Below are 57,140 nucleotides of genomic sequence, written 5' to 3'. Positions count from 1 at the left end.
ATGAAACGGTCGATCTTGCCGTCGCTGTCGCAGGTGATGTCTGACAGCACGGCGCGCCGGTCAGGCGTTGTGTTCAGACCTTGCAGCGGGACGATCGGGTGTAGCTGATCGATGGCCCAAACATCGGGCAGGGATTGGAACAGTGAAAAGTTGCAGTGATAGATATCGGCCACTTTCTCAAGCTGATCATCGACATCCGTTTCCAGGCCGTCGCGGGCGGCCAGCGCCTTGAGGCGGGCCATCAACGAAAGGTAGATGCGCTCTGCCCGGGCCATTTGGCGCAGGTCGACATAGCCGCGCCGGAAGAGGGCGCGAAGTTCGTTGCGATAGAATGTGGCGTCATTCCAGCATTCCTGCAGGCGATCCTTGCTGAGATAACCGTGCACGGCGGCGAGGTCCGAGACCATATGATGGTCCTCCGGTTCAACCTCAGGGCCGTTGGGGGCATCATAGAGCGTGCTTTCCAACACGTTGAACACCAGCATCGAAGATGTTGCCACGACGGCTCGACCGCTTTCAGTCACCAGCGTGGGGTGGGTGATCTCGGCCTCATCCATCGCGTAGGCGACGGTTTCGACCACATTGGCGCAGTATTCTTCGACCGTGTAGTTGATCGAGTTTTCGGCTGCTTTCTTTTCGCCCGTATAGTCCACGCCCATGCCGCCACCGAGGTCGAGATGGGTCAGCGGCACGCCCTCGCGGGTCAGTTCGGTATAATAGCGGCAAGCTTCCCCGACAGCGCGACGCACGTCATTGACGTCCTGTACCTGAGAGCCCAGATGCGAGTGTTGCAGCTTCAGGCAATGCAGCAGGCCCGCGTCGCGCAGTTTATCCACGGTGGTTACCAACTGGTCGGTGTTCATGCCAAAGGCAGATCGGTCGCCCGAGCTTTCCTCCCATTTGCCGCTGATCTGGTTGGTCAGTTTGACCCTCACACCGATCAGGGGTTCGATGCCCAGTTCTTTAAAGACTTCGATGACCGTGTCGGCCTCTTTCGGGCTTTCCAGAACAATGACAGTATTGAAACCGATCTTACGGGACAGGATTGCCAGTTGGATGAACTCGGCATCCTTGACGCCGTTGCAGACGATCAGCGCCTCAGGCGCCAGCCGGTGCGCAAGAGCCACGACCAGTTCCGGTTTGGACCCCGCCTCAAGCCCGTAGTTGTATTTCTTGCCAAACTCAACGATCCGATCGACCACCTGCGCCTGCTGGTTTACCTTGATCGGGAACACCCCGCGATAGGTGCCTCTGTAGCCCACGCGCGCGATTGCAGAGGCAAAGCTTTCGTTCAGATGCGCGATCTCGTGTTCCAGATAGGACGCGACGCGCAAAACCATCGGCGCTTTGATCCCCCGGTCATCCAGATCGCTGAGGATACCGGGCAGGCTGATCGCCGCCGTGTCCGGAGACAGCGGATTGCGCAGACCGATCTCGCCCTGCTCCGTCACCTCGATGAGGCCTTTGCCCCATTTCTCAACCCCGTAGATGAAATGCGGTGCGTCGGGCGTCTGTTTCAATCAGGTCGATCCTTAACATAAGCGTGCCAGCTTCGCGCCCGCCAATACGGCAGCAGTTTGATTCTTCCAAGTGTAAACTATGTGACGGGGATTGCCGAGTTTCACGCGAAGCTACGGATCGGGATCAGATGGTTGTCCCATTGGCAATCCGAACGCGACAGAACCTTCGGATCTTCGGGGTTTAATGTGCCAAATAGCCCGGTTCCAGTTGTGAAGGTCAACCCATCGGGGCCTGCGCCAAGCCCGCAAACGTCTTGCAGTGCCGAGGCGTCTGTGAATGTAGCGGTCTGCACGTTGAACCGATGCAGCGCATTGCCGCGCGGGCAGGTGATGGCAATGGTTGCGCCGTCGGACGAGAAGGCAACGCTGCCCGCATATCCCTGTAGATGGCGTTGTTTTGCAACCGGGGCGGACAGCAAGACCGGGTCTTGTCCCATTCGGTGCAGACCCAGCAGCGGCGGGTGCTCGGTTATGCTGCCCTGCCATTGCATGGCAAATCCGACCAGCCCATCGCCGCGCACAGCCAGATGCCGGATCGAGTTCTTGTGCAGTGCGCTGGGCAACTCCATCTTGTCCAGCAATCCGCCTGTCAGGCTCAGATAGCTGAGGTTCGGGCGCATTACCGGCAGGTTCAGCTTGGTGCGGCCGGTTTCAGGGTGGGTTTCAATACCGCCATTGGCAATCACAAGGGTCTGCCCATCTGGCATCAGGCGGATGTCGTGAGGGCCAATGCCACCAGATGAGAACTCGTCGAGCCGTTGGAAGGTTTTCGCATCCCAGACACTGATGCGCCCTTCTCCGCTGTCATAGCTATTCTCGGTGGCAAAAAACCGGGTTCCGTCTGCCGAGAACGTGCCATGCCCATAGAAATGAAAACCTTCAGGGGCCTCAAGTCGGGTCAGTTCTGTACCGCTGGCGCAATCAATCACAACCGCAAATGTGCCGGGGCGCCGTGCGAAGGCTACGGCTTGGGGCTCTGACGGATGCGCGGCGGCGGCGTGACCGCGAGCGGGTAGGGGCAGGGCGAACAGGATATCACCTTCAGCGCTCAGACCCGCCAGTCGAAAAGACCCATCCGGGAAAAGCCCAGCTGCCAGGTAATCTGGTGCACCTGCCGCGGCCCATCCTCGGATCGGGGCGATGCTGGCAGCAGCGAGACCGGCGAGGAAATGCCTGCGACTGGTCAAGGGTTTAATCTCCGTCCAATGAGTTGAAGCCGGCGCTGATGCCAAGTGTCGGGCCAAGCTCGGTCGCAGCGATCTGGCGGATATCATTTATCGACTGTTGCAGCGCTTCTACCCGAAAGCGAACCTGGGGATCTGCAACACCGGCCAAAGCGGGGTCGTCTATAGACCGGGCACTCTTGATCGCGCGGTTGAAAGCTGTTTCCAGATCGGCGGCGATTTCCGGGTGATTGGCAGACAGGCGCGCCGCAAGGTCACGCGCTGAGACTAGCGAAAGCTCAACATGGCGTAAGGACCGTTCGGAACGACGCGCCTCGGCCCGTTTGGGGCGCGGTCGGTCAAACGTGCCCAGCGGCCGGCCCAGACGTGTCTCGGATGTGAACTGCAGTCCGGTCGACAGTGCCTTGAACAATTCCTGCAGGGCCTCATCCTGTGTGCGATAGGGGCCATCAGCCCCAGGTCGGGTCAGGTCGAGCGCATAGGTTTCCCAGTCGGCAGCCATAGCATCGGCATTTGCATCAATATCAGCGCTGATGGCCTGAATCAGGGCACAGCGATAGTCGGTGCTGCCTTGCTGGGCAAACTCAGGGTCATAGAGCATCCGTTCCAGAGCAAAGAACCCACGCCCGGCAATCGACGTTTCGGCATAGGCTTCAGCTGAGGCGACGGCGGTATCTTCGATTGCGATGTGTTTTGAGAGGGCTTTGGGGGTAAAGCCTTTGGTGTCCGGCCAGAAAGCCATCGCAAAGGCGCGATCGTCGGTTTCGGCCGGCCCAAATCGCAGGTGGCTGGCCGAAATCCATGCGTCGAATGCTGTGCTATAAGCGGCCCGAAGGGCTTGCGATTCCGGGGCACAATCCGTCTGCGCCGTCATGGCCAGAACGTCTGTTGCTTCGGAAAGGGCCGTGAAGCGTGGCAGGATGTGGTTTTCGGTCACATCGACCAGCGCGGGCGTGTGATCCTGTGCGGCGGCGGACAGCGGAAAAACCAAGGCTGCGATCAGGGCGAGTTTATACATGTGTCACAGGCTCTCCAAAAAACGGATAAGGGCATCCCGGTCGGATTTGGACATAGAAACGACCTTGTCCCGGGCGGCTTGCGCCTCGCCGCCATGCCACAGAATGGCTTCTAGCAGATTACGCGCGCGGCCATCATGGAGGAATTCTGTATGGCCCGAAACACGTTCGGTCAGGCCAATCCCCCACAACGGGGGCGTGCGCCACTCGCGGCCTGTTGCACGTGCTTCAGGGCGGTTGTCGGCCAGACCTTCGCCCATATCGTGCAGCAGAAGGTCAGTATAGGGCCAGATCAACTGGAAACTATGTTCTTCGCGGTCTTCCAGGCGGTGGGTCACATAAGACGGAGTGTGGCACGAGGCGCAGCCGGAGCTATGAAACACCTCTTTCCCTTTTAGCACCTCAGGGTCATCTAAGTCGCGCCGGCCGGGTACACCCAGATTGCGGCTGTAAAACGCCACTAGGTCCATCCCGACCTGATCAATCTCGAAACCTCTGTCGTCATTATCGCCATGCGGTGCTTGCACACAATTGGTCTGCGTATCGGTGCAATCCCCATAGGGTGCAGGAAACAAGGGGCTGGACATGCCGATATCCCCCGCAAAGGCCGCCGCGGATTGTTCCATGACGGTCGGCATTCCGGCTTTATGGCCAAACCGTCCCATCATTGGCGCATCATATTCCACCGACCAAACGATGTTCGGGCGGCCTGATATCCCATCCCCATCCGCGTCCTCTGGATCGGCCTTGGCCAGCAGGTCCTCGACCGGGATCGCCTCCAGCAATCCCAGGCCGATCATCTGCGGTGCGACCCGGGGACTGAGCATGGCATCCGGATGCAACGGGCCATAGCCCAGATCGGCGGCATGGTAGGTCGGGCGGCGCAAAGAGGCGGTTTCTCCCTCCGAAAGCGTAACGGGAACCTCGCTGTATGTGATGTCCAAGCGGTATTCTGCCGGATGCCCCGCCAGTGCAAAATCCTGCATCTGACCGCCATAGGTGGGATCGGGCAGGGTGGCGATGTAATCCGCGATCTCGGCATAACCGTCTTCCGCCGTGCCGGGGATAGAGACCCGCAGAAACATCGAAATCGCGGTGTCATCCGGCCCATTTGGCGTATGCCCGCGCCCGTCCTTGATATGGCAGCGCTGGCAAGAGCGTGCGTTGTACAGCGGTCCCAACCCATCTGAGGCAAGTGTCGAGGATGGTGATGAAACCCAGATTTTCCTGAACAACCCGTTTCCGACTCTGAAATCCAGCTCCTGCTCAAAGCTCAGGTTGCGCGAAGGCAGGGAAAACGCGTCGGCATCGTTGCGCGCACGGACTGTCGCGGCCCCTGCGGGCAGGTCTTCAAAGCGTTGCGGGGTGGTGAAATCCCGTGGTGGCGCGGTGGCTTTGGATATGCGGTCCAGCTCTTCGTCGGTGCGGGGAATGACGGACAGGTGCAGGTCCTGGAGTTCGGACGGCAGAGCGGGGGTGGCGGCCAAAGTGCTTAGCGTCAGCGCGATAATGCCACACGCCTTTGTCCAATTCTGGAGTATTGAGTTACGCATAGGTGGCTGTGCTGCGCCGTTCAGGCAGATCAGCTGGCGTTTCCAGAGCATTGATGTGACTTTCTTCATCAGTGATCAATCGTTTGATCAGTACCGTACAGGTAGGGTCAACTGAGTTTGGCAGCCAATCGCATTTCCACGTACAAGGCTCTAGTCTAGCTCTCTTTGAGCTGCGGCTTGGCGCCCAGGATCAGAAACAACGGTACGAGGCATAAGGCAATGCCAGTATGACCAGAGGCGCGGCTTTACGCCTCTGGTCACAGGGTTTTGACTATTGGAACACTGCGTCCGGGTTATCCAGACTGTCCGATCCTTCGAATTCGATATTCTCTAGCTCAAGCGCAGCAACGATACGTTCGATCGTTTTGGTCTGGTCGATCAGACCGTTCACGCCACTCATGATCAAAGCTTCGCCTCCGGCATTGCCGCGTTCCAACATCTGGTCATAGGCGAACCCCGCTTCGGCGGTGGATTTCATCGCGCCCAGGGCCAGCATGGTGTTCGCCAGTTTGGCTTTCATCTCGGTATCCAGCGCGGGGTCGCTTGCGATGACCAGATCAGACAATGACGCACCGCTGACTGGGGTCCCGTCGATCCGAGTGTAGCGACCCAGATAGACGTTCTGGATGCCAACGCCGTTGTAGTAGTGGTCGTTATGGGTGTTGTCGGCAAAGCAGGAATGCTCCTCTTCCGGATCGTTCAACATCACGCCAAGACGCATCCGCTCACCTGCGGTTTCACCGTATGAAAGCGAGCCCATGCCAGTCAGAATCGCGCTGATGCCGGTGTCTTCGTTTTCAGTCAGCGCGTCGCGCGCGTCGCCACCTTCTGCCCATTGTGCCGTCATCCATTCCAGATCGCTGACCAGCAGATCGGTTGCGGCACTCAGGTACTGGGCGCGGCGGTCGCAGCTTCCGTTGGTGCAATTGTCATTTTGTGCAAAGTCAGTCCACGGGCGGTTGCCAGCACCAGTGCCATGACCATTCAGGTCCTGACCCCAGAGCAGAAATTCGACTGCGTGGTAACCGGTTGCCACATTGGCTTCGATCCCATCCGCCTCATGCAATGTCTCTGCCAGCAGTTCAGGAGTGATTTCAGATGCATCAACAGCGTTGCCAGACAGTTCGAAACTGGGGTTGGCGATGACGTTCAGTGCAGCAAACTCGTTCTCGTCACTCGGGCCGCCATAGGACGCGTCGACATAGTCGATCAGACCTTCGTCAAGAGGCCAGGCGTTTACCTTACCTTCCCAGTCATCGACGATCGCGTTGCCGAAACGATAGACTTCGCTCTGTTGATAAGGCACGCGCGCGGCAAGCCAGGCGGCGCGCGCCGCGTTCAGGGTAGCATCTGACGGATCGGCGATCAGAGCGCTAACGGCAGATTGCAGCGACATCGCAGCGATCAGGCTGTCAGCGTAATTGGCTTCGGCGATATTCGCGTAAGTATTCAGGATATCTGATTTTGCGGGGGCATCGGCGGCCGATGCGGCGGTTGCGGCGCAAAGGGTCAGGGCGCTGGCAGCGACAATAAACTTCGTCATGGGGTTTGATCTTTCCTGTCAGTGAAAGGCAGTGCGGTCAGAGGCGACACATTGTTCTAACGCCTAAAAGCTGAGTGAATAAGTCAGAATTGTCAACCTGAGTTTTATTGTCAGATATACGCCTGCGCATGGGCAAACTGCCGCATATCCCCATATCTAGCGATGCGTGCCGTAGCGACCCGCGTTGCGCCCCCCGCGATTCGGGCTAAACTCTGACCTGTGATTCTATTTTTGGTGGTACGTGGTTAATGAAGCGCCTGGTTCTTCTTTTGTCTTTGTTGTCGGCGGGGGTGGCAGCCCATGCGACGCAGCAGGACGGCCAACGTAAACACGGAACCGGACAGCTTGGCATGGTGTTCGCCGGGGCAGAGTTCGCGCTGTCACTGGCCGTTCCAAGCTCAGATATCGTTGGGTTCGAAAGCCAGGCCGAGACAGATGAAGATCGCGCTATGGTTGCGGTTGCCATTTCGGATTTGTCTAAGCCTTTGGAGTTGTTTGTCCTTCCCGAGGACGCAGGCTGTTTTACTGCATCTGCCAATGTTGCATTGACGTCAGAGGAAATAGCCGACCAAACACAGGCCGCGGAAGCCAGCGATGGGGCAGCGCAGGGGCCGGAACATTCTGAGTTTCGTGCGGACTATGTTATCCAATGCCAGGACATGGCAGCGCTGACGACAATTGAGTTCGCCTATTTCAGTCGTTTTGAAAGAACGCAGAGCCTTGAGATCAGCATCACCTTGCCTGACAGCTCTCATGAGTTTGCAGTAACGCGCGCGACTCCGTTGATTGATTTGACCGGTCTTTAGAAACAGTATCGATTCCTGAGGGCTATTGTTCCATTTTTGGCCCGATAGATCATGGTTTGCAGCCTCAGAAGAACGGAGTATCCGCTTTATCTGGGAACGAGGTGGTTCAAGCTGGAGAAGGCTGACGGCTAGGGGGCTGGGATGAAAGTTGTCATTCACCAGGGCTTTCACAAAACAGGGACCAGAACCCTCCAATCAATGCTCCACAAAAACCGAGGGGTTCTGAATAATCGTTTAAACATGCTTTTGCCACGGGACCTGAAAGAGGCTGGATTTTCGGCACGCCGATACGCCGTCCTGCCGCAAGATCGCATGCTAAAGGGTTTTCGCAAAAAGCTGCACACGGTGCTCGAAGCCTTTGTCGGCCAGGAAGACAAACCCCTGTTGATCAGTAGCGAAGAATTCGCAGGCATGATCCCGGGCCGCAAGAACGTCTGGTCGTATACTCAGACCCATGTACTTGCACGGGTTCAGTTGGAAGAGGTGCAGCGGCTTTTTGGCAGACAGGCGCAAGTGACTTTCTTCTTCACAACCAGAAATCCATCCGATTGGATCAGAAGTGTATATTGGCAAAACATTCAGGCAAGCAGGCTGGTGGAGGAGCTTTCGGATTATAGTCAACAGCTCAAAGCTGCTTCCGATCTGGATGCGGTGGTAAGCAGGGTCGAACAAACGGTCTCGACCCACGCGCGTGTCGCGCGGATCAATGTCTCAGACGGTGACGACCGATTCTTGGCGCTTACCAAGGTGCTGTCGATACTTAATGTGCGCTCAGATGATCTGACCCCCGTCAAAAATGCGAATGTCCAACCCCCTGGGGCCGCCGCATATTTCCGTGAGCTTAACTGTTCAGATTTAAGCGATGAAGAGGTTCAGATCGAAAAACGGGCTTATCTGGATGGTTTAAAGGCGCGCAAAGCGAACCGATAGCGGTTTCAAATCAAGGCTTTGCGGATGGTTTGATTAGGATATTTGGGGATGTGGTAGCGGAGGAGGGACTTGAACCCCCGACACGCGGATTATGATTCCGCTGCTCTAACCAACTGAGCTACTCCGCCATGAGTGAGAGGCGATGTAAGCGAGCCGTCGGAGAGGGTCAAGGGGGAAATGGTCGGTTCGACAGGGAATTTTTCTGATCTAACCTCAACCGACATCAGTTGATGTATTGTCTGCCTTCGCAGCGTTCTGGATCACCTTGCGTATGAAATCGGCGCATGTTTCTGGCACGGTGATGGGTGTCATATGACCCAGGCCGTCAACCTCTTGATATGTCAGTCCGAACTGCTGCATCTGCGGCCCGTGCATTGCGGGGGACAGGATCGTATCCTGTGCCCCGTATAAAACACCTCCGGGCGTTCTCAGTTCAGGATAGCGTGCGCTTTGGGCTGCGATGCTGTCATCTACCCCGACAAGATCCTGGGATGCGGTGATAAAGGCTGATGGGCGTAAGCCAAGCGCGCCACCAGCGCGTTCCAGGAAATCATCCGGTGCTGTTTCGGGGTCAAAGGCCACCTGCAAGACATGGGGTGCGGTTTTGGACGCGATGGGAACAGCCAAGGTGTTTCCGATCAGGCGGCGTATCCAGGCCGTGCGGATTTCGAGGGACTTAAACACCTCTGGTGGCTTTGGCATTTGATGGGTCAAGGGCGCAAGCAAGGCCAGGCTAGACACGCGGTCCGGGTAGTCCAGAGCGATGGCAAGTGAGACCGCTCCGCCCAGTGAATGCCCGACTAATACGGCATCAGTGACGCCCTTTGCATCGAGGAATTCGGTGATCATGCGGGCCTGTTCGGGCAAACGGCCCATCTCAGCCGTGTCGCGGGTAGAATACCCACAGCCTGATCGATCCAAGGCGATCACGTGATACTCATCCGCAAGCTCATCCATCAGCCCATAGGTGAAATGCTGTAATTGCCCGGCCAGCCCGTGGATCATCACAATCGTTTGTGCGTTGGGGTCACCTTTTTCGACGTAATGAATGCTGCCGCCTGAGACCGGGATTATCTGGCCCAATTGAGGAACGGTCTGAAGGCCAACCTTGGTCAGATGCCTTGTCCAGAGGTGCATGCCCAAAAGAAAGATCACGAGAAGTGCCAGCGTGCTCAGAACAATTGTCATCTCATCAGTCTCCTTTTGCGTCGGACAAGGGTACGTAGTGTTCGATGCCCGCGGCGGCCATGCGTCGCTGGAACTCAGCAGCGGTTCCGGGCCACAGGGCCGTATTGTGGCCTTTGGCATCCTGATACCATGATGTGCAACCGCCGTCTTGCCAAACAGCGTCCGCGTGCCGGTCTTGCATTTCCTGTGTAAATGCGGCCTGCTTTTTTGCATGCGGGTTGATCGTGCGAATGCCTTGATCCGACATTGACGTAAGCACTTCGCCGATATGACGCACCTGCGCCTCGATCATCAAAATGACCGAGTTGTGGGCCAGCGTTGTATGCGGTCCCAAAAGGATGAAAAAGTTCGGGAACCCTGCAACTGCGGTGCCCAGATGGGCTTGCATCCCGTCTGACCAAGCGTCGCGCAGTGTCAGACCGTCTGCGCCCGTAATGTCCAGACGTTCAGCAATATCGGTCACGTGAAAACCGGTTCCCCAGATCAGGACATCGGCCTGTACCTTTGTCCCGTCGCTGGCTGTGATCGTATCACCTTCAATCGACGCGACGCCGGATGGGATGACATCGACATTGTCGCGCATTAGGGCTGGGTACCACTCATTCGAGCTGAGGATCCGTTTGCATCCGATTTGGTAGTTCGGTGTCAGCTTCTCCCGCTCTGCCGGGTCCGATACTGCGGAATGTAACGCTTTGTGCCAAAGGTGCATGGCGTATTTCACCATCAGCTTCTCGCGCCGAAACACGCGGTGGCGGAATTCGAAATAGGCAAAGATCAGGTTTCGCCTTATCCGCGCCAATAGCGGAACCTGCCGGTATAGCCGTCTGACCCATGGCGCGACCGGTCCATCCATGCGCGGCAGCACGTAGGGGGCGCTGCGTTGGAAGACAGTTACCCGCTTCGCGATCTGGGCCATTTCCGGGACAAACTGGATAGCTGAAGCGCCGGTGCCAACAACAGCTATATTCGCACCGGTCAGATCAACATCGTGATCCCACTCGGCGGAATGAAAGCTGGGTCCTTCAAAACTGTCCGCGCCCGGAATTTTGGGGATTTTGGGTATATGCAGCGCCCCGATGGCCGAAACCAGAAACTGAGTGGTCCAGCGCTGTCCGTCGTCGGTTTCAACGTACCAATGATCGCTGCGCCATTCGGCGGATTTCAGGCGCTGGTTGAATTGGCAGAGGCCATACAGGTTTTCTTTTTGCGCAATGCCTCGCAGATATGCCTGTATTTCGGCCCCGCCTGCATAAACCTGGCTCCAGTCCGGGTTGGGATGAGATGCCATGCTGTAAAGGTGCGAGGGTACATCGCAGGCAACACCGGGATATGTGTTTTCGCGCCATGTTCCGCCGATATCATCGGCCTTTTCCAGAATGGTGATGTCGCGGATGCCCAGTTTGCGCGCCTCAAGTGCCATGGTCATCCCGGCGATGCCAGCGCCTATGATCAACATATCCGTTTTTTGATCCAAGCTCTCGCCCCTTAGCACAACCATATGGTGATCACCCCAGCATAGATAAGGATGCTGGGGTAAGAAGCAAGCTGTCGTTTGTTCGGTTCAGAACGCTGGTGTGGAACGTCGTGCATCTTTGACCCGGACCAAGCGTTCAAAGTGCCGTGATCGCTCAATACAGCGCGGATTTTGCGGACATTCAGCGAATGCCCGCAAAGCAGGTCGACCAGCTTATGCCGCCATTTCTATCTGAACTTCACCGTCATGTAAGAAGCACCTTAAATCGAAAATCGACAGATCGACTGGATTTGGCAATCGAATGTCATCAATGCTTGGCAAATTACCTGACGACAGCTCAAATGAGCGGTCAATCTGTGAGATTATGACAATAATCACCCCGCGTTTGGCAGCAAATTTTTTGAGTGCCCGGACTTGTTCATCAAGTGGTGGATTGCTTCGCCGTTGATCCAATAGCTGTAGGTAATCAACAACGACCAGCGCGTCATCAGCCGTTGTGCTGACGCATTCGATAATATGAGCTGCGCAGATGCTGTCCGAGGTATCAACGACAAGAGGACGGTCAAAACCCTGAGCGTCAAATCCGAGCTTTTCAAGTCGATCCCAAACGTCCATTTCATTGTAGTCCAAGGTGAAAACATATCCTGTGCGATTGTTTTTTTCAGCCAATGCAGCCAGCTCCAGCCCTAGAAGTGTTTTGCCGTGTCCTGGGCGCGCGCCGATAAGCACCAAATCACCTGATTGCATCTGCCTTATGATTTCTTTTGCAGGTGATGCTTTAGAGTAGTTGGACGCTAAATGACTCCAGTCGTTGAAGCCCTCTTTCGCGGCAATCTGATTAAGTGCCTCGTGGAGTCTAATGTCGCTATCACGAGCCAGCAATTTGGCATGACGCTTTAATTTGTAGATTGGAGATGAAAGTTTCATCTTGAACCTCCTTATTCGAGTGGTCTCCGCAATCCCTCCTTATGCGCGCGCTCGAACAGGTTGGGTTCGACTCAGTATCGCTCTGCATGTTGAATGCTGCCCCAGTGGAGGGGGGAGGCCCGAGCAAGGCCATGCGCAGATATTACCTTGAATGGTTGCAACACTCAATTGGGTTTTGGTTATTCTCCGCACGCTGACGAAAGCTCTATTTGGGCTGAGAGCAGCCGTATTGTGTGCTGTCCTTCTAAGCCTTGGTGCCGGAAATTGCAGAATTTCGCAGGGGCCGAGCGGGGTCAGTAATGTGGCTGAATAGTCGAACATCTCTGTCGTTCAACAACCGGGCGCACCTCAAAGGACACGGGTTGGCGGCTGCTCGGAGATCACAGTTCTAGGCGATCGGCCCGACCATGGCGCACCAGACGCAGATTGAGGATATCAGCCTCAGGTGCGCCGTGCTCCAGCGCAAAGACAAAGGCGTGGGTCAGGAAAAAACAGGCCGCATCGATGTCGCCTGCGCCTTCGCGCTCATCGGCGGCCATCGTATAATATGCGACAAGGGCAGCCGGATCATTGCGCGCATGCGCGGCCAGCAACAATTCATCCAGCGCTGCCCTGTCCATTTCTTTCAGCTCCATGTGCGATTTCGAGACTATTCGGAGCGTCCATTCTCTATCTGTGTCGCGACCCAATGGTGGAAGTTATGCGTTGGGCCATCCATCGCGGGCGAGAACCGGCCGCCGTCAAACAGCATACCATGTCGGCCTTTTTGCATGCCTTCGACGACAAAAACATCTTCTTCGAAAACGGTTTTCCACAATTGTGCGTTCGAGGCACGCAGCCCGTCATGTTCGGGCGTCTCGCTTTCGCTTTTGGCATAGTAGAGCTCGATATGCTCGACAGTATTGCCCTGATCGACTGGTTCCAGGATGATTGCAAAGCTATGATCGCGCTGAACGCCCAGCAAGACGTTCGGATAAAGCGCGATGTATTCCGCGCCTTCATTCCATTTGTCGCTGAGATCCGGAAAATCGGGCATTGTTGCGCCGTCCTGATCGGTCAATTGCCGATAGACCAATGTGCCCTGACCCGAATAATGCCCGCGCTTTTCGATATTGTAGTGATCTTCCAGCCGGGAATAGCTGTTGAGCCCCGGATGGACCCACGGCAGGTGGTAGCTTTCGCAATAGTTTTCGACCGCCAGCTTCCAGTTGGTTTTGACCTCAAGCTTGAAAGAGGACTCATCGCCGCCATGGAACAGTGGAGTTTCGAACTCCTTCCAGCGCTCCAGCAACTCCCGATGCGCATCCTCAAAGGCCGGGGCATTGCCGTCGACATTCACAAAGATCACATCGCGCCAGACATGCGAACGAATACGCACCAGCCCAAGGTCTTCGTTTTTGACGTCTTGATGTTTGTTCTGACCGGGGCCGCCAACATGGGGTGTCGCGCGCAACTCGCCCTTCAGGCTGTAGCACCAGCTGTGATAGGGACAGCGAATGGCGCCGCCAATTTTTTTGGGCGCATCCACAAGGATCATCCCGCGGTGGCGGCAGGTGTTTTGAAATACTCCAATCTCGCCATCACGGTCGCGGACGATCAGCAAGGGCATACCCAGGAAATCCACTGGTTTTGCATCTCCGGCTTCAGGGACATCCTTGCCAAATCCGATGCCGGACCAGTTTGCGTAAAGAACGGATTGCCGCTCCTCGGCGAAAACGCCGGGGTCGACGTAATGTTCGTTTGGCAGACCGTTGGCAGTGTTCACATCGGCCAGAACCGATGAAAGCGGGCCATGTTTATTCATCAGGCTCTCCTGCGACTGAATTGCATTGCAAACCCTATTGGCGGAGAGAATGGGGTTTCCTCAATATCAGAAAACCTCATCACAGGTTGAGTTGAATTAAACCGTTCCTTCGCGCACCTCTTGAATGATCCAATCTTTGAGCGCGCGGGCGTTGTCGGACAGCTCATCATCTGGCCGCCCGACAAGATAAAACTGATTTGGGGCAGTCAAGTAATGCGAACCGATGGGAACCAGTTTGCCTGACTGCAACATGGGTTGAATCAACCGCTGCCACCCCAAAACCAGACCTGCCCCCTTGCGGGCCAGTTGCAAAGCCACCGAATAGCTATTGACCCTCGCCTCGGATGTCAGCCGTTCCTCGTAGCCCAGTTCGCGGAACCAATCTGGCCATGTGGTCCAGCTGTTGTCTTCGGAATCGAGATGTATCAGGCGTTGGGCTGCAATATCCTTTAACCCTGTTCGGTTCAGGCGCTCGGCCAATTCCGGGCTGCCGACCGGGATCAGGTTGTCACGATACAGTGAGGTGTGGTCCAGGCTGGGGTCTCCGTCGCGCCCGTAGCGGATAAAGAAATCCAGGTCAGGGCGATCCCGAAAGGGCCTGTCTTGCGAGATCTGGTCGACGCTGATCTCGGGCGCGTCCCGCCAGAATCGGATCACCGATGGGGACAGCCAAAGGGCTGCAACGGCAGTGGTCGAGCCCACGGTCACTTTTCCGCCAAGTGAGCGATCCCGTATGGTAGACAGGGTCTTTGAGATACGGGCGAATGAGGTCGACAGCGCCTGGTACAGGGCTTTGCCATCGTCGGTCAGATCGACGCTGCGGTGTTTGCGCTGAAACAGCGGTGCCTCCAGATACCCTTCGAGCGCTTTGATCTGGTGGCTGACGGCTCCGGGCGTTACCGAAAGCTCCTCGGCGGCGTTTTTGAAGCTGAGGTGGCGCGCCGCGGCCTCGAACGCCGCAAGGGTGGTCAGGGGCGGCAGTTTATAGTGGCGTCGGGACATTGCGGGACCTGGCTGATTACGGATTAGTCTTGTTCGCGTGACTATGAAAATTTTTGCCATTGAAAGAAAGCAATTGATGCATGGACAATGCTGCAAATTACCAGAGCCGCGATCCATGGGTCGTCTACACCTTCTAAAAGGTCGGTTTTGGTGCGACAATTTGGCAAGGGGCGCTTTAGGCAGACAGATGAACTTGGATCACGATCGGCAGGAAATGCAAAAATTCACCTGCCGAAACTGTGGGCCGCTCCACCAAGGACCTGCAACATGCGGGTCTGAATTGTCGCAATTGCGAATCAATGGGCAGTCGGGCCTGGTGGGCAAATTCAAGGAAAACAAGAATTGTATGCGCGTCTGAACACACGGCTTTGGAAGCAGTAAGCAAACGATAACATCAAGAATAATGAGAGGGCATCGCATCTGCGGCAGCTCTCCGCCCCCCTCGCATCGACAACACGGAGGAGAGATATGTCGGTACCTGAACCATTCACGGATCTTGAGATAGAAACGGCAGATGCCGGTTTCTATGAAAATTACAGCGTACCGATTGCGCTGATCAGTAAGGGCATCATGGTGGCCCTTGTGCTGTGGGCGCTGGTTTGGCCTGCGAATGCCAACAGCACTTTGGGCAGCTGGAACGGTCGCTTGCTGGAAAGCTTCAATAGTTTTTATGTGATTATTGTTGGTCTGTTCTTCTTCTTTCTGGCGATCGTCGCCATTATCCCTTCAACCGGTAAGCGGGTCATGGGTACGCCGGGTGAGAAGCCCGAGTTCTCAAATTTCTCCTGGTTCTCGATGATGTTTGGGGCCGGTTTGGGTGTCGGGCTGATGGTTTTTGCCACGGCTGAACCGCTGGGCCTGTGGGGATCGAACCCAGTTGTTGTCTCGGGCGCGGTCGAGGGTAACAGCCCCGAAGCGCTGCAGTCGGCTTATCGCTTTACCTACCTTCATTATGGTTTCCATGCCTGGGCCATTTACGTGGTGACGGGTCTGTCGCTGGCATACTACGCCTATACGCGCAACATGCCGTTGACGATCCGCGCCGCACTGACCCCTTTGTTTGGTCGTTTGATGAACGGCTTTCTGGGGCATGTCGTTGACGTTCTGGGCGTCGTGGCAACCATCCTGGGCGTCTCGGTGACCATTGGTTTCGGGGTCAGCCAGTTCATCGATGGTTTGTACGCCATCACGGGTATGCAGTGGATTATGGACCTGAGCGGAGATGTTCCAGCGCCCAGCAAAGTTGGTCTGATATCGGGTCTGCTGGTTATCATGAGCCTGTCGATCATCTCAGCTGTGTCTGGTGTCGGGCGCGGGGTTAAGTACCTGTCGAACCTCAATCTGGTTCTGTCGATCATCCTGCTGGGGACATTCGTAGTGTTTGGTTCATTCGTCTTTGCGATGACAACCTATGGCACAGCGATGGTGGACTACATCATTCACTTCCTGTCACTTAGCTTTGGCGCCTATAGTCCGATGTCCGCGGATGCCTTTGCCGCTGGTCTGCCGGAAGCGGCGAAACCGTTGGCAGGTGATCTGATGGCTGGTGCGACCAATGCCTGGGGCAGCTTTGATGGTTTCAAGGATGGTCTGACAGGTGCAGCCGCCGAGCTGGATGCCGACACTCTGTCTGCCGTCTATGCCGCTGGTGAACAGGGCCGTCAGTTCGGCTGGCAATCGGGTTGGACCACGTTCTACTGGGCCTGGTGGATTGCGTTCTCGCCCTTCGTGGGCCTGTTCCTGGCGCGTATCTCCAAGGGCCGTTCGGTGCGTGAGTTCATCTTGGGTTGTGTCTTCGCACCGGCGCTGGTGTGCTTTGCATGGATGACTGTTCTGGGCGGCACAGCGATTGATCTGGAACTGGCAGGTGCAGCGGAAGGCGCGATCATCGGCGCATCGAACACCAACAAGCTGTTCGTGACGCTGTCTTACATGATCGATGGTGGGCTGCTATCCATGCTGAACGTCATGTGCGTGATCCTGATCATGACGTTCCTGGTAACCTCGGCGGACTCGGGCATTCTGGTGATGAACACCATCATGTCGGGTGGCAGCCAGGAAACCGGGATCAAGCATCGTATCATCTGGGGTGTTATCCTGACGGCCGTAATCGGTGCGCTGATCCTGGCCGCAGGCGACAACAATCCGATGGATGCTTTGCGTAATGCAATGATCATCGGTGCACTTCCATTCACCATGGTGATGGGGCTGATGTGCATCTCGCTGGCGAAGGCGCTGTTCCGTGACGGACAACGCGACAAACGTGAAGCCGCAAGCGCGCAGGCCGCTGAATAAGCTTAAAGCCTGATATGCAAAACCAGAGCGCCGCCCCTTTGGGCGGCGTTCTTCGTGTCGCTTCCTGCAATCACATATCGCAATCAGAGAGGTAATCCCCGGTCGAGCCCGCCAAAGTAAGCAGGAAGAAGGAGGATTGCCCCGTGAACATGCGTACAACAACACGCGCGGGTGGACGTTCGGCCCGCCGCGCCATGCGTACCGCTCCAAATTTTGAGATGCTGCCGGGTCTGACCCGTGGCATCCCGCTGTGCGAGGTGATGGACGGAAGCCAGGTTGAACGCATCGACAATGCTTCGATGGACATCCTCGAAAACGTCGGCGTGCAGTTCCGCGACCCAATAGCGTTGGAGGACTGGAAGCGGGCAGGGGCCAAGGTCGAGGGTGAGTTGGTCTATCTGGATCGCGGCCTGGTGCGCGAATTGATCACGACGATCCCATCGGACTTCACATATCACGCGCGCGATCCGAAAAAGAACGTGCGGTTGGGGGGGAAGCATTCAATCTTTGTGCCGATGACCGGCGCACCTTTCCTGCGCGATCTGGACGATGTGCGCAGAAACCCCATGCTGGACGATCTGGCGATGTTTCACAAACTCAGCCACATGATGCCCGCACTGCATTCGTCGGCCCATCACATCGTAGAGCCTTATGATCATCCGATCAGCCAGCGGCATCTGCGCATCACCTATTCGTCGATGAAACACTCGGACAAGACGTTCATGGGCATGACGACCAGCCCCAAGAACGCGGAGGATGTCATGGAGATGTGCGCGATCCTGTTTGGTGAGGACTTCCTTGAGGATCACCCTGTCACCACCGGCAATTGTAACGGCAACTCACCATTGGTTTGGGATGAAACCATGCTGGGGGCGATGCGTGCGTTCTGCCGCCGCAATCAGCCCGTACTATGCTCTCCGTTCGTGTTGGGTGGGGCCAACACGCCAGCTTCCGTTCCCGCCACCGTCGCGCAGTTGAATGCCGAAGCACTGAGCGCGCTGGCCTATACGCAGGTGATCCGCAAAGGGGCTCCCGCGATCTATGGTCATTACCTGTCGACGGTTTCGATGAAATCCGGCGCGCCGATGGCGGGCACGCCAGAGATTAGCCTGATGAACTTCATGATCGGCCAGATGGCGCGATATTACGCGGTACCTTGGCGCACCTCGAACACGCTGGGCGGGGCCAAGACCTTTGATGCGCAGGCTGGCTATGAATCGGCCACGACGCTAGGGGCGGTTATGCATGCCGGGGCCAACTACATCTGGCACAGTGCAGGGTGGAACGAGGCCGGGATGCACTGCTCAGTCGCCAAATTCATTGTCGATGCGGAACAATGTGCGATGGCTTATCGCATGGCGGAAGGGCCAAAATGGGGCGATTTCGACGAAGCATTGGCTGCGGTTCCCGATGTTGGTCCAGGGGGACATTATCTGGGTCATCCGCACACGCAGGACAATTTCCAGACGGCTTTCTTCATGCCTGAGATGTTTGACAACAACTCGATCGAACAATGGGTGGCCGAAGGCGAGGTTGAGGTTACCGAACGTGCCTTGAATCACGCGCGCAAGTTGCTGGCCGAGTATCAGGAACCAACACTCGATATCGCCAAGAATGAAGAGTTGTTGGATTACATCGCACGGCGCGAGCGAGAGATCCCGGCAGCGGATGAGCTGAATCAGAGTTATTAAGTAAACTCCCCGACCTGGCCCGCCGCATATTGGCGGGCCTTTTTTCGATCAGGTCCTGGAGGTAGATCTGAGGCTTGCAGACACTGTCAAAGACCGGAAAGGCCAAAGGTTGAACTCGGCCCGATGCATTGGATGAAAATATGGAACTAAGTGGAAAATCGGCCCTTGTAACCGGTGCGGCAGGTGGGATCGGCACGGCCTTGGTGCAGCGTTTGCGCGGCGCGGGCGCACGTGTTGCCGTGGCAGATCGCAACGTGGATGGGATCGATGCCGAGGCACATCTGCCGGGGGATCTTTTGGCCCCTGACTATGTGGACGATCTGCCAAATGCCGCCGCCTCGGCCTTAGGTGGTTTGGACATCGTCATAAACAATGCCGGTGTCATCACGCGCGGCTCGGTGACCGAGACGTCAGACAATGATTGGTCTTTGTCGCTGGGCGTGAATGTCGAGGCCCCGTTTCGCATCTGCCGCGCCGCGATCCCGATCCTGGCCAAAGCAGGGGGCGGAGCTATCGTCAACACGGCCTCTTGCTGGGGTTTGCGCCCGGGCCCCAACCACGCGGTCTATTGCATGACCAAGGCGGCGATCGCCTCCCTGACCCAATGCATGGGGATGGATCACGCGCATCAGGGCATTCGCATCAATGCGGTTTGTCCGAATGAGGTGAATACGCCCATGTTGCGTTCGGGTTTTGAAAAACGCGGGTTTGATCCGGTTACAGCGGTCACCGAACTGGGGCAAACCGTACCACTGGGTCGGATTGCCGAGCCCGAAGACATTGCCGATGTCGTAATGTTCCTTGTCTCGGATGCGTCACGTTATGTGTGCGGCACGTTGGTCGAAGTGAACGGAGGCAAGCCTGTTACATGATGCGATTTGAAGGTAAAACTGCGTTGGTTACAGGCGGTCGCAGCGGGATTGGTCGCGCTGTCGCGATACGGCTGCAACAAGAAGGCGCGCACGTTTTTACGGCGCAACGCGGAACGGATGCTGATTTCGAAGGGATCACCGCGGATTTTATCGATCCTGATACGCCGCAGCGCGTGATTGACGCGGTCATCGCCAAGGCCGGGCGTCTGGACGTTCTGGTCAATAATGCAGGCATGATGCAAGAGGCGTCGGTTGAAGAGATGAGCTTGCATGACTGGCAGCGCACGCTGACTGTCAATCTGACGGCACCTTTCATGTTGATCAAAGCCGCGCTGCCGCATCTGCGCAAAACACAAGGCTCGATTGTGAATATCGGATCGATTGAGGGGCTGGGCAGCAACCCGGGCCATGCCGCCTATTGTGCATCAAAGGCAGGGTTGCATGGTTTGACCCGCGCGGTGGCCGTCGATCACGGGGCCGACGGCATTCGATGCAACGCAATAGCGCCGGGTTGGATCGATACCGATCTGAATCTGGACTATATTGACTCGATGCCTGAGCCGAATGCGTTTCGTAGCAACATAGGCGGTATTCATCCGGTCGGTCGCACAGGCCAGCCCGAAGAGGTTGCGGCCTTGGTTGCGTTTCTGGCGTCAGACGATGCGTCTTTTGTTACCGGGCAGGTATACACAGTGGACGGGGGGCGTATGGCCAAGCTGAGCCTGCCTTGACGGGTTACTCTTTGCCAGAGCGCCACTCTTTCCACTTCAGGTAGCTGTTTGCGCCAATAGACGCAAAGGGTTCTGGCGGTAGGCGTGTGGGCATGGGCTGTGCGGTGAAATGATCGGCGATTTCGGATTGGCCCTGAAGAATGAGTTCCGCCACGCCCATGCCCTGCAACGTCCCGCGTGCGATGCCCAGCCCGTTCTGACAGCAGGCCGAATAGATGCCGCTTTCAATCTCTCCAAACGCAGCGGATCCGTTCCGGCTGAGGCACAACATCCCGGCCCAACGATGCTCCATCTGCAGATCGGGCAGGTGCGGGAACCGTTCGCGGAACTTGCGATCATGCACCTGGCCAGCCTTGAGTAGCCGCGCCTCAGATGTTTCAAGGTCGGGATGAAAGCTGGAGCAGGTGCGGATCAGAATACGGTCGCCAGAGCTACCAGAGATGCGCCTGACTGATGTACCCATGGGATTGGCAGGGGTCACAGACCAGCGCAACTGCCCGCCAAGCGATTTGATCTGTTCAGGTGTCATAGGTTCGGTCAGCGATGCATAAAGACAGATATGCATCAGGCGCCGCGCGTAGAATCCGAAGCTTTCGAGATGGCCATTATTCGCCAGAATGATGCTGCCGGTGGCGACTTTTGCCTTGGGCGTCTGAACAAGCCACCCGTTGCCTTGCTTCTCGAACGCAGTGACCGGAGTGCGTTCGAACATCCGCACCTGTTCCGACATCCGCTCGCCCAAAGCGCGCACATAAGCTGCGGGCTGGATCATCACGGTTCCAGGTGCATAGAGCGCTGAGGTGTAATGAGGGCTGCCGGTGATCTCGCTGATCTGATGGCGGTCATACAGCGTATGCGGCTCGCCCAGCTTTTTTAGGTGCGCGGCGAACTCCAGGTTATGGGCGTCACCGGCGGGTGTTGCGGCTGCATTGAACTTGCCACATGGATCAAAGGCTTCCTGCGGCAGATCGCATTCAGTGGCGACATGGGTCGCAAAGGCGATGGCTTTGCGGTTCAGCGCAATGGCCGCGCGATCCGATTCCAGCGCATCGCCGGCATAGTTATCCGAAGCCAGATCATGCGGCAGGTCGATCATGAACCCCGAATTGCGCCCAGCGGAGCCTTCGGCAAACAGGCCAGCCTCAAGCAGGACAATCCTGAGTGACGGGTCGATCTGATGCAGGCGCCGTGCAGCGCTGAGACCCGCGAAGCCGCCACCAACAATGGTGACATCGGCGCTCAGGCCCTCGCTGAGCGCTGGCAAAGCTGTCCGAGCGGGCAGAATAGCGTTCCATCCTGCTGGGCCTGTTTGCCGAGGGAGTCGTTTGGCCTGGAACCGAGTCAATCCACGGCCTCGTCCGCATCATCCGCCAGATCAATCCAGATGGTCTTTAGTTGGGTGTACTGATCATGCGCATGGACCGAGTTGTCACGCCCACCAAAGCCCGACTGTTTGTAACCGCCAAACGGGGTCGAGATGTCACCTTCGCCAAAACTGTTCACGGTAACCGTACCCGCACGGATTGCTCGTGCGCCGCGAATGGCGCGTTTGGCGTTGGCCGTGAAGATAGAGGCGCAAAGGCCATAGTCGGTGTCGTTGGCGATCTTGATGGCTTCGTCAAAGCCGGACACTTCGATCACGGACAGGATGGGACCAAAGATTTCTTCGCGCGCCAGGGTGGCATCGTTTCCGGCAACCTCGACCACTGTGGCCTCGACAAAGCCATCTGCAGCCTTGCCACCGATCGCCACATTCTCGGCCTGATCCAGATACCCGCAAACCTTGGTGTAGTGCCCTTCGCTGACCAACGCCCCCATGCGGGTTTCCGGGTCCAGCGGGTCGCCAGTATTCCACTGTTTGGCATGATGCGCGATGCGTTCCAGCAGTTCCGCTTTCACGTCCTTGTGCACGATCAGACGGGACGAGGCCGAGCAGTTTTCGCCCATGTTCCAGAACGCGCCGTTCACCACATGGGCCGCCACGCGGTCGAGGTTTTCGGCGTCGTCCATCACGATCGCGGGGTTCTTGCCACCCATCTCAAGCACCACCTCTTTGGCGTTGCTTTCGGCCGAATAGGTCAGGAACCGTTTGCCCGTCACGGTCGAGCCGGTGAAGGAGACCATGTCGATATCCATGTGCCGCCCGATGGGTTCTCCGACCTCTGCGCCACCTCCTGGAACGATGTTCAGAACGCCGCGCGGAAGACCCGCTTCCATCGCCAGTTCGGCCAGTCGCAGGGCCGTCAGCGTTGTTTCAGTTGCTGGTTTCACCACTACCGAACAGCCTGCCGCCAAAGCGGGTCCGATCTTCCACGCCAGCATCAGCAAGGGGAAGTTCCAAGGCAGCACCAGCCCCACAACGCCAATCGGTTCCCGCACCACCATTGCGATGTGATCGTCGCTGGCTGGCGAGACCTGATCGTAGATCTTGTCAATCGCCTCGGCATGCCATTTCAGGCAATGGATTGTCTCGGGCACGTCCACGGTTTCGCAGTCAAAGATGGTCTTGCCGCTGTCGATGCTTTCCAGCACCGCCAGTTCCCGCGCATGGCGGGTCATCAGTTTGCAGAGCCGGATCAGCACATCCTTGCGGTCGGACGGGTGTAGCTTCGACCAGCGCCCATCATCAAATGCCTCACGCGCCTTTTCGACGGCAAAGTCCACATCCGCCGCACCGCAGGCGGCGATATCGGTCAGCTTGTCGCCGGTTGCCGGGTTTGCCGTCTCAAACATATTGCCCGAGATTGAGGGCCGAAACGCACCATCAATGAAGGCTCCGGTGGGCAGGGTCAGACCTGCAGCGATGGATTTGTATTCGTCCAGTGTCAGCAGTTCCATGCCTTAACCCTCCGCCACAATATCTGCGATTTTCTTTTTCAATACCCGCGTCACCTGTTCCAGCGCGCGTTTGTCGTCTTTGTTCAGGCCCTTCAGCGGAGGCCGCATTCTGCCTGCGTCGATCCCGTTCATGGTGACGCCGTGTTTGATAGTTTGGATGAACTTGCCACCTTGTTCCAGCACCCGCATCAACGGCATCATGGCCGACATGATCCGGCGGCCCTTGGCAAAGTTGCCTTCGATTACACAGGCTTGATACAGCGCAACATGTTCCGTAGGCAGAAAGTTAGACCCGCCGCAGACCCAGAAGGGTGCGCCCCAGGCGAAGAACTCCAGTGCCTGATCATCCATGCCGCAGCCCAGCTGGATATGCGGATAATCCCGCGCCAGCAGATGCACCCGGTTGATATCGCCTGAGCTTTCTTTGATGCCGCAAAAATTCCGACTGCGCCCAACGCGGTCCAGAAACTCTTCGCCCATCATCGTGCCGGTCCGATGGGGATAGTTGTACAGCATCACCGGCAAGTCAGCGGCCTTGTCGATGGCCAGAGCATTGAGCGCATTTTCACGATCTGTGGGCACCGAGTAGGGAGGGCTGGCCAACAAAATAGCATCAGCGCCGATTTCGCGCGCACCCGTCGCCAAAGCTATTGAGTCCGGCGTCAGCATCGCACCGGTCCCAACGACCAGCGGCACACGACCTTTCAGTCGGTCATGCGTAAACCGCGCAAGCTCCAGCCGTTCCTCAACGGTTTGCGCATAGTTTTCGCCAGTCGAACCGCCTGAGATCAGGCCATGTACGCCATGTTCGATCAGGTATTCGATCACTTGCGTCAGCGCGTCCCAATTTACATTGCCATCGTCGTGATAGGGTGTGACCACCGGGGTATAAATCCCCTCAAACTTGAAAATCGGGTTCATTCGGTCCTCATGCGGGTTTCGAAAGCGGGGACAGGCCCAATGGCACATCCAATGCGTCTGGCATCACGAACAGTTCGATCTGATCGCGGGATAGGTTCCAGTGCTCGTCGGCCAGCTGCGCAGCAGCCGCCTCATCGCCTGCCTCGATGGCGGCGATGATGGCGTCATGCTGGGTGCTGGCTTCCGATAGGTTTTCGGACATTTTTGCGGTTTGTGGCCTATAGAACGTCATCCCGATCCGGGCGTGATCAATCAACAGCCTGTTGAAGGACGGCAGCAGGTAGACGTTCCCCGACATCTCTCCGGTCAATTCATGAAAACGATTGTTGGCGAGTGCGCGATCCGCTGCCGAACCAGTGCGTAGGGCTGATTTGAAGGCCAGCTGTGCCGTTTTCAGGTCTTCGATTTGGGCAGGCGTTGCATTGCTGGCCGCCAATCGCAACACCGCGCCATAAATCATGGGGGCGGCCAGAAAGAAGTCGCGCAAGGTGGTATAGGACATCTCGGACACCCGCGCGCTGCGATTGGTGCGCAGCTCTAGATAGCCTTCGCCCCCCAATTGCCTGAATACTTCGCGCAAAGGGGTTCTGGACAGGCCAAATTCATCGGACAGAAGCGCCTCATCCAGGTCCGTGCCGGGCTGTAGGCGCAATGTCAGGATCGAGACTTTCAAATGCTCCATCAACTCGGTTTTGCGAGATTTGGGATCGTCTTTCATCTGACCTCCGTGACTTAGAAGTATTCGAATCAGGGACTTCACACCTCAGATGTGTATGCGTAAAAAATACAACTTGTATACAGTAAAAAATAATGCAGCATGAACCATCGGTGACAAATCCGGCCGGAATCGGCCTTTCGAGTGGAAGCCCCAATGCGCCAGACGCGGCATATTACCTTTATTTTGGTCGAGGAGTTTTCCCACCTCGCGTTTTCATGCGCGGTGGAGCCGCTGCGCATCGCGAATTGGGTCAGTGAAGAGCAGCTGTATGATTGGTCTATGATTTCCGAAGACGGCGAGCGCGCGGTCTGTTCAAATGGGCTGGTCACGTTGGTTCATGGCGGTCTGGAAGACCTACCCAAAACTGACCAACTGTTTGTTTTGTCAGGTATTCACATGCGCAATCACGTCACGCGGTCTTTGCTGGCAACACTTAGGCGCGAACGTGCGCAGGGCACACCCATTGGCGCTTTGTGTTCGGGCGCTTGGGTGTTGGCCAAGGCGGGGTTTCTGGACGGGATGCAAGCCGCGATTCACTGGGAATATCACGATGCGTTTATGGAGGCCTTTCCCGAGGTCAATTTGGTGCGCAGTGTTTTTGTTGCGGATGAGAAGCATATCACCGCTTCGGGGGGGACCGCGACCGCTGATCTGCTGCTGCATCTGATCGAACGTGACCATGGTGCCGAACTGGCCGTCGCGGTGGCAGATCAGATGGTTTACAATGCGGTGCGCAATGCGACCGCGAAGCAACGCGTTTCGCTGCAATCGCGCAATGGCATGCGCAACGCCCATTTAGCCAAGTCTATCGAGATCATGCGCGACAGTATCGAAACGCCAGTGTCGCCGTCTGAGATTGCGGAGAGGCTGGGAATCTCAACTCGTCAGCTGGAGCGTTTGTTCGGCAAATACCTGAATAGCTCCCCCAAGAAGTATTTGATGGAGATGCGACTGGAGCGTGCACAGAAGCTGCTATTGCAGACCGAAGCCTCGATCACCGAGGTCGCGTTTGCCTGCGGATTTGAAAATCCGGGCCATTTCTCGCGCGTGTACAGGTCAAGCTTTGGTGTGACACCGCATTCTCAGAGAAACAAATTGGATTAGTCGTCACCGCGATGCGGTGGGGTGAGCATAATGGTCGCAAAAATGGGGACGCAATATGCCCACCCCCTTGGCCGACCATGAACCCCCTCGTTAAAATCTGACTAGTAAACTGATCGATCGGATAAGGCTGAACTACACAGCGAAACTGGCAGAACTATTACAATATCATGACAGTTTTGGGCGTGATTGTGACACAATGATTAATTTGTTGCCCTCTTTGTTAACGTAGCCTGTACTGCGCAGACTTGGCTAGGGTCTTTGTGTCATGAGCAGTGCAATCAGGTCGCAGTTGGGTTCCGGCTTCTCGGGCTGATGGTGACAACTCAGAGAAAATAGACAACACTCGCCAAGCGATCGCAGAATGTCGTGTCGGGCAGGTAGAGTGAACAAATGACGCTAAAGGCGCTTCCTAAGCTTGTGGTTCAGATCCCGTGTCTGAACGAAGAAGAAACCTTACCTGCCGTTATTCGCGACATCCCGCGCGACATCCCCGGTGTGGGCAAGGTCGAGCTCCAGGTGATTGATGACGGATCAACGGATCGCACCAGCGAGATTGCAAAAGAACTTGGAGTTGAGCATGTCGTGCGTAACCGCGGCAACAAAGGGCTTGCCCGTTCGTTTCAGATCGGGATCGACAATGCCTTGGCTCAGGGGGCGGACATCATCGTTAACACAGATGGTGACAACCAATATTCCGGCGCATCCATCCCCGATCTGATTGCACCCATTCTGGCCGGGAAGGCTGACGTGGTCGTTGGAGATCGGAAGCCTGGCCAAAACCAATCGTTCTCGCCCGTTAAGCGAATATTGCAACGGGTTGGCAGCCGCGTTGTTTCGGGCTTTGCGGGGCTTGAGGTCAACGATGCCGTTTCAGGGTTTCGCGCTTATTCGCGTGATGCGGCGTTGCATATCAACGTCATGACAAAGTTCAGCTATACAACCGAAACACTTATCCATGCCGGACAAACTGGCCTGAGCGTTGTGACGGTGCCGGTCGAGGTCAATCAGGTCGAACGACCTTCGCGTCTGTTCAAATCCATGCGGTCCTTCATTTCGCGCCAGATGGGGACCATCTTGCGCAGCTATGTCATGTACCGCCCGCTCAAGGCCTTTGCCACAATCGGGCTGGTGCTGCTGCTGATCGGGATCATTCCGATCGCGCGGTTCGTCTTTTTCTATCTGATGGGGGATGGCGACGGTAAAGTTCAGTCGCTTGTCCTGGGCGGTGCGTTTGTGGTGATGGGTTATTTTACGATCATCATCGCAATCCTGTCGGAAACGATTGCTACCAACCGGCGCTTGCTTGAGGCGACCTTGCGCCGGGTTCGCGAGTTGGAACAAAGGGCGGAGCATGCAGATCGTGCATAACGCTTCGCAATCGGGATTTGTGGCATTTTGGGCGAGCAGACCGTTTGCGGCTGTTGCCCTTATCGGATCAGCCTACCTTGCGGTTTTGTGCTGGCTTGCGCCGGGCCTTTACCCTGATCCGTTTTTTGGGGGCGCAATCTACGATGGTTACTATCACGCCATCCTGAACGGGCATTTCGATTTACCGCCCCGGCTTCTGCGGTTCGAAGGGCACTATACACCCGACGCTGAAGGCTATCTCTATCATGGTACAGGACCCTTACTGCTGCGCTTTTTGCTGGGCTGGGTTTGGCCGTTTGAAACGGCTTCGATGACAGGGTTTGCGATCTGGTTTTGGACCGTACTTGGAACCCTAGGCTATCAGTTAGCACTGAAAGACCTGATTGCTCAAACCGCGACACAGATGCAAAGGGGCGCGCAAGGTTGGGCAGTCTTTTTTGCAGCGGCTTTGTGGGTTTGCGGGCCTGCGACCCTACTTGTCGTCAATCAATCACTCTATCACGAACCTATCGCGCTGGCATATGGCGCGGCGGGTGCCTTTGTTGCGGTTTGGGTGCGCTTTGGTCAAGACAAACTGCATCCCCTGCTGGCGTTTTCGGTATTGGCTTTGTGTGCCGCTATCACGGTACATGCCCGCCCAAATCTGGCGATCGGACTGTATCTGGCACTAACCGCCCTATGCGGTTGGTGCGTGATTAAACACGGTGTGAAAATGCTGCTACCCGCGTTGCTCGCAGGTGCAATCCTGGGGGCAGGGGGGCTGCTCTATCTGGGTTTGAACACGCTCAGGTTCGGCGGGGCCGCTGAGGTCCATGGCTCGTTCGAGGCAAGCGAAACTCAATATGGCACGGTCTTCTGGGGGATAGAGCCTCAAGATTCCCCGCGTGCACGGGCCTTTACCGAACATGGCCGATTTAATGTTCAGCGTATTCCGCCAAATACAGGATTGTATGTGCTTGACCTGCCTGCTCTGGAACTGACGCACCGGCCGTCGATGTCGATGTACAACCTATTCAAACGGGCGACCGAAGATCGTCTGGGTTATATCAGGGTCGAAGGGCCACGTTACGGGCTTTTGTGGCTTTGGTTGATTTGGGTCGGGTTCGCAGCCATCGGTTTGACGCAGGTCAGGCGCGCAGAGCATCTGGTGCTGGCGGCCGGATTGTTGATTGGGGCTTTGGTGACGCTGTCTTATGGGACAATCACGCTGCGATACCGCTTTGATCTGTGGCCACTGATTGCATTCCTGAGCTTTCTGGGGATATCCCGCGTTTTGGCGGGTTTTTCGAATGATCAACGGTCGGGTCGCTTTAAGCGACTGGTCACCGCAGGGGCGCTGATTGGAACGACAGCCACAGCCATGGCCGCGTTTCAATACACGGCTATGTTTCGGGAGGCTGAGGGCAGCTTCTTCGCACCCTGGAGCGACAGCTACTGCACCGGTTTGGCTGAACGCGCAGGGTTGCCGTTTGATCAGATGCCCATGATCTGTCGGGCACCGACCGAGTTGAAGGGATAAGTTTGGGATGCGTCTGATCAAATCCATCTATGTCAGCCTGTTGCGCATCTTGGCTGCGCTGGCCCGAGCAACGGGACTCGCAGGATTTCTGGAGCGGCGTCGCGACAAAGGGCGTGGCTGGCATTGGATGTCCAGCCTGTTCGCTATCTACGACATCGACGCGATGGTCGGCCTTGACGTGCCATGGTGGACTTATGACGCAATCGAGCAAGTGGATGCGTTCTTGTCTTCGCGCCCCGTACGCGTTTTCGAATACGGTTCTGGTGCCAGTACCGTCTGGCTGGCACGCCGAGCCGCCTCTGTGACCAGCGTCGAACATGACGTGCCTTGGCACAAGGCCGTCACTGCCAAACTGCCGACGATCGGAGGTTTGTGTTCAACCCAGGTCAAGCTGGTTGAGGCAAGCAGTGATGTACCCGCCGATGCCGTGTATTTCTCAGAAAAGGCCAGTGGCCCCCAGGCAAATTTCACTGCCTATGCCAACGCAATAGATGAGGAAGATGGCCTATTTGATCTGATCGTCGTGGATGGCCGCGCCCGCCCGGCTTGCCTGAAACATGCAATCCCCAAGCTGGCACCGGATGGGATCATCGTGTTCGACAATTCACATCGTGCGCGCTACCGCAAATTGATCGATGAGTGCGAGTTGTCAGAAACGAGGCTGCGCGGGTTGGTTCCAACCCTGCCTTACCCGGATCAGACCTCGATCCTGCGCGCCAAACCGGCGGGCTAGGCGGATGCCGATCACGCATCTGCTTAAGAACGAGGTGCTGCGCCGAAGGCTGGCGCGAGGGCTTGGCCTGCTGATCTTGGCGCTGTCCGTCATTTTCATCAGCCGGGAAGTTGCGCGCAATTGGGAGGCGCTGACGAGCTTCGATGCACCCGAGGGGTTCTTTATGCGCTGCATGGCGATGGTTGCTATCTATTCAGCCTTGCTGTTGATGCTGGCAGAGATGTGGCACCGCATCGTACAACTGTTCGGCTCCGAGCCGCGCCGCCGGACTTATCGGTCGTTCACCCTGTCTCAAATCGCGCGCTACGTTCCCGGCAATGTTGTCCACCTTTTGGGGCGCGCCGTCTTACTGCGCGGTGGGGCGTTGAGCGACAAACAGCTGGCCATGGCGACGTTGGTTGAACTGATTTGCCTGCCCGTTGCTGCTTTGACGATCCTGGCGGTTGGCGTTTGGTTCGTGCCATCTGGCATCCTGCCTTTCGATTCCATCAACCCTGTTTGGCTTGTTCTGGTGATGTCAGCCATTGTTGTGCTGGCCTTGACTTGCGGCTTTCTCGCCATCAAACAGGAGCTCACCCTCCCTGCTTTGCTGACTATCATGTCTTTGGCGATTGTCTTCCTTCTGGGTCTTAGCGGCATTGCCGCCTGGATCCTGAGCACGATCGACCATGTGCCAATAGGTTTTGCGATGTTCGCAGGCGTTGTTTCTTGGCTGATCGGCTATGCAACACCTGGCGCGCCAGGCGGTCTGGGTCCTCGCGAGGCCGCGTTCGTAGCCTTCCTAACCAGCGTAACGACGCCTGGGTCGGCGTTAATCGCCGCTGCTGTTTTTCGACTTATTACGGTAGCCGGAGATGTTGTGTGCTTTGGGATCGGGGGCGCGGTGTTTCGGCGTTAGAAATGGGTATTTGGACACCCCATTCGATACTTTTGAATTACCGTGCAGCGGGATGGTGCTGCTGGAGAGAATTGAACTCTCGACCTCTCCCTTACCAAGGGAGTGCTCTACCTCTGAGCTACAGCAGCATCGTGGGCGGGTGATTAGACTCAAACGAAACGCGGCGCAAGGGTATCTGGACGGTTTTTTTCGCCTCCTGTAGAGAAAGACCATGGCAGAGAAAAATGCACAAAAAAATCACGGCAAATCCGGGAATGCGCGTGAAGAACGCCTGAAGGCTGCGCTAAAGGCAAACATGGCGCGGCGTAAGGCGCAGGCTAAGGCGCGGGCCGCTTCCGGAAACAAAGCCGACAAAGACGAGGGATAAGAGCAGATGGATTCGATTCTGGTAACGGGCAACGGCCCGCTGAATGGGCAAATCCCGATCGCGGGGGCGAAAAATGCGTGTCTGACGCTGATGCCGGCCACGCTTCTCAGCGAAGAACCGCTGACGCTGACCAATGCGCCGCGGCTGAGCGATATAAAGACCATGACCGCCCTTCTGCAATCACTGGGGGCCGAGGTGTCTTCGTTGCAGGACGGGCAGGTGATCGCGATGTCGAGCCACAGCCTGACCAGCCAGACAGCCGACTATGACATCGTGCGCAAGATGCGCGCGTCCAATCTGGTGCTGGGCCCGCTTTTGGCGCGGTTTGGACAAGCGGTTGTGTCCCTGCCGGGCGGATGCGCGATTGGTGCGCGCCCTATGGATCTGCATATCGAAGGGCTTGAGGCGCTGGGCGCTGAGATTGAGCTGAAAGACGGCTATTTACACGCCAAGGCCCCGGGCGGGCTGAAAGGCGCGGTGCATGAGATGCGCTTTGCCTCGGTCGGGGCGACCGAGAACATCGTCATGGCGGCAACACTGGCCAAAGGCACCACTGTTCTGAAGAACGCAGCGCGCGAGCCCGAGATTGTCGATCTGGTCGAATGCCTGCGCAAAATGGGCGCGCAGATTGCGGGTGAGGGGACGTCGACCATCGAAATTCAGGGCGTAGATCGGTTGCACGGTGCGACCCATCAGGTTGTGACTGACCGGATCGAACTGGGTACATATATGCTGGCCCCGGCCATCTGTGGTGGCGAGGTTGAATTGCTGGGCGGGCGTATGTCGCTGGTCGAATCATTCGCGGCCAAACTGGACGCGGCGGGTGTAAGCGTTGAAGAAACAGATAAGGGTCTGAAAGTTGCGCGTAAGAACGGGCGCGTAACGGCCGTGGATGTGGTTACCGAACCCTTCCCGGGCTTCCCGACGGACCTTCAGGCACAGATGATGGCGCTGATGTGCACTGCCGACGGAACCTCGGTGCTGGAAGAACGTATCTTCGAGAACCGCTTTATGCATGCGCCCGAACTGGTCCGCATGGGGGCTCAGATTGAAGTGCATGGTGGAACGGCGACCGTGACGGGCGTTGAGCGTTTGAAGGGCGCGCCCGTTATGGCGACAGACCTGCGCGCATCGGTTTCGCTGATCCTGGCAGGGCTTGCCGCCGAGGGTGAGACCACGGTAAGCCGTGTCTACCATCTGGATCGTGGCTATGAACATGTGGTGCGCAAGCTGGAAGGTGTGGGTGCCAAAATCGAACGGATCAAGGGCGAATGACTGACGCAAGTTTCGAAGACGGGCGCGAGGCCCCGCTGAACCTGGGGGCCGAGGATGCGGATGATCTGCAGGTCATCTCAACCCTGTCGCAAGACGCCGTGTTCCCGGTGACCGAAATAACATGGCAGCCGTCGCAACGGCGTTTCGGGCTTTTGCTGAACCGATTCCGCTGGGAAGATAAGGACGCAGCCACCCGCCGCGACCGCCCGTTCGAGCGTGTTCAGTCTGTACTTGTTTTTGATTCAGTGCTGTCCGTTTCCAGCCAGGGCATCGATCGCAATGACAAAGATATGATTTTGTCGCTGCTGTCCGTTGATTTTGAGCCCGGAGAGGATGGGTCCGGGCTGATCCTGCTGACATTGGCGGGGGATGGCGCAATCCGGCTGAAAGTTGAGGCGGTTGACGCCACGCTCAAAGACGTAACGCGTCCTTATCAGGCGCCCTCTGGTCAGGCTCCGCACCATCCAGAATAAACGCGGCATATCGCAGGCCTTCACGAACCCCGCCCAAAAACTGGTGCTGCGCCGTGCGACCGTGTTCGACGTGTTCCGGATGAGCCGGGTGTTGATCCGATCAATTACTCACCTGTGCGATGCGGACCACGGAAAAGACCCGCAGCTTCTGTCGCTCTGGACGGCCAACAAAGACCCGCAGAGCATTCGGGGCTGGATACAATCCGGGTCCGAGCTTTGGGTGGCGGAACTGGCTGGGCAGATCGCGGCTGTTGGTGGTGTTCGGATCGGGACGAAGATTTCTCTTCTTTATGTCGATCCGGATTACATCCGGCGCGGCATTGGGCGCGCTTTGCTCGCGCGGTTGGAGCAGGAACTGGAAGATCAAGGGTGTGTTCAGGCATCCTTGGAGGCCACGCATACCGCCCGCGCGTTTTATCTGCGATATGGCTGGGCGCAGGCTGGCGAGCCCGAAGAATGGCGTGGGATGACCCAATTCCCCATGCGCAAATCGTTGCACCCCGCCAAGAAGGGTTGAGACCTGCTGGCCCCGACGATATGTCCGCTTGGAACGTTTCGGAGTGCCAGATCATGCCCGTATTCCTCGATACCACATCGCCCGAGTTTGAAGCCGCCTTTCAAACTCTGCTGTCGGCCAAACGCGAAGACAGCCCCGATGTGGACGCTGTAGTGGCCGAAATCATCAATGATGTGCGGGCGCGTGGTGATGCAGCGGTCATTGAACTGACGGCCAAGTTCGACCGGTTGAACCTGACCCCAGATACGATGGCGTTCAGCACGGCTGAGATCGAGAATGCGGTAGAACAGGTTTCTGCCGTAGATCGAACTGCATTGGAACTGGCTGCTGCGCGTATTCGGACCTATCACGAAAGGCAGATGCCGGCGGATCAAAGCTGGACGGATGAAAGCGGTGCAACGCTGGGTTGGCGTTGGTCCGCGGTTTCCGCGGCCGGGCTATATGTACCCGGTGGGTTGGCATCTTACCCGTCATCCGTGCTGATGAACGCGATTCCGGCCAAGGTGGCCGGTGTGGAGCGGTTGGCGATCACGGTGCCCACGCCAGATGGGCAGGTCAATCCGCTTGTCCTGCTGGCTGCGCAATTGTCCGGTGTCGATGAAATCTACCGGATCGGTGGGGCCCAGGCCATCGCCGCGCTGGCCTACGGGACACAGACCATAGCAGCGGTGGATAAGATCACGGGCCCAGGCAACGCCTTTGTTGCAGCGGCCAAACGGCGCGTGTTCGGCAAGGTTGGCATCGATATGATTGCGGGACCTTCAGAGATTTTGGTGATCGCAGATAAGGACAACGATCCGGACTGGATCGCCCTCGATCTGCTCAGCCAGGCGGAACATGACGAAAGCGCTCAGTCGATCCTGATCACGGATGATGCCGCCTTTGGTCAGGCCGTCGCTCAGGCGGTTAAAAAACGACTGGAAACCTTGCAGCGGCGTGAGATCGCGGGGGCCAGTTGGCGGGATTTTGGGGCTGTTATTACCGTACGCGATTTGAATGAGGCTGCGGCCCTGTCAAACCGCATTGCGCCGGAACACCTTGAGCTTTGCGTGACAGACCCAGCGGCATTGAGTGAAAAGACCATCCATGCCGGCGCAATTTTTCTGGGGCAATACACGCCCGAAGCCATTGGCGACTATGTTGGTGGGCCCAACCATGTTCTGCCCACAGCACGCTCAGCGCGGTTCTCGTCGGGCCTGAGCGTGATGGACTTTCTCAAACGCACCACGCTCAGCCAGATGACGCCCGCAGCCTTGCGCGCCATCGGCCCGGCGGCTGAACAGCTTGCCCAATCGGAAAGCCTTGAGGCGCATGGGCTGTCTGTCAGCGCGCGTCTGAACCGAATGAATGGATGAGGTGACGCAAAGGCGCATTGAAAGCATAGCTTCGATGCGTTGCCGAACGATAAGGCTTGTTATAGGTCTGGGCAGACGACAAGGATTGTGACCGTAAAGATGACCCGTATTTCGCATATCGAACTGGATGACCGTAACCTGCCCCCGCCGACCCCAGAGATCGAGCAGGAGCGCAAGGTTGCCATCTACGATCTGCTGGAAGACAACAGCTTTGCGTTGCCCGCGCGCGACGACCGTACAGTTCCGGATGGGCCTTACCATCTGCAATTGTCGATCCGCGACAAGCGGCTGGTTTTTGATATCGCCACTGAAAGCAGCGAGAAAGCAGCCGAGTTCCACTTGTCGCTTGGGCCCTTTCGACAGGTGGTCAAAGACTACTTCCAGATCTGCGAAAGCTATTTCAACGCGGTGAAGACCTTGCCACCCAGCCAGATCGAAACGATCGACATGGCGCGCCGAGGTATCCACAACGAAGGCAGCCGCGTTTTGCAGGAACGGCTTGAGGGTAAGGCCGATGTGGACACCGATACCGCCCGCCGCCTGTTCACGCTGATCTGCGTGCTGCATTTCGGGGGGTAACGCGTGAAGCCTCTGCCGCAGTCGGTCCTGTTCTGTTGCGACCACAACTCGGTTCGGTCTCCGATGGCCGAAGGCATCATGAAGAAGTTCTATGGCACCGGCACATACGTGCAATCCGCTGGGGTCTACAATGATCTGGAAATCGACGGATTCTGTATCTCGGTCTGCCATGAGATCGACGTTGAGCTATCGCGCCATCGCTCGCGGTCGTTTGATGAGATGCAGGAGTGGGGTGATGACCTCAGTTCATTTGATCTGATTGTCGCGCTGTCGCCCGCAAGCCAGCGCAAAGCACTGGAACTAACGCGTGTTTTTCATCTGGATGTCGATTATTGGCCAATAATGGACCCTACCGGGATGGGTGAGACGCGCGAAACCAAGCTACACCACTACCGACAGACCCGCGACCAGATCATCAAACATCTGAAGGACCGCTGGGGCGAACCTACGGAGTGACCCATGAACCAGACCGTCAAAACCTATTTCGATGCCTTCAACGCCGGTGATGTCGATGGCATGCTGACTTGCCTGTCCGATGATGTGGCCCATCACGTGAACGAAGGCCAAATCCGTGTGGGCAAAGAAAAGTTTGCTGCGTTCTGCGCCCATATGAATCGCTGCTACAAGGAAAACCTGACCGACATCGTGGTGTTCGAGGCTGAAGGCGGCACCCGAGCGGCGGCGGAGTTCATCGTCAATGGCACTTATCTGGAAACTGACGAGGGGTTGCCGGATGCTCATGGTCAGACCTACCGCCTGCCCGCTGGGTCGTTCTTTGATCTGAAAGACGGGAAAATTACCCGAGTGACCACGTTCTATAACCTCGCAGATTGGACCAAACAGGTTTCGAATGGCTAAGGTCACTGCGGTTCGCGCCCTGACCGGAGCAGCGCTGGAGGCTGCTTTGGACGATGTGGCGTGTCTGCGGATCGAGGTATTTCGGGCATGGCCTTATCTGTATGACGGCGATTTGGAGTACGAGCGGTCGTATCTGCAGTCATACCGCGATAGCGCCAAGGCTATCGTAGTTGGCGCGTTTGATGGTGATCGTCTGATCGGGGCTTCGACCGGTGCGCCACTTGAGGACCACGCCGGCGATTTTGCGGCGGCCTTCGAGGGGACGGGGCTGGACCTGTCGCAGATCTTTTATTGCGCGGAATCTGTGCTTCTCGCGGACTATCGCGGGCAGGGCGTCGGCCATAAGTTCTTTGACTTGCGCGAAGCCCACGCCCGTGGCCTGGCTTTCACCAAATCCGCCTTTTGTGGGGTTCAACGCCCGGCAGATCACCCCATGCAACCGGTGCATTATCGACCGCTGGATGCTTTCTGGTATGCACGAGGATACGTACCTGTTCCGGGCGTCATCGCGCAGTTTTCTTGGAAGGATATCGGGCAAGAGAGCGAAACGCTGAAGCCGCTGCAGTTCTGGATGCGGGATTTTTAACCCTTCTGTTGATCCGGCAAAGAGCCACCCGGAAAACCCGGGCCAAAGTTTGCGAACCAGAAAAAACCGGCACCTAGGCGCTGTGGGCCAGCCGGTTGATACCCTGTTCGGTGAGCGACTTTGTAAGGAGATCGTTGGGGACCTCCTGAACGGCGATCCCATCGCGCACCGCAATCGCTGCGGCAGTCCCCGTTGCCTGCCCCATGGCAATGCACTGGGGCATGCCGCGTACCGAGGCAAAGGCTGATGGATCTGCAGACAGAATTCTTCCGGCAAACATCAGGTTGCTGATCTTTGCGGGGATCAAAGACCGGAACGGGATCGTGTAGTATTCGCCAGCCATGATCGCGGCATCATGCGTCATATCCCCTTCGGCGCGCATCACGTCATCAATCGGGTTGTCACAGGCAACGATCCCATCATTGAACTTGGTCGCTCGCGCAAGGTCTTCGCCCTTATTCTGTCACCTTCCATATTGGGTTTAATGGCAATGGCACCCAGCCTGATTTGTACACCCGCCTCTTCAAGCATCTCAAACATGGTGAGGGTCGCCAGGTCGTGGTCATACACAATTTCAGGGCCGAAGTTTTCCAAGGTACATGCGCGTTTTTCGGCGGCCGGTGGGTCCATTTCCACAAGGCGACAGGTCAATTCTTCGATCAGGCCGCCGATGATTTGATCCATCGGATAACCGCCACCCCAAGGCATGCCGGGACAAAATGCCATGACGCCACCGATCTTGGTGGTGGCTTCCAAGAGGGTAACCCGCAGCCCTTGACGCCCTGCAGCGACGGCTGCCCCAAAGCCAGCGGTTCCGCCACCAATGACGAGAACATCTGTAAGCTCTTGTTTTGCATTCATTTTGCGGACTTCCTTGGCTGAACCTGCTCAGGAACACTTGTCACGCAAGCTGACTACGTCAACTTGGTATGCGACGGCAGCCGGGTGAAATGCGTCGCGTGTCCGGAAAGCCCGGGCTTTTCCGATTGAAAGCTTTTGCAGATGCCGCACAGCGGGCAAAAACAGATGATCTGTACAGTAAGCAACCTCCTCATTTAGGGTTCTGCCAAACTAATTCGGGGAAATTTGAAATGAAAGTCGCGACCGCCGCCTATAACCTTGAATGGCTCGATAGCTGGGCGCAATACGAGGATAAGCTGGACCGCTGGATATCGGAGGCCGCAGGGCAGGGCGCAGAACTTCTGGTTTTTCCAGAATATGGCGCGATGGAGCTGTCTACCTTGGATGGCGCGGATGTGGCCGGTGACCTCGAACGGTCAATTCTCGCGGTCTCGGACCGGATGCAAGACGTGCAGGCCCTGCATCAACGTCTCTCTCAGGCTTATGATACATACATCCTGGGCGCGTCAGCCCCGGTTTTGAGTGGTGCAGGTCGCCCCGTGAACCGCGCGCTTCTTTATGCGCCAAACGGTCGGCAGGATCATCAGGACAAACAAATCATGACCCGCTTTGAGCGCGAAGACTGGGACATCGCCCCTGGTGGACCGCTCAAACTATTCGATACCGCGCTAGGCAAGATCGGCATACTGATCTGCTATGACAGTGAGTTTCCTTTGCTCGGCCGCGCCCTGAATGAAGCGGATATTTTACTAGTCCCGTCCTGCACCGAGGCGCTTTCAGGCTATTGGCGGGTTCGCATCGGGGCAATGTCGCGTGCATTGGAAAACCAATGCGTGACAGTGATGTCCTCGTTGGTTGGCAGCAATGACTGGTCCGAAGCAGTGGATATGAATACCGGCACAGGCGGCATCTTCGGCCCGCCCGACAAGGGGTTTCCGCAGACCGGCGTACTGGCCGAGGGTACTCTGAACCAGCCCGGCTGGACCTACGCCGACATTGATCTAACCGCTATTGCCAACGTCCGCGACGATGGGCATGTCCTAAATCGCGCGCATTGGGACGAGCAAAACCCCCGAGTCGAAACGGTCACAATCTCAACGCTTTAGTGATTCTGGCCTTGAAATAAGGCCGAAATAGGCTCATTTAGGCGCACATCCTCGCAGATTCTGCGAGTGCAACCTAACGATGGAGACAACATGGCCAAGGAAGATACGCTCGAATTTCCCGGTGTCGTGAAGGAACTCCTGCCTAATGCGACGTTTCGGGTCGAGCTGGAAAACGGCCATGAGATCATCGCACATACGGCAGGCAAGATGCGCAAGAACCGCATCCGTGTTCTGGCTGGCGACAAGGTGCAGGTCGAGATGACCCCTTATGATCTGACCAAGGGTCGGATCAACTATCGCTTCAAGTAACGCCCTCCCCAATGGCGTTTATTCTTGGATCGGGCAGCCCAAGGCGGCTGGACCTGCTGGCGCAGCTTGGCGTGCAGCCCGATGCTGTCCGGCCCCCGGATATCGATGAAGCGCCGCATAAGGGGGAGTTGCCCGTTCCCTATTGCAATCGCATCGCTCGGGAAAAGGTCAACGCTGTTGAGGCGGGCGATGATGATATCGTGCTGTGCGCGGATACCACCGTTGCTTTGGGCCGCCGCATCTTGGGCAAGCCCGAGGACGCCGGCGAGGCGGCGGCGTTTTTATATGCCCTGTCCGGTCGACGCCACCGTGTGGTCACGTCAGTTGCAGTACGGCGCGGGGATCGCATTCTGCAGCGCGACGTGGTTTCGCAGGTTTGCCTGAAACGACTGTCAGATGTCGAGGTCAACGCCTATCTTGAGACCGGCGATTGGCAAGGCAAAGCTGGCGCGTATGCCATTCAGGGGCCTGCAGGTGCATTCATCCCGTGGATTTCCGGCTCGTTCACCGGCATCGTCGGCCTGCCTCTGGCAGAGACGTCGGGCATGTTGCAAGCTATCGGATATCCGCTTTATCGAGGAACGCCATGAAGGGTCGCACGATTGTTCTGGACCATATCGAAGGCCGCGAAGCTGCGGCCTTGATGGTGGATGGTAAGCTGGATGACTTTCTGATCGCAGGGGATGTCCCACCACCCGGTACGATCTACCGGGCCAGAGCGGATCGCCCTGTCAAAGGGCAGGGTGGTATGTTCCTGACGACCCCCGATGGCCCTGCTTTTCTACGACAGGCAAAAGGGCTGGCCCCGGGCGCTTTGCTGCTGGCTCAGGTCACGGGATATGCGGAAGAAGGCAAGGCGCTTCCGGTTACCGATCGGGTTTTGTTCAAAAGCCGATATGCGATTGTCACACCGGATGCGCCGGGCTTGAACATCTCGCGCAGCATTCGCGATGAAGACGAGCGGGACCGGCTGCTGGAAATCGCCCATGGGGAAATGGGTGACAGCCCTTACGGCCTGATCCTACGTTCCTGTTGTGCTGGGGCGCAGGCAGAGGAGATCGTTGAGGACATTAACGCGATGCTGGCGCAGGCTGAGCAGATTCTGGATGATCCGGGCACTGCCCCCGAAACTCTCAGCGAAGGGGACAGCCCCCATGTGCTGGCTTGGCGGGATTGGACCGACCCGGCGGACGTTTTCACCGAACCCGGAGGCTTTGAAACCCACGGCGTTCTCGATGCGCTCGACCTCGCGCGGGGCATTCAGGAGCCGTTAGCAGGCGGAGGTTACCTTTTTATCGAACCGACGCGGGCTTTGGTCGCGGTAGACGTCAATACGGGTGCGGACACATCGCTGGCGGCTGGCACGAAGGCAAACTTTGCCTGCGCCAAACAGTTGGCCCGCGCATTGCGAGTACGGGGTCTGGGTGGACAGATAACGCTGGACCTTGCCCCAATGCCCAAAAAAGATCGTCGGGGTTTTGAACAAGTCCTGCGCACCGCTTTCCGGCATGACCCGGTGGAAACAACACTGGCTGGCTGGACGCCGTTGGGCCATTTCGAGTTGCAACGCAAACGTGGGCGTATCCCCTTGAAAGAGGTTCTGAAATGAGCTGTCCAATCTGCGGGGAAGACACGGTCGTCAAGTTTCGCCCATTCTGTTCAAAGCGCTGTGCAGATATCGATCTTGCCAAATGGCTGAACGGCTCCTATGCCGTGCCATCGCAACGGGAAGAGGATGTTGATATGGACGATCCGGGCCAAGACGAGATCGGGCAGCGACCACACTGAAAAAATGTAAAAAAGCCTCTGGACAGTCCCTGACGCAAGTCATAGAACGCCTCCACCCAACGGCAAGCGCCGTTCCCGTGCCCGGGTAGCTCAGGGGTAGAGCAGTGGATTGAAAATCCTCGTGTCGGTGGTTCGATTCCGCCCCCGGGCACCATTTAAACATATGAAAAATATTAGTTTTCTAGTCATGCGGCTGGTTATCCTTGCCTGGGTTTGACAGTTTTTCTTGTGGGTTTGACAGTTTCGCTTTCTGAGCGCGTCGCTCATATTCTTCTTCCCATACCTGCATCGTCTTTCGGTTCTTGCGAGCCAGTGCGGCGTTCTTAGAATAGTGTAGGCCCATGACTTTTGAATCCTGTGCCAGCAGATCGGAAATCTCACGTTCGTCCTGCCCGGCCTCTCTGAGCCAAGTTGCCATCGTGTGGCGAAGACCTTTTGGGGTTAGTCCTGGAGCGATCACGTTAGCCCTTTCAAGCTTCCTGCGAAGCCTCTGCCATCCACTGGCAAAGCCGTCGTAGGTCCACGATGTCCCTTTCGTGCTGGCAAGAAGTGTTTCTGCGTCGTGCGCTGGTGCTTTGGCCAGTTCGGCTTCTAATACGGTGCTGATTGGAACCGCGGCACCAACATTGGTTTTGTTTCGGCCTTTCCAGATTACTCCGTCGATTACCTGATCTTTCCGAAATTCCAATGCGTCTGAAGGATCTTGCCCTGTGCAGAAAATCATTGCCAACGCCGCTCGTAACTGAGGGGTAGCCGCTTCGAGTACTGTTTGCACCTCCTCGAAATTCCATGTCCTGTAGGCTTCAGGAGTGTCCTTCGGGCGCGGCTTCTTTATGACTCCCTCAGCGAAGTTCTTGGAAATTAACCCTTTGGGAATGCAAAACTTAAAAACTTGAATGAGAAAGTTGCGAACACGATTTGCTTTGTCCCAGCTATACTTCTTGGCCAGTTTGTCATGGATGGCAGCAAGCAAAGGTGTGTCAATGGATGACACAGGCGTGTCTAATATAGGTTGCAACACATCAGCGCACATTCGATATTCACGTTTGGTGGCTTTTGACCTCTCTAGAAAGTGATCCTCTGCAAAATATACCGAAATAAGTCCTCCCAATGTTCCAGGCTTCGGCTGCTGCTGCTTGAGCGCTTCCGACGCCGCTAAAATTTGGGCACATTCTGAAAAAAACTCGGCCGATCCGATAGGTGACTTTTCTAAGTCTACTTTTTGGCCGGCGCTACGATGGTAGCACCTAATCCGACCATGCCTATCGTGGAAGATTTTGAAGCCTTTTACTCGTACAAGCGTCATCAAAGGCGGTCCAATATTTGATTTTGCGAACTTTGCTCAGTATCGATCTTTAAGTGATCAAGCCATTTGTCTAAGTCGCACCTGTCATACTGTCTGTATTTTGGTGGGATGAGAACCGGATTCACGGGACAGAGTGACTTGAAGTGTTTAAGTGGCAAACCACAATAATGCGCCGCTTCACTTGCGTTCATCATGCGTTTTTCAACTACATTGATGTTTAGACTAGTTGTCGCCAAGGTCTCTTCCTTTACAGCCAGTTAACGTGACCGAGCCGGCGCTTCTGGAGTCTGCCTTTATTGTGAACTGCCTGAGGTATTTCTCCCAAGCTCCTTCCGGGATCTTCGGGTTTCGCTTGCCCGGGGCAGTAAAAATATGTTCCAGCATTTCTTCGCGGATCAGATAGCGGATGTTGTTCACCGGCAATCCTATGCGGTCTGCCAGTTCTTTGGGTGTTTCCAGTGTTTTAGTCACAAATCACCTTTCAGTTGTTTTTTGAAGTAGAGTACTGCAATAGTGAACCAATGGTGACGAATAGCACCATAAGTGCACTTATGTGCATCAAAAGTAACCATAGGTGCACTCTTGTCAACAGCTTTGTCCGGGATTGGCCCTAGGCTTCGTGAAGTTCGCAAAAACTATGATTTGACTCAGCCAGTGATGGCTGCAGCGATCGACGTGTCTGACCGGACTTACAAGTATTACGAACAAGAGAAGCGTGACTTGCCAGCTGCGGCGGCTGTTGAGATTTGCGACCGATTTGGTGTGAGTCTCGTTTGGCTTTTGACTGGCCGAGGGAATCCAAACAAAAGTGATGATCCTGGATTGGCTGAAAGCTGTTCTTTGGCAGTTCTCGCTGAGCACCAATTGCGTGAATCCAATCTTGCAGTCGAAAAGCTGTCCAAGATCATTGGTTTTGTTGCTGAACAAGCAGCGCAGTCCGGTGAGGAACCTGTTGGACTGGCTAAGAAATACTTCGATACACTTTAAATGGGCAGTATGGGCGTGAATAACATTTATCCTAAACGTGAAATCACAAATAGAGAACTAGAGCTAAGTGACCGCCTGAAGCTCAATAGAGCGCGATTGGTCTGTTTCGTGGGGTTGATTCTTGCACTCGTCGGGGCAGCTGGTATCGTGGCATCCGCGAGCCAAACCTCCTGGGATCATGCACACTCTTTCTACACGGCGTTAGTTGTCACGGGACCGATTGCAATTTGGTCTGGCGTCAGGGTATTTCGTCAAATGATGAAAAAGTACCTAAGACCCTTTTCTTTGATTGTCTAAATCCTTCCAAATCATCCTTGATTACCTCAGAAACGGACCATGCAACTCAGGATAATTTATCCGGAATGGCAAGGCTGGCATAAGTTTTCGTATTGGGTTACCTGGAGCGTAGAGGACGGAACGCCCCACCGCATCGCCCTCAATCGCAAAACGGGTGTTTTCCTTGTGAGCGTTCCACTGATTAATGCCCATTTCGAGTAGTGGCCAATCGTCCGGCACGCGGCGAAATCTGACTGTGAGCCCACTTTGACCGATGCTGCGACGATCCTGAACGTCGGCTTTCGCAATAAAGAGGAGCTTGGGGCAAAGTGCTGTGTCCAATCCTATGCCGCCTAAATTTCCTTCAAAGCCGTCGCCGACTTTTCAAAGCATTGCCAGTATAAACATTCCCGCGATTGCTAAAGCGACAACGATGTCCGGTGCCTTAAACGCAACGATATGAGTATGGAGCCATTCCCGTTCTTGTTGCTTCTGAAAGCGTGCACAGACGTGCGGATGTTTATCGCACCAGGTTCTATTAGACATCTTGTTCTCCAATTCAGATTGGGAGGGCAGCATTGCCCTCCCTTAAGTGATCCGTTTCGATCAGCTTAGCTTTGAACAAAGCTGAGTAGATCGGGGTTCACCAGATCAGGGTGCGTGGCGAAAAAGCCGTGCGACAGGCCCTCGTAAACCTTCAGAGTTCCATTCGGCAGAAGCTTGACCGCCTTCTCAGCGGAGTTCGCGATTGGCACCACTTGGTCATCGTCGCCATGAAGCACCAATGTCGGTACATTCATCGCTTTCAGGTCCTCGGTCTGGTCTGTTTCGGAGAAAACAGCGATACACTGGTAATGTGCGGATGCGCTGCCCATCATGCCCTGACGCCACCAGTTGTTGATCAGACCTTGGCTGACTTCGGCACCGTCACGGTTGAAGCCATAGAAAGGACCTGACGGAACGTCGAGGAAGAACTGCGCGCGGTTGGCAGCCAGTCCTGCTCGCAACCCGTCAAATACCTCAATCGGAACACCGTCCGGGTTGGCGTCGGTCTGCAGCATCAGGGGTGGGATGGCCCCCAGAAGTGCCGCCTTGGCGACACGGCCCGGCTCCGCTTTGGCCACGTAAGCCGCGACTTCACCGCCGCCTGTCGAGTGGCCAATATGGATAGCGTTTTGCAGATCAAGCGCTGCCGCAAGATCGACAACGTCATTTGAATAGGTCGCCATATCATGGCCAAGGTCCGTCTGATCAGACCTTCCGTGCCCACGCCGGTCGTGTGCGATCACGCGGTAACCGTTGGCAAGGAAGAACAACATCTGGTTGTCCCAGTCATCGCCGCTCAGCGGCCAGCCGTGGTGGAAGACGATGGGCTGCGCATCACGTGGCCCCCAGTCTTTGTAGAAAATCTTGGTACCGTCGCGTGTTTCTATAGTGGACATGATTATGTCTCCTTCTTGCTGAGTAAGAGTTTGAGCCGCAAGCGCGGCAGGCATTGCGGCGAGCAACGCGGTGGCTGCACCCGCCTGCAAAACGGCGCGTCTGGTGAGTTCGTTTTGGGTCATGGTCATTGGCTCCTCGTTGCTTGTTCGATGACGCCAATGTTGCAATTTGGAGGGTTATCTACGATTGTCACAAATGACAAAAACAGGTTCAAAAGTGACAGGCATGAAAAGAGACTGGATTTGCGAGATTGGCCTGTTGATTTACCCCGACTGCCAATTGTCCGCGATTTACGGCCTGACCGATCTGTTCCGGATTGCGGGCGAATGGGCAGATAGCGACGATCCGCGACAGGTTCGGGTCACGCATTGGCGCGCCGAGGACGACGGAGAGCCCATGTGCGACTGGGATACTCATCCGAGCCGGGCACATCACTTGGATTATGTGATCGCGCCGCCCAGCATTGTCATGCCGGATAAAATGCGGCCCATGCCACAAGAGGCTGAGTGGCTTCGCTCACAACACAAAGAGGGCAGTCGCGTTTGCTCGATCTGTGCTGGAGCCTTCGTTCTGGCCGAAAGCGGGTTGCTGAAAGGAAGACGTGTGACAACGCATTGGGCTTTCGCTAAACACCTTGCAGAAAGCTACCAGGAAATTGAGGTCGCCGACCGGAATTTGGTGCTGGACGACGGTGATGTCATATCAGCCGGCGGTATCCTTGCCTGGACCGATCTTGGCTTGACCCTTGTCGAACGCCTCTTTGGACGGAGCACGATGCTCTCAACGGCACGGTTTCTTGTCATTCAGCCGCCGCGGGCCACACAGCTTCCCTTCACTGAGTTTATCCCGGATTTTGACCATGGAGACGAGGCGATCTTGCGGGTCCAACACCATATCCACGCTGAACTAACTGCATCCCTAAACCTCGACGATCTCTCCGATCTTGCACACCTAGGAAAACGTACCTTCATGCGCCGTTTTGCCAAAGCGACGTCGCTCAACCCCACAGAGTACATCCAACAGGCTCGTGTTGCCAAAGCCCGAGGTATTCTGGAACTGACGACCCGTCCCTTGGATCAGGTAGCGTGGGAGGTAGGGTACAAGGACCCTTCTGCCTTCAGCAAGATTTTCCAGCGTATCTCTGGAATTTCCGCCTCAGAGTATCGGCACCAATTTGGTGTCTAGACAACGTTGCTGTAGACGTCAGCAAGCACAACTGAAGCAGTCTTTGGCGCAAGTGCAGCGAATTGGCGCTTCGTCCGCTCAACAGAAGTTTAGTAGTATTTTGTGTATGTCGGTTTCATTGCCTATACCTGACATTTCAATTGCGTTCGGCAACGGTGGTTGCGCCCTCCCGCAACCAGTGTCGGAAAAACATCATAACACCCCGTTCAGACCTCAATTGATCCCCCCGATCAATTGCCTAACGTCTTCAACTCGTCAGACCCATAACCTGAAGGCCAGAGGTTCAAACCCTCTCCCGCAACCAACGCCTCGAACCCATCTGGGTGGAAGTCAGACAAGTCCTCGTTCAGCGAGGACCTGCTGCGTTTTGAGGCTATCAATAGAATTCCTGCCAAATCGCCAACTAGATCGATCTGTGGCTGACCAACCCGCTCGTCAGGGGACAGCACAATGCGATCCACAAGAGCTCTGACAAGCTCAGAAGCTTACTCACGATGGTGCTCGTCATTCAGTGAGGCGATCCCCGCAACCAAATTCCAACAGCCCGTTCGATCTAAAAACAGTCCACCGAACTGTTCGCTTAACGATCAAACGTACAGGGCTTGTCTGCACGTTGAGCGTAAAGACTCGACTCCGGAAAAAGGGAAATTTAAAAAGAACAAATATAGAACATTTGGTGCCTGACATGTTCGACGAGATGCAACGCCGCATCATTTCATTGTGGTTTCCCCGGTTGGCGACTGACCGGGTTTTGCGCCAGTGCCCGATGGACGGACCTTTTGTTCTGACCCTCAAGCAGCGGAATGCCAATCGCATTTACTGCATGAATGTCGCGGCGGCAGAGCAAGGGCTGCATCAGGGTATGGCGTATGCGGATGCGCGGGCTTTTTGTCCGACCCTGCAAAGCGGTATGGCTGATCCTCAATCAGACTTGCGCTTTCTACATATCCTGCGCCGATGGGCGACGCGATATTGCCCTTGGGTGGGGCTGGAAGGTTGCGATGGGCTGGTGCTGGATATCACCGGGTCGGCGCATCTGTTTGGCGGTGAGGCAGCGATGCTGGCTGATATGCGCGGGCGGCTTGCACGGGCAGGGCTGTCGGTGCAGATCGGGGTCGGCGACACGCGCGGTGCGGCCTGGGCGCTGGCTCACTACGGTGAGGGGCAGGCACCTGTCGGCGATATGCTGCGGGCTTTGACCTTATTGCCGGTGGCAGCTTTGCGGCTGGAGGATAAGATAACTCTTGATCTGCAACGCATGGGATTGCGTACAATCGGCGCGTTGGCCGCAGCCCCGCGTGCACCACTGGCGCGGCGCTTTGGGGCCGGGGTACTGCTCCGGCTGGATCAGGCCTTAGGGGCTCAACCGGAAGAAATTACCCCGCTGGCCGATCCGCCCCATTATGCCGTGCGCATGACCCTGCCAGAGCCGATCGGGTTGCTGGCTGATGTTATGGCGGGGGCTGAACGGCTGTTGGTACAGCTATGCGCCAAGCTAAAGGCGCAAGAGATGGGCGCGCGCAGGCTGTGCATGACATTGCGCCGGGTGGATCAGGAGCATCAGCAGGTTGAACTGCGTCTGGCCCGGCCCTTGCGTGATCCTCATCGTATCCTACCGCTGTTCGAGCGCGGGCTGGGGGAAATCGATGCGGGGTTTGGCATCGACCAACTGAGGTTGGAGGCTGTGGAGGTCGAAGATCTGCCCGTGCAACAGCTCAGCCATGCTGCGGGGTGGGGGCAGGGTCAGCTGGAGGACCTGATCACCCGGCTGGGCACGCGGGTTGGGTTGGAGAATATTCAGCGGTTTTTACCGGCTGACAGCCACATCCCCGAACGTAGCTTCATCATTGCATCAGCCGCCTATTGTGAAGCCTCAAGGGGGTGGAGCAGCCAGCATCCGCGCCCTCTTTGCCTGTTCCCGCCCGAGCCGATTGCAGCAACGGGTCCACAGCCGCCCAGGCGTTTCCGCTGGCGGCGCATGTCGTTGACAGCAAGCCGCGCGACTGGACCAGAGCGCATTGCCCCTGAATGGTGGTTGGCCGACGAAAATTGGCGCTCTGGCCTACGCGATTACTGGCGGGTGGAAACCCTGCAGGGGCGCAGGCTCTGGCTGTTTTACACACCGCAGAATCCAGGTTGGTTTGTGCAGGGAGAGTTCGCATGATCGAAGTGAACCGCACCCACCGTCCGGTAGAAGCCTTTCGCCGTGATATGCTGGAGGCCCATGCGCAGGGCGCCGGGTATGCCGAACTATGCGTCACCACGAATTTCACTTTTCTGACCGGGGCGTCACATCCCGAAGAACTGGTGCTGCGCGCGGCTGAACTGGGGCTGTCCGCGATTGCTGTAACGGATCACAACTCGCTGGCTGGTGTTGTACGCGCGTGGTCGGCACTGAAAGAGTTGAAGCGGCAGACAGGACAGCCGTTGCAGATTCAGTCTGAGCAATGTGTGGATTCATCGTCACGGCAGGAGGTTGGCCACAGGCAAGCCCTTGCCCGGCCAGATTGCCCAACATTGCCTAAGCTGATTGCCGGCTGTCGGCTGGTGCTACGCGACAGTTCATTGGACTGGGTGGTGCTGCCCTGTGATCTGGCAGCTTACAAGCGGCTCAGCCGATTGCTGACCTTGGGCAAGCGACGCGCGGACAAAGGGAACTGCGAGCTGTATACGCATGATCTGCTGGCAGCGTGCAAGGGCATGATGCTGATTGCGCTGCCTCAGAGCAGCTTGCAGAAGGCCGCAGCGGATATACAGACCATGCGGCGGCATTTTCCCAATCATGTCTTTCTGGGTGCGGTGCCACGCTATGATGGTAGCGATCAGGCCTATCTGGCCGAATGCGCCCGGCTGGCGCAAAGAACCTGCGCGCCGATGGTGGCGGTGGGGGATGTGGTGATGCACCGGGCCAGCCGCAGACAATTGGCCGATGTGCTGACCTGTATGCGCGAACATATTACGATTGATCAGATAGGAACGCGCGCCTTGCGCAATGGGGAACGGCGGCTGAAGGCAGGCACCGATATGGCGCGTGTCTTTCGGGATCATCCTGCCGCGCTGCACCGCACATTGGAGATTGCAAGCCGCTGCAGCTTTGACCTGAGCGAATTGTCCTATGAGTACCCGGATGAGATCGCAACGGACGAGCCACCTCAAACCCGGTTGGAACGGTTGGCGCGTGAAGGGTTAAAACGCCGCTATCCTGACGGGCCGCCCGATAGGGTGGTCGAGTTGATGCACAAGGAACTGGCGGTGGTCGCGGACCTCCGGTTCCCAGCATATTTCCTGACCGTACATGACATTGTGCAGTTTGCCCGCTCACAAGGCATTCTTTGTCAGGGGCGCGGGTCGGCAGCCAATTCGGTGCTGTGTTACCTCTTGGAGATTACAGATGTCCCTCCGGGTCAGATTGCCATGGTTTTTGAACGGTTTGTGTCAAAATACCGAGGTGAGCCGCCGGATATTGACGTCGATTTCGAACATGAGCGGCGCGAAGAAGTGATCCAATGGGTCTATGAAAAATACGGCCGCCACCGTGCTGGCCTATGCGCCACCGTCATCCATTTCCGCACCCGCGCGGCGATCCGCGAGGTCGGCAAGGTGATGGGGTTGTCGCAGGATGTGACCGCAGGGCTATCCGGTCAGATCTGGGGCATGACCAATGGCGGCGTTGACCTGGACCGTGTGCGAGAGTTGGGGCTGGACCCTGACGACCGTCGCCTGATGCAAACCCTCCGCCTGATAGGTGAGATCATTGGTTTTCCGCGTCATCTTTCCCAGCATGTCGGCGGTTTCGTGATCACCAAGGGGCGTCTGGATGAGCTGTGCCCGATTGAGAATGCCGCGATGGAGGATCGCACCGTCATCTGTTGGGACAAGGATGACATTGATGCGCTCAACATACTGAAGGTCGATGTTCTGGGGCTGGGTATGCTCAGCTGTTTGCGTAAATCTTTTGATCTTTTGCAAGCGCATGAGGGTGAGGATCTGAGCATCGCCAAGGTGCCGCAGGGCGACACGGCCACCTATGACATGCTCTGCCGCGCGGATGCGGTCGGCGTTTTTCAGGTCGAAAGCCGGGCGCAAATGAACTTTCTGCCTCGGATGCGACCGCGCGAGTTTTATGATCTGGTGATTGAAGTTGCCATTGTCCGCCCCGGACCCATTCAAGGGGATATGGTGCAACCCTATATCCGGCGGCGCAACGGGAAAGAGAAACCGGAACCTTTTGGTCCAGAACTGGAACAGGTGACAGCACGCACGTTAGGGGTGCCCCTGTTTCAGGAACAGGCGATGCAAATCGCGGTGGTCGGGGCAGGCTTCACAGCGGAAGAGGCCGACCATTTGCGCCGTTCTCTGGCGTCGTTTCGGCGGATGGGCACGATCGGCACATTCCGGGACAAATTCATCAAGGGGATGCTGAATAAAGGCTATGACATTGAGGTGGCCGAGCGCTGTTTCTCTCAGATCGAAGGCTTTGCCGATTATGGGTTTCCCGAAAGTCACGCGGCCGCCTTTGCCATGCTGGCCTATGTTTCGGCCTGGCTGAAATGTCATCACCCGGCGATCTTTGCCTGTGCGTTGTTGAATTCTCAGCCCATGGGGTTTTATGCCCCTGCCCAGATCGTGCGCGACGCGCGTGAGCATGGGGTCGAGGTGCGGCCCATCTGCGTCAATCATTCGGAATGGGACAATATTCTGGAACGCCGCCCCGATGGCGCGCTGGCCCTGCGGCTGGGGTTCCGTCAGATCAAGGGGTTCAGGGAGGAAGATGCAGGCTGGGTCGTGGCCGCGCGGGGCAATGGCTACCCGGACCCCGAGGCGCTTTGGCTGCGTGCCGGGCTTCGTCCAGATGTGTTGACGCGGTTGGCCGAGGCGGATGCCTTTTCGGATATGGGTCTGACCCGGCGCGATGCGCTCTGGCAGGTCAAGGCGATTCAAAGCCCGAAACCTCTGCCGTTGTTCAACGATCCAATTGACGGGGAAATGGTTCACGAACCGCAGGTCAATCTGCCGGTCATGCAACTGGGGGAAGAGGTGGTCGAGGATTATGTCTCAACCCGTCTGACCCTGCGGGCGCATCCTATGGAACTTCTGCGCCCCGCATTGCCGGGATTGGTCACACATGCCTCTTTGCAACAGGTACCGCTGGGGCGGTACAACGTGTGTGGCCTGGTCATCACCCGCCAGCGGCCTGGCACGGCCTCGGGCGTTATTTTCCTGACGTTGGAGGATGAGACCGGGGTCAGCAACGTGGTGGTCTGGCCCAAGGTCTATGACCGGTTCCGTCGTATTGTGATGGGAGGGCGCTTGTTGCGGGTGACAGGGTATCTGCAACGCGAAGGGATCGTCGTGCACTTGATTGCGCAGGACATTCAGGATTTGTCACATAAGCTTTCCGAACTGGGGCATCCACAACCAGAAGCGCTGAGCACCGAAGCTGCCCGCACGGATGATACGCTCAAACAGTCCCGCTATCCCGCGCGGGCAATGCATCCGCGGGATCAAGCAAAGCGGTTGTTCCCAAGCCGGGATTTTCATTGAATGGCTGCCTGCAGCACCCAGCGATATAGCCCCCCCGATATTTCACGGGCTCGCTTGATACGATCCAAATTAGCAGTACAAAATCAGAATATAGATAAAATTGTTTCCAGATTGATGGTGTGCCATGATGTGTCAGGCGCTGTACATCGCTTTTTCTGCTGCACAGATAGGTGCAAGTGGTTTGCGGCAACGGTAAAAAAACGATGGATTTCCTGGTGCATGAGCTGGTGTGTAGAACAATCTCAGATTGAGCGCTGCAGTAGAATGGTGACGCGTGTTAACACTTGGTTAACTTGATCCTTGGAAAAGCGGGACACACTGGCTAGGATTAGGGCGTAACCAGTTAAAAGAAATTGTAGCCCGTGCCCAAAAATCAAAGCCTGTTGGCTCCGCTTCGCAAATCTAATCTTCTTCTGACCTCATCGATGGCGCTTGCCGTCGTCGGCTCTTATGGCCGCGTTGCATATGGTGGTAGTTGCACGCCGTCGGGTGGGGGAACCTATTCCTGCGCGGGTCCGGCATCCGGAGGTGACGCAACCATTACGCTGAACTCCGGCGCATCCCCTCTGACAATCACAACGCAGCCCGGGTTTGGGCACACGGTCTCTAGCGGGAATGGGCTCAATTTGCGCTCGACCGATAGCATTTCGTTTACAGATGCCAACAGCTCGATCATCACGGGATCGAATTTGGGGATTTACTCGCGCAATACGGGAACGGGCGCGATGACAATCACGGTCACAGGTGTTGTGACCGGGACAAACGGTACCGGGGTGTACGCGAATAACGCTGGAACGGCGACTGATATGACAATTTCTACCGTTGATACAAACGGCGGAAGTTTCGGCATCACTGCGCGTAATAATGGCACTGGCGCTTTGACGATCACGTCCACAGGAACGGCTTCAGGTAACACTCAAGACGGGATCAATGGAAGAAACGCGGGGACTGATCTAACGATTACCGCAGTTGACGTCAGTGGCGGACGCACTGGCATATTTGCGCAAAACACGGGCTCGGGCTCGATTGCGATCACCACGTCAGGTACTGTTACCGGCGGGACAGGCGCGGGCATTGCGACGCAGGCCGGTGCTGGCACAGCCGTCAATATCTCGCTGAATTCTGGCAGCACCGTCAGTGCCACATCCGGTAATGCGATCACCAATGACCAGTCTGACGCCACAGTGACCGTAAACGCGGGCGCGGCGCTCACCGGAGCCATAACCTTGGGCGATGGCAGTGACACGTTGGACTTCACCGGTGGAGATTTCAGTGGCGTAACCCTGTTTGACGGTGGCGATGACTCCTCCAGTGGGGACGGCTTTGTCGACACCCTGCGCTTTGGTAGCAGCGGCGCATTGGCTGGGGCAAACGTGACCAACTTCGAAGTGATCGAGATTACCAATAACTCGACGATCACACTGACCGACAACAACCTGATCGCCGGGGATGGCGGCGCCGGAACCGGGCTTACAATCCAGTCAGGCAGCAGTTTGCGCCTGAATACCGGAGCGACCAGTCTGACCGGGAACATCACCAATGGCGGTATGGTCTCGGCACAGAACGGAGCGGTGGGCGATATCATCACTGTCAGCGGTGACTTTGTTGGCACGGGTGGAACCATCCTGCTGGATGTCGAACTTGGCGGTGACGGGTCGGCCACGGATATGCTTCAGATCGCAGGCGACACCTCGGGCACAACCTTTGTGTCAGTCAACAATATCGGTGGTGCCGGGGCACAAACCATCAACGGGATTGAGATCATTCAGGTTGGCGGAGCATCAAATGGAAGCTTCACACTGAACGGAACGTCTCAGACAGCCAGCGGCGAACAAATCGTGGTTGCGGGCCCGTTTGGCTATCGGCTGGTTGAAACCAGCAGCGGAAATTTTGCACTGTCCAGCCTGGACGCCTCGGGTAACCCGATCCTCGTTGGATCTAGCATCGCATCATTCGAGGTTTTGCCGTCGGTTCTGCAATCGGTGAACCGTGTCCGCAGTTTCCAGGCGCGCACTGCCGCAAGAACTCCTGTTGCGCCGTCAGGGGACGCAACAAGACGGCGGGTTCGTGATTTTGGCACTGATGGCGATGTGTTGTCCTACCCCGATACCCCGGTCTGGCTGGAACTCACCGGTCGGCGTAGCGAAATCGCACCGGTTCGGTCAGACGCAGGGATCAACACGGTGCGGACGGATACCTATACGATTGCAGTCGGAGCAGATACGCTGCTGTCCGAATTCGCCAATGGGGCGCTCTATGGGGGGGTGGCGATCAGCTATGACGATGCCTCAAGCACTGTGCGGACCGATCAGGGCAGCAGTGAAATCGACACGACATCGCTGGGTCTGACCGTCAGCGCAACATGGTTGGACGCGCGCGGCTTTTATGTCGACACACAGCTGCAGTACAACAACAACTCCAGCGATGCGAGCGATCCTGCCACCGGGCTGGAGCAGAACGATATCGACTCGGACCAATACGCGGTTTCGGTTGAGGTTGGTCGCCCTTACGAGGTGAAGCCGGGCTTGGTACTGATCCCTCAGGCGCAACTGACCTATGCCTCGCTGGACGTGGATGACTTCACCGACAGTTCGGGTAACAACGTTGTTTTTGACGATGCCGACAGCGTTCTGGCGCGGCTGGGTCTGTCCGCAAACAAATGGTTTGCCAACAGTCGCGGTTCTGGCAGCTATTTTGGCATTGTGAACCTCTATCACGAGTTTGACCCGACCACCCGGATTTCGGCCGGTGGGATGGAGTTTAACGAGGAGATCGACGACACAGGTATTGAACTGGGCCTTGGCGCGCGTATGATCCTGAACGAACGTTACGAGCTTTCTGGTTCGCTGAACTACCTGACGGGTCTTGATGATCTTGGAGACAGCTACGAGCTGGAAGCCACACTCGGTTTGCAGGTTCGGTTCTGAATGATCAACATATCTAGGGTTCTGGCGTGGAGCGGGGCCGCCCTTGTCGCCGTGTCGGGCTTGGCCTCGGCTCAGACGACGGAAACAACATCCACGCAATATCAAAGCTGGACAGTGAACTGCACCGAAGAGGCTGATCAACGGCAATGTGCCATGAGCCAAAGCCTGAATTTGCAAAACCAGTCCGGCCTTTTGCTACGTATAGAACTGCGTAGAAACGCCGAAGGCGCGGCGTCGGGTATTGTGATCGTGCCATTTGGATTGGACATTACCAAAGGTATTTCACTGTCCATTGATGGTGGCCCCCGGTGGAATTTGCCAATGCGAACCTGTCAGAATTTCGGGTGCGTTGTTCCCATCACCCTTGGGGCGGGCATTGTGGATCAAATGAAGCAAAGCAACACGGTGCAGGTCTCGCTTTATACCTTAGAGGATGGTCAAACGCTTGAAGTGCCGGTGTCTCTGTCAGGTTTCACCGACGCATTTAATGCGCTGTGATTTGTTTTGCTGGCATCAATCAACTAGATACGGATCCCCTGAGACTTCTACAAAGTCCAACGTGTCTATGAGACGTGTGCAGAGACATTGGCCGGAAATCGGCTAGGGGAGTCACCAAGTTTACAGTTTGGGCGGCTTTGTAGACCTAGGGGCGCCCTAACAAGCTCGAACACTTCCCGGAGAGTGGCCCGTCCAGCTTTTGTAGGCATTGGTGAACGCAGCCTGATCAGAGTATCCAAGCGCAAAAGCGATCTCGGAAAGACTGAGTTTGGGATCATCAAGATACTGTTCTGCCAGCCGTTTTCGAATGTCCACCAGTAGCTGTTTGTAGGTTGTACCTTCCTTGGCAAGTTTGCGTCCAAGTGTACTGATGCTCATCCCCAGCGTCTTCGCAATGTCGTCTTGCGTGGGGGCACTAAAAGACAGTCGCGAGCTTATTTCGCCTTGGACCAAAGAGCTTGTTTCACCGATGACCGGCGCGAGATCCTTCATCAGAGTTTGCACATGTGTTTCAAGGTGCAAAAGCAATGCCGGGTCGGCGTCTCTGATCGGAATATCCACAATGGCCTTGTCAAACAGGATGCCTGGAACCCGTTGACTCTGTTTGACGTTGACTGACAAAGCATCAGAGATTTGCGTTTGCGTTTCTTCATTCAACTCATGCGGAAGACGTATCTCAATGACGGGTAAGGGCGTTTCAGCGGCAAGTTGAAGACTGGTCAGAAAAGCGGAAATTCGAAACTCATTATGTGCGCCATCGGCGCGCACCAGCTGGGATATGGAATCTACTTCCAAAAACATGCCATCGCGTTCCTCATAGAAGGAAAGCTTGGCAAACCCCCGTGCCAGGCGGGCGTAGTCGACAGCCTTTTCAATGGCTTCTCCAACCGTTGGAGAGTTCAGAACGACATAGCTGATCAGGGTTGTTTTTCTCGGGTTGAATGTTTGTCCAGCTGAAATCGCAAACAAAGGATCATCGGTTTCTTGGATAGCCAACTCCAAGAGCCTCATCTCATTCCGGACATCAACAAAATTTGGTGGCGTTTCATGAATATCGACCGGCAGGTTGGCTGATCGCAGAAGCGCCACGATATCTGAACCACGGTGCTCCAGCAGCTTGGCGATGTGATGGACGCCAAAACCCGGTACATTCCAGGATTGGCTGTCGGAGCTCACATTGTTTGCAGTCATGCTGACCTTATTCCAGAGGCTGAAGAGCCCTATCGAGTTGGGCCTTTTTCTATTGAAGTTAAGAATAAACAAGGTGCGAGAGCCAAGCCAAGCAGTATCGGCGCGACTTGACCGAAAATATCAAAAAGCTGAGCGCCACGCGCAATACCCAAAGCCGACGCGACCCTAGATTGGAGATGTAACAAACACACAAGGAGATCAAGAAATGCAACGCTTCAACACCATCACAAAACTTATTGCCACTCCAGCACTGGTCATTGCTCTGTCAGCCGGCGCCGCCATGGCAGGGCCAGGCCATAATTCCCTGTCAGCGCACCATTCCGGAACCGCAGCCCATCAAATGCACGTAACGTCATCTCACAGCGCAAATACATTTGGCCACACGATGGCGACCCCCGGCACTGTGACTGGCAATTTCATGACTCCGACGACAGACCTTTCGTCACTTGGATCGACGGCGCCTCAATCTGTCGGAGCAGAGCTCAACCAAGACGTTATTGACGAGAAAATGGACACGATAAACGAATATGAGCAACAGGAGAACATGGACATCACGCAAATGCTCGATATGGACGACATTTGGGAGACGGAGGCTACCACGATCAGTACCATTTCAAGCATCACACAGTCGCTCAAGTCTAAGTCAGAACGACTAAGTGTTTCGTGGCGCTATAGCACTTTCAGACCACACTGCAATGGGGCTGGGTGTTGAACCCAAGGTGCTCCGGGTTACTCCCGTGACCCGGAAACCGAAAAGCCATTCGGGATGCGTAGCCCCCGAGCGCTAGTATGAGACATATACAAGTTGACACTGGATTGCACGGTGAGCGGCCGATAGAAACAAGTTGAACCGCCGTTGGCATCCCTACAATCCGAGAACTGTTTTCGATATATATGTGTGTGAAAGCGGTCATTGATGCATTTGCGGGAAATGGCAAAGTTGTCCGCATTTCGCAAGTTCAGGCAGCCTTTGATTTTGCACTCGCAGCGAACGGCCTGTGTGGATGGCTCCTGCATAGCAAGACATTTTTTGAGCTGATACGAGCGTCTGTCAGATGCAGTCGTGTGTCCGGC

Annotated in this window: 53 protein-coding genes and 3 tRNA genes (1 of these 56 running past the window's edge); 33 read left to right on the top strand and 23 right to left on the bottom strand. The window is 56.3% G+C overall.

The genetic code is table 11. The features are described from left to right. The 5 genes from speA to AC2FFE_RS11605 all read right to left on the bottom strand — a co-directional run. Positions 1-1,520, bottom strand: partial view of a biosynthetic arginine decarboxylase gene (gene speA, locus AC2FFE_RS11625; RefSeq protein WP_496820736.1) — the 5' portion only. Its footprint begins 370 nt before the window's first position; the window shows 1,520 of its 1,890 coding nt (coding positions 1-1,520); its start codon is at positions 1,518-1,520; the stop codon falls past the left edge of the window. A gap of 101 nt (positions 1,521-1,621) precedes the next feature. After that, positions 1,622-2,707: a DUF1513 domain-containing protein gene (locus tag AC2FFE_RS11620; protein ID WP_496846703.1), complete on the bottom strand. Its 1,086-nt coding sequence runs from the start codon at positions 2,705-2,707 to the stop codon at positions 1,622-1,624. A 4-nt stretch (positions 2,708-2,711) separates the two neighbouring features. Further along, complete coding sequence (locus AC2FFE_RS11615) at positions 2,712-3,722, bottom strand: imelysin family protein (RefSeq protein WP_496846702.1); 1,011 nt, start codon at positions 3,720-3,722, stop codon at positions 2,712-2,714. A gap of 3 nt (positions 3,723-3,725) precedes the next feature. Next, positions 3,726-5,273, bottom strand: a complete 1,548-nt coding sequence (locus AC2FFE_RS11610; RefSeq protein WP_496846772.1) for a di-heme oxidoreductase family protein — start codon at positions 5,271-5,273, stop codon at positions 3,726-3,728. 271 nt (positions 5,274-5,544) lie between these two features. Beyond that, a complete protein-coding gene (locus AC2FFE_RS11605) occupies positions 5,545-6,816 on the bottom strand; it encodes an imelysin family protein (protein ID WP_496820739.1) in 1,272 nt (423 codons plus the stop codon). A 248-nt stretch (positions 6,817-7,064) separates the two neighbouring features. Between AC2FFE_RS11605 and AC2FFE_RS11600 the strand changes: the two genes are divergently transcribed. Beyond that, positions 7,065-7,622, top strand: coding sequence for a ZrgA family zinc uptake protein (locus AC2FFE_RS11600; RefSeq protein WP_496820740.1), 558 nt, complete (start codon positions 7,065-7,067; stop codon positions 7,620-7,622). A 141-nt stretch (positions 7,623-7,763) separates the two neighbouring features. Beyond that, complete coding sequence (locus AC2FFE_RS11595; RefSeq protein WP_496846701.1) at positions 7,764-8,552, top strand: hypothetical protein; 789 nt, start codon at positions 7,764-7,766, stop codon at positions 8,550-8,552. A 51-nt stretch (positions 8,553-8,603) separates the two neighbouring features. On the opposite strand, the gene AC2FFE_RS11590 is transcribed toward AC2FFE_RS11595, so the two are convergent. The 7 genes from AC2FFE_RS11590 to AC2FFE_RS11560 form a co-directional block, all read right to left on the bottom strand. Next, positions 8,604-8,680: transfer RNA gene (locus AC2FFE_RS11590), tRNA-Met, on the bottom strand. 85 nt (positions 8,681-8,765) lie between these two features. Then, positions 8,766-9,740 (bottom strand): alpha/beta fold hydrolase, encoded by a 975-nt coding sequence (locus tag AC2FFE_RS11585; RefSeq protein WP_496846700.1) that lies wholly within the window; start codon positions 9,738-9,740, stop codon positions 8,766-8,768. Positions 9,741-9,744: 4 nt separating this feature from the next. After that, positions 9,745-11,214, bottom strand: a complete 1,470-nt coding sequence (locus AC2FFE_RS11580; RefSeq protein WP_496846699.1) for a flavin-containing monooxygenase — start codon at positions 11,212-11,214, stop codon at positions 9,745-9,747. Positions 11,215-11,427: 213 nt separating this feature from the next. Further along, on the bottom strand, positions 11,428-12,141 hold the full coding sequence (locus AC2FFE_RS11575; protein ID WP_496820744.1) for a DNA helicase: 714 nt from the start codon (positions 12,139-12,141) through the stop codon (positions 11,428-11,430). Positions 12,142-12,521: 380 nt separating this feature from the next. Next, entirely contained in the window at positions 12,522-12,761 is a 240-nt protein-coding gene (locus tag AC2FFE_RS11570; RefSeq protein ID WP_496820779.1) for a hypothetical protein, read from the bottom strand. A 29-nt stretch (positions 12,762-12,790) separates the two neighbouring features. Continuing rightward, positions 12,791-13,945 (bottom strand): aromatic ring-hydroxylating oxygenase subunit alpha, encoded by a 1,155-nt coding sequence (locus AC2FFE_RS11565; RefSeq protein ID WP_496820745.1) that lies wholly within the window; start codon positions 13,943-13,945, stop codon positions 12,791-12,793. Positions 13,946-14,041: 96 nt separating this feature from the next. Continuing rightward, positions 14,042-14,947 (bottom strand): LysR substrate-binding domain-containing protein, encoded by a 906-nt coding sequence (locus tag AC2FFE_RS11560; RefSeq protein ID WP_496820746.1) that lies wholly within the window; start codon positions 14,945-14,947, stop codon positions 14,042-14,044. A 468-nt stretch (positions 14,948-15,415) separates the two neighbouring features. Here AC2FFE_RS11560 and AC2FFE_RS11555 point away from each other — a divergent pair, with 468 nt between their 5' ends. The 4 genes from AC2FFE_RS11555 to AC2FFE_RS11540 all read left to right on the top strand — a co-directional run bounded on the left by AC2FFE_RS11555 (position 15,416) and on the right by AC2FFE_RS11540 (position 20,536). Beyond that, positions 15,416-17,242, top strand: a complete 1,827-nt coding sequence (locus tag AC2FFE_RS11555) for a BCCT family transporter (RefSeq protein ID WP_496820747.1) — start codon at positions 15,416-15,418, stop codon at positions 17,240-17,242. Positions 17,243-17,391: 149 nt separating this feature from the next. Then, the gene (locus AC2FFE_RS11550; protein ID WP_496820748.1) at positions 17,392-18,933 is read left to right on the top strand and encodes a trimethylamine methyltransferase family protein; all 1,542 of its coding nucleotides are present in this window, start codon (positions 17,392-17,394) and stop codon (positions 18,931-18,933) included. Between the two features lie 140 nt (positions 18,934-19,073). After that, positions 19,074-19,805 carry an SDR family NAD(P)-dependent oxidoreductase gene (locus AC2FFE_RS11545; protein WP_496846698.1) on the top strand — a complete coding sequence of 244 codons (732 nt, stop codon included), beginning with the start codon at positions 19,074-19,076 and terminating at the stop codon, positions 19,803-19,805. Next, complete coding sequence (locus AC2FFE_RS11540; protein ID WP_496846697.1) at positions 19,802-20,536, top strand: SDR family NAD(P)-dependent oxidoreductase; 735 nt, start codon at positions 19,802-19,804, stop codon at positions 20,534-20,536. Before AC2FFE_RS11545 ends, AC2FFE_RS11540 begins: the two co-directional genes overlap by 4 nt. A gap of 4 nt (positions 20,537-20,540) precedes the next feature. On the opposite strand, the gene AC2FFE_RS11535 is transcribed toward AC2FFE_RS11540, so the two are convergent. The 4 genes from AC2FFE_RS11535 to AC2FFE_RS11520 form a co-directional block, all read right to left on the bottom strand. Then, the gene (locus AC2FFE_RS11535; RefSeq protein ID WP_496846696.1) at positions 20,541-21,800 is read right to left on the bottom strand and encodes an NAD(P)/FAD-dependent oxidoreductase; all 1,260 of its coding nucleotides are present in this window, start codon (positions 21,798-21,800) and stop codon (positions 20,541-20,543) included. Between the two features lie 77 nt (positions 21,801-21,877). After that, entirely contained in the window at positions 21,878-23,374 is a 1,497-nt protein-coding gene (locus tag AC2FFE_RS11530) for an aldehyde dehydrogenase (RefSeq protein ID WP_496846695.1), read from the bottom strand. Between the two features lie 3 nt (positions 23,375-23,377). Continuing rightward, positions 23,378-24,295 carry a dihydrodipicolinate synthase family protein gene (locus AC2FFE_RS11525; RefSeq protein ID WP_496846694.1) on the bottom strand — a complete coding sequence of 306 codons (918 nt, stop codon included), beginning with the start codon at positions 24,293-24,295 and terminating at the stop codon, positions 23,378-23,380. Positions 24,296-24,302: 7 nt separating this feature from the next. Further along, positions 24,303-25,013 (bottom strand): GntR family transcriptional regulator, encoded by a 711-nt coding sequence (locus AC2FFE_RS11520; protein ID WP_480828197.1) that lies wholly within the window; start codon positions 25,011-25,013, stop codon positions 24,303-24,305. 153 nt (positions 25,014-25,166) lie between these two features. Between AC2FFE_RS11520 and AC2FFE_RS11515 the strand changes: the two genes are divergently transcribed. The 5 genes from AC2FFE_RS11515 to AC2FFE_RS11495 all read left to right on the top strand — a co-directional run bounded on the left by AC2FFE_RS11515 (position 25,167) and on the right by AC2FFE_RS11495 (position 30,635). Continuing rightward, positions 25,167-26,117 carry a GlxA family transcriptional regulator gene (locus tag AC2FFE_RS11515; protein ID WP_496820754.1) on the top strand — a complete coding sequence of 317 codons (951 nt, stop codon included), beginning with the start codon at positions 25,167-25,169 and terminating at the stop codon, positions 26,115-26,117. Positions 26,118-26,507: 390 nt separating this feature from the next. Then, positions 26,508-27,485: a glycosyltransferase family 2 protein gene (locus tag AC2FFE_RS11510; RefSeq protein ID WP_496820755.1), complete on the top strand. Its 978-nt coding sequence runs from the start codon at positions 26,508-26,510 to the stop codon at positions 27,483-27,485. Then, positions 27,469-29,004 (top strand): hypothetical protein, encoded by a 1,536-nt coding sequence (locus tag AC2FFE_RS11505; RefSeq protein WP_496820757.1) that lies wholly within the window; start codon positions 27,469-27,471, stop codon positions 29,002-29,004. Before AC2FFE_RS11510 ends, AC2FFE_RS11505 begins: the two co-directional genes overlap by 17 nt. 7 nt (positions 29,005-29,011) lie before the next feature. Beyond that, a complete protein-coding gene (locus AC2FFE_RS11500; RefSeq protein WP_496820758.1) occupies positions 29,012-29,737 on the top strand; it encodes a class I SAM-dependent methyltransferase in 726 nt (241 codons plus the stop codon). A gap of 4 nt (positions 29,738-29,741) precedes the next feature. After that, positions 29,742-30,635, top strand: coding sequence for a hypothetical protein (locus tag AC2FFE_RS11495; RefSeq protein ID WP_496820759.1), 894 nt, complete (start codon positions 29,742-29,744; stop codon positions 30,633-30,635). A 53-nt stretch (positions 30,636-30,688) separates the two neighbouring features. Here the strand turns inward: AC2FFE_RS11495 and AC2FFE_RS11490 are convergent. Next, a tRNA-Thr gene (locus tag AC2FFE_RS11490) sits at positions 30,689-30,763 on the bottom strand. Positions 30,764-30,846: 83 nt separating this feature from the next. Here AC2FFE_RS11490 and AC2FFE_RS11485 point away from each other — a divergent pair. The 9 genes from AC2FFE_RS11485 (at position 30,847) to AC2FFE_RS11445 (ending at position 36,645) form a co-directional block, all read left to right on the top strand. Beyond that, on the top strand, positions 30,847-31,002 hold the full coding sequence (locus AC2FFE_RS11485) for a hypothetical protein (RefSeq protein ID WP_353010619.1): 156 nt from the start codon (positions 30,847-30,849) through the stop codon (positions 31,000-31,002). A gap of 6 nt (positions 31,003-31,008) precedes the next feature. After that, positions 31,009-32,277, top strand: coding sequence for a UDP-N-acetylglucosamine 1-carboxyvinyltransferase (gene murA, locus AC2FFE_RS11480; protein ID WP_496820918.1), 1,269 nt, complete (start codon positions 31,009-31,011; stop codon positions 32,275-32,277). After that, positions 32,274-32,750 (top strand): DUF2948 family protein, encoded by a 477-nt coding sequence (locus AC2FFE_RS11475; RefSeq protein WP_496820919.1) that lies wholly within the window; start codon positions 32,274-32,276, stop codon positions 32,748-32,750. The genes murA and AC2FFE_RS11475 overlap by 4 nt, the downstream gene beginning before the upstream one ends. A gap of 88 nt (positions 32,751-32,838) precedes the next feature. Beyond that, the gene (locus tag AC2FFE_RS11470) at positions 32,839-33,267 is read left to right on the top strand and encodes a GNAT family N-acetyltransferase (RefSeq protein WP_496846771.1); all 429 of its coding nucleotides are present in this window, start codon (positions 32,839-32,841) and stop codon (positions 33,265-33,267) included. Positions 33,268-33,320: 53 nt separating this feature from the next. After that, complete coding sequence (gene hisD, locus AC2FFE_RS11465) at positions 33,321-34,622, top strand: histidinol dehydrogenase (RefSeq protein ID WP_496846693.1); 1,302 nt, start codon at positions 33,321-33,323, stop codon at positions 34,620-34,622. Between the two features lie 99 nt (positions 34,623-34,721). Next, positions 34,722-35,201 (top strand): UPF0262 family protein, encoded by a 480-nt coding sequence (locus AC2FFE_RS11460; RefSeq protein WP_496820924.1) that lies wholly within the window; start codon positions 34,722-34,724, stop codon positions 35,199-35,201. A gap of 3 nt (positions 35,202-35,204) precedes the next feature. Beyond that, a complete protein-coding gene (locus tag AC2FFE_RS11455) occupies positions 35,205-35,657 on the top strand; it encodes an arsenate-mycothiol transferase ArsC (protein ID WP_170536457.1) in 453 nt (150 codons plus the stop codon). A gap of 3 nt (positions 35,658-35,660) precedes the next feature. Further along, complete coding sequence (locus AC2FFE_RS11450) at positions 35,661-36,059, top strand: ketosteroid isomerase-related protein (protein WP_496846692.1); 399 nt, start codon at positions 35,661-35,663, stop codon at positions 36,057-36,059. Continuing rightward, the gene (locus tag AC2FFE_RS11445) at positions 36,052-36,645 is read left to right on the top strand and encodes a GNAT family N-acetyltransferase (protein ID WP_496846691.1); all 594 of its coding nucleotides are present in this window, start codon (positions 36,052-36,054) and stop codon (positions 36,643-36,645) included. Before AC2FFE_RS11450 ends, AC2FFE_RS11445 begins: the two co-directional genes overlap by 8 nt. Before the next feature lie 73 nt (positions 36,646-36,718). Here the strand turns inward: AC2FFE_RS11445 and AC2FFE_RS11440 are convergent, their stop codons facing one another. Both AC2FFE_RS11440 and AC2FFE_RS11435 read right to left on the bottom strand, forming a co-directional pair. Beyond that, positions 36,719-37,039, bottom strand: coding sequence for an FAD-dependent oxidoreductase (locus tag AC2FFE_RS11440; RefSeq protein WP_496846770.1), 321 nt, complete (start codon positions 37,037-37,039; stop codon positions 36,719-36,721). Beyond that, the gene (locus AC2FFE_RS11435; RefSeq protein WP_496846690.1) at positions 37,027-37,506 is read right to left on the bottom strand and encodes an FAD-dependent oxidoreductase; all 480 of its coding nucleotides are present in this window, start codon (positions 37,504-37,506) and stop codon (positions 37,027-37,029) included. The genes AC2FFE_RS11440 and AC2FFE_RS11435 overlap by 13 nt, the downstream gene beginning before the upstream one ends. A 230-nt stretch (positions 37,507-37,736) precedes the next feature. Between AC2FFE_RS11435 and AC2FFE_RS11430 the strand changes: the two genes are divergently transcribed. The 6 genes from AC2FFE_RS11430 (at position 37,737) to AC2FFE_RS11405 (ending at position 40,863) form a co-directional block, all read left to right on the top strand. Next, positions 37,737-38,612, top strand: coding sequence for a carbon-nitrogen hydrolase family protein (locus AC2FFE_RS11430; protein ID WP_496846689.1), 876 nt, complete (start codon positions 37,737-37,739; stop codon positions 38,610-38,612). Between the two features lie 90 nt (positions 38,613-38,702). Then, on the top strand, positions 38,703-38,921 hold the full coding sequence (gene infA, locus AC2FFE_RS11425; protein WP_005978431.1) for a translation initiation factor IF-1: 219 nt from the start codon (positions 38,703-38,705) through the stop codon (positions 38,919-38,921). An 11-nt stretch (positions 38,922-38,932) separates the two neighbouring features. After that, complete coding sequence (locus AC2FFE_RS11420) at positions 38,933-39,511, top strand: Maf family protein (protein WP_496820931.1); 579 nt, start codon at positions 38,933-38,935, stop codon at positions 39,509-39,511. After that, positions 39,508-40,530, top strand: a complete 1,023-nt coding sequence (locus tag AC2FFE_RS11415; protein WP_496820932.1) for a ribonuclease E/G — start codon at positions 39,508-39,510, stop codon at positions 40,528-40,530. Before AC2FFE_RS11420 ends, AC2FFE_RS11415 begins: the two co-directional genes overlap by 4 nt. Next, positions 40,527-40,709, top strand: a complete 183-nt coding sequence (locus AC2FFE_RS11410) for a DNA gyrase inhibitor YacG (RefSeq protein ID WP_496846688.1) — start codon at positions 40,527-40,529, stop codon at positions 40,707-40,709. Before AC2FFE_RS11415 ends, AC2FFE_RS11410 begins: the two co-directional genes overlap by 4 nt. Positions 40,710-40,788: 79 nt before the next feature. Next, a tRNA-Phe gene (locus tag AC2FFE_RS11405) sits at positions 40,789-40,863 on the top strand. A 27-nt stretch (positions 40,864-40,890) separates the two neighbouring features. On the opposite strand, the gene AC2FFE_RS11400 is transcribed toward AC2FFE_RS11405, so the two are convergent. Next, a complete protein-coding gene (locus AC2FFE_RS11400; protein WP_496846687.1) occupies positions 40,891-42,015 on the bottom strand; it encodes a tyrosine-type recombinase/integrase in 1,125 nt (374 codons plus the stop codon). A gap of 222 nt (positions 42,016-42,237) precedes the next feature. After that, the gene (locus tag AC2FFE_RS11395) at positions 42,238-42,486 is read right to left on the bottom strand and encodes a hypothetical protein (RefSeq protein WP_496846686.1); all 249 of its coding nucleotides are present in this window, start codon (positions 42,484-42,486) and stop codon (positions 42,238-42,240) included. A gap of 111 nt (positions 42,487-42,597) precedes the next feature. Here AC2FFE_RS11395 and AC2FFE_RS11390 point away from each other — a divergent pair, with 111 nt between their 5' ends. Further along, positions 42,598-43,002 carry a helix-turn-helix domain-containing protein gene (locus AC2FFE_RS11390; protein ID WP_496846685.1) on the top strand — a complete coding sequence of 135 codons (405 nt, stop codon included), beginning with the start codon at positions 42,598-42,600 and terminating at the stop codon, positions 43,000-43,002. Between the two features lie 887 nt (positions 43,003-43,889). On the opposite strand, the gene AC2FFE_RS11385 is transcribed toward AC2FFE_RS11390, so the two are convergent. Further along, a complete protein-coding gene (locus tag AC2FFE_RS11385) occupies positions 43,890-44,720 on the bottom strand; it encodes an alpha/beta fold hydrolase (protein ID WP_496846684.1) in 831 nt (276 codons plus the stop codon). Between the two features lie 226 nt (positions 44,721-44,946). Between AC2FFE_RS11385 and AC2FFE_RS11380 the strand changes: the two genes are divergently transcribed. From AC2FFE_RS11380 to AC2FFE_RS11360, 5 genes are all read left to right on the top strand, one after another. Next, a complete protein-coding gene (locus tag AC2FFE_RS11380; RefSeq protein ID WP_496846683.1) occupies positions 44,947-45,906 on the top strand; it encodes a GlxA family transcriptional regulator in 960 nt (319 codons plus the stop codon). A 685-nt stretch (positions 45,907-46,591) separates the two neighbouring features. Beyond that, positions 46,592-48,070: a Y-family DNA polymerase gene (locus tag AC2FFE_RS11375; protein WP_496820782.1), complete on the top strand. Its 1,479-nt coding sequence runs from the start codon at positions 46,592-46,594 to the stop codon at positions 48,068-48,070. Continuing rightward, positions 48,067-51,450 (top strand): error-prone DNA polymerase, encoded by a 3,384-nt coding sequence (locus AC2FFE_RS11370; RefSeq protein ID WP_496846682.1) that lies wholly within the window; start codon positions 48,067-48,069, stop codon positions 51,448-51,450. Before AC2FFE_RS11375 ends, AC2FFE_RS11370 begins: the two co-directional genes overlap by 4 nt. 425 nt (positions 51,451-51,875) lie before the next feature. After that, entirely contained in the window at positions 51,876-54,377 is a 2,502-nt protein-coding gene (locus tag AC2FFE_RS11365; RefSeq protein ID WP_496846681.1) for an autotransporter family protein, read from the top strand. Further along, positions 54,378-54,875, top strand: coding sequence for an invasion associated locus B family protein (locus AC2FFE_RS11360; RefSeq protein WP_496846680.1), 498 nt, complete (start codon positions 54,378-54,380; stop codon positions 54,873-54,875). 156 nt (positions 54,876-55,031) lie between these two features. On the opposite strand, the gene AC2FFE_RS11355 is transcribed toward AC2FFE_RS11360, so the two are convergent. Then, complete coding sequence (locus AC2FFE_RS11355) at positions 55,032-56,066, bottom strand: AraC family transcriptional regulator (RefSeq protein WP_496846679.1); 1,035 nt, start codon at positions 56,064-56,066, stop codon at positions 55,032-55,034. Between the two features lie 205 nt (positions 56,067-56,271). On the opposite strand from AC2FFE_RS11355, the gene AC2FFE_RS11350 reads away from it, so the two are divergent. After that, positions 56,272-56,778: a hypothetical protein gene (locus tag AC2FFE_RS11350; RefSeq protein WP_496846678.1), complete on the top strand. Its 507-nt coding sequence runs from the start codon at positions 56,272-56,274 to the stop codon at positions 56,776-56,778. Positions 56,779-57,140: the final 362 nt, after the last annotated feature.

This window comes from Ruegeria sp. YTSA168 (assembly GCF_059610045.1).
This window is presented reverse-complemented; position numbering and strand designations above follow the sequence as displayed.

Coding starts and splice junctions, on each gene's coding strand:
- AC2FFE_RS11615 (WP_496846702.1), bottom strand. CDS start 3,722: ATGTATAAACTCGCCCTGATCGCAGCCTTGGTTTTTCCGCTGTCCGCC.
- AC2FFE_RS11610 (WP_496846772.1), bottom strand. CDS start 5,273: ATGCGTAACTCAATACTCCAGAATTGGACAAAGGCGTGTGGCATTATC.
- AC2FFE_RS11605 (WP_496820739.1), bottom strand. CDS start 6,816: ATGACGAAGTTTATTGTCGCTGCCAGCGCCCTGACCCTTTGCGCCGCA.
- AC2FFE_RS11600 (WP_496820740.1), top strand. CDS start 7,065: ATGAAGCGCCTGGTTCTTCTTTTGTCTTTGTTGTCGGCGGGGGTGGCA.
- AC2FFE_RS11595 (WP_496846701.1), top strand. CDS start 7,764: ATGAAAGTTGTCATTCACCAGGGCTTTCACAAAACAGGGACCAGAACC.
- AC2FFE_RS11585 (WP_496846700.1), bottom strand. CDS start 9,740: ATGACAATTGTTCTGAGCACGCTGGCACTTCTCGTGATCTTTCTTTTG.
- AC2FFE_RS11575 (WP_496820744.1), bottom strand. CDS start 12,141: ATGAAACTTTCATCTCCAATCTACAAATTAAAGCGTCATGCCAAATTG.
- AC2FFE_RS11570 (WP_496820779.1), bottom strand. CDS start 12,761: ATGGACAGGGCAGCGCTGGATGAATTGTTGCTGGCCGCGCATGCGCGC.
- AC2FFE_RS11565 (WP_496820745.1), bottom strand. CDS start 13,945: ATGAATAAACATGGCCCGCTTTCATCGGTTCTGGCCGATGTGAACACT.
- AC2FFE_RS11560 (WP_496820746.1), bottom strand. CDS start 14,947: ATGTCCCGACGCCACTATAAACTGCCGCCCCTGACCACCCTTGCGGCG.
- AC2FFE_RS11555 (WP_496820747.1), top strand. CDS start 15,416: ATGTCGGTACCTGAACCATTCACGGATCTTGAGATAGAAACGGCAGAT.
- AC2FFE_RS11550 (WP_496820748.1), top strand. CDS start 17,392: ATGCGTACAACAACACGCGCGGGTGGACGTTCGGCCCGCCGCGCCATG.
- AC2FFE_RS11545 (WP_496846698.1), top strand. CDS start 19,074: ATGGAACTAAGTGGAAAATCGGCCCTTGTAACCGGTGCGGCAGGTGGG.
- AC2FFE_RS11540 (WP_496846697.1), top strand. CDS start 19,802: ATGATGCGATTTGAAGGTAAAACTGCGTTGGTTACAGGCGGTCGCAGC.
- AC2FFE_RS11530 (WP_496846695.1), bottom strand. CDS start 23,374: ATGGAACTGCTGACACTGGACGAATACAAATCCATCGCTGCAGGTCTG.
- AC2FFE_RS11525 (WP_496846694.1), bottom strand. CDS start 24,295: ATGAACCCGATTTTCAAGTTTGAGGGGATTTATACCCCGGTGGTCACA.
- AC2FFE_RS11520 (WP_480828197.1), bottom strand. CDS start 25,013: ATGAAAGACGATCCCAAATCTCGCAAAACCGAGTTGATGGAGCATTTG.
- AC2FFE_RS11515 (WP_496820754.1), top strand. CDS start 25,167: ATGCGCCAGACGCGGCATATTACCTTTATTTTGGTCGAGGAGTTTTCC.
- AC2FFE_RS11510 (WP_496820755.1), top strand. CDS start 26,508: ATGACGCTAAAGGCGCTTCCTAAGCTTGTGGTTCAGATCCCGTGTCTG.
- AC2FFE_RS11505 (WP_496820757.1), top strand. CDS start 27,469: ATGCAGATCGTGCATAACGCTTCGCAATCGGGATTTGTGGCATTTTGG.
- AC2FFE_RS11500 (WP_496820758.1), top strand. CDS start 29,012: ATGCGTCTGATCAAATCCATCTATGTCAGCCTGTTGCGCATCTTGGCT.
- AC2FFE_RS11495 (WP_496820759.1), top strand. CDS start 29,742: ATGCCGATCACGCATCTGCTTAAGAACGAGGTGCTGCGCCGAAGGCTG.
- AC2FFE_RS11485 (WP_353010619.1), top strand. CDS start 30,847: ATGGCAGAGAAAAATGCACAAAAAAATCACGGCAAATCCGGGAATGCG.
- murA (WP_496820918.1), top strand. CDS start 31,009: ATGGATTCGATTCTGGTAACGGGCAACGGCCCGCTGAATGGGCAAATC.
- AC2FFE_RS11475 (WP_496820919.1), top strand. CDS start 32,274: ATGACTGACGCAAGTTTCGAAGACGGGCGCGAGGCCCCGCTGAACCTG.
- hisD (WP_496846693.1), top strand. CDS start 33,321: ATGCCCGTATTCCTCGATACCACATCGCCCGAGTTTGAAGCCGCCTTT.
- AC2FFE_RS11460 (WP_496820924.1), top strand. CDS start 34,722: ATGACCCGTATTTCGCATATCGAACTGGATGACCGTAACCTGCCCCCG.
- AC2FFE_RS11450 (WP_496846692.1), top strand. CDS start 35,661: ATGAACCAGACCGTCAAAACCTATTTCGATGCCTTCAACGCCGGTGAT.
- AC2FFE_RS11445 (WP_496846691.1), top strand. CDS start 36,052: ATGGCTAAGGTCACTGCGGTTCGCGCCCTGACCGGAGCAGCGCTGGAG.
- AC2FFE_RS11435 (WP_496846690.1), bottom strand. CDS start 37,506: ATGAATGCAAAACAAGAGCTTACAGATGTTCTCGTCATTGGTGGCGGA.
- AC2FFE_RS11430 (WP_496846689.1), top strand. CDS start 37,737: ATGAAAGTCGCGACCGCCGCCTATAACCTTGAATGGCTCGATAGCTGG.
- infA (WP_005978431.1), top strand. CDS start 38,703: ATGGCCAAGGAAGATACGCTCGAATTTCCCGGTGTCGTGAAGGAACTC.
- AC2FFE_RS11420 (WP_496820931.1), top strand. CDS start 38,933: ATGGCGTTTATTCTTGGATCGGGCAGCCCAAGGCGGCTGGACCTGCTG.
- AC2FFE_RS11415 (WP_496820932.1), top strand. CDS start 39,508: ATGAAGGGTCGCACGATTGTTCTGGACCATATCGAAGGCCGCGAAGCT.
- AC2FFE_RS11410 (WP_496846688.1), top strand. CDS start 40,527: ATGAGCTGTCCAATCTGCGGGGAAGACACGGTCGTCAAGTTTCGCCCA.
- AC2FFE_RS11400 (WP_496846687.1), bottom strand. CDS start 42,015: ATGACGCTTGTACGAGTAAAAGGCTTCAAAATCTTCCACGATAGGCAT.
- AC2FFE_RS11385 (WP_496846684.1), bottom strand. CDS start 44,720: ATGTCCACTATAGAAACACGCGACGGTACCAAGATTTTCTACAAAGAC.
- AC2FFE_RS11380 (WP_496846683.1), top strand. CDS start 44,947: ATGAAAAGAGACTGGATTTGCGAGATTGGCCTGTTGATTTACCCCGAC.
- AC2FFE_RS11375 (WP_496820782.1), top strand. CDS start 46,592: ATGTTCGACGAGATGCAACGCCGCATCATTTCATTGTGGTTTCCCCGG.
- AC2FFE_RS11370 (WP_496846682.1), top strand. CDS start 48,067: ATGATCGAAGTGAACCGCACCCACCGTCCGGTAGAAGCCTTTCGCCGT.
- AC2FFE_RS11365 (WP_496846681.1), top strand. CDS start 51,876: ATGGCGCTTGCCGTCGTCGGCTCTTATGGCCGCGTTGCATATGGTGGT.
- AC2FFE_RS11360 (WP_496846680.1), top strand. CDS start 54,378: ATGATCAACATATCTAGGGTTCTGGCGTGGAGCGGGGCCGCCCTTGTC.
- AC2FFE_RS11355 (WP_496846679.1), bottom strand. CDS start 56,066: ATGACTGCAAACAATGTGAGCTCCGACAGCCAATCCTGGAATGTACCG.
- AC2FFE_RS11350 (WP_496846678.1), top strand. CDS start 56,272: ATGCAACGCTTCAACACCATCACAAAACTTATTGCCACTCCAGCACTG.